This window comes from Bradyrhizobium sp. WSM471 (assembly GCF_000244915.1).
Taxonomy (GTDB): domain Bacteria; phylum Pseudomonadota; class Alphaproteobacteria; order Rhizobiales; family Xanthobacteraceae; genus Bradyrhizobium.
Genome location: NZ_CM001442.1, coordinates 1,932,621 through 1,987,357, shown reverse-complemented (window position 1 = coordinate 1,987,357; position 54,737 = coordinate 1,932,621). Strand labels below are relative to the sequence as shown.

Below are 54,737 nucleotides of genomic sequence, written 5' to 3'. Positions count from 1 at the left end.
GATCCAGACCGGCGACCTCGTCGTCAACCTCGACACCAAGACGGTGGAAGTCGGCGGCCAGCGCGTGCATCTGACCGGCAAGGAATACCAGATGCTGGAGCTGCTCTCGCTTCGCAAGGGCACGACCCTCACCAAGGAAATGTTCCTCAACCACCTCTATGGCGGCATGGACGAGCCCGAGCTGAAGATCATCGACGTCTTCATCTGCAAGCTCCGCAAGAAGCTCGCGAATGCCTCGGAAGGCCGCAACTTCATCGAGACCGTGTGGGGCCGCGGCTACGTGCTGCGCGAGCCGCACGAGGTCGAAGAGCGCATTCCCGCCTGATCCTGTTTCTGACGCGAGCCCGTCGGGCTCGCTTCTCCTCCCAGCCTGGACCCCGCCGCAAATGGCGGGGTTTTGTTTTTGGGGATGCGAACGCGGCCTCATCGTCCTGCCGCCGTTGAACCGCTATCCTTCCCCCGCCGACGAATGATCGCTGCACGATGGGGGAACGATGATCCTGCAATCACTCGCCGGCCTGCCCGCCTTCCTGGTCTATTTCTGCACCGGGCTGATCGCGATCGTGACGTACCTGTTCGTCTACACCCGCATCACGCCGTACAACGAATTTCAGCTGATCCGCGACAACCAGCCGGCCGCGGCGATCGCACTCGGCCTCAGCCTGCTCGGCTTCGTGGCGCCGCTGGTCAGCGCGATCGCGCATTCGGCCAATGTGCTGGATTGCCTGATCTGGGCGGTCATCGCGCTGATCGTGCAGATCATCGTGCTCTTTCTGGTGAGGGTGCCGGTGCCGAACCTGCCGGCCCGGATCGCGGCCGGTGAGTTGGCGCCCGCGATCTGGCTCGGGCTGTCCTCGTTCGCCGCGGGCCTGCTCAACGCCGCCTGCATGATCTACTGACATGATTTACTGACATGGCCGACAAGCCCGCCAAAAAGGAGTTCGGCAAGCGCCGGCCGGCGGCCGGACCGCCGCCCGCGCAGCAGCCGGTGAAGCGCTCAGGCCGTGTCGCGCTGCTGGTGATGGGCACGATTGCGGTCGGCACCACCGCCTACACGCTGATGCCGCGGCAGACTTGCGAGCCCTCTGCTGCCGGGGCGATCGTCCCCGGCGCCACGGTCCCCGGAGCCCCGCCGGTTCAGGCGAGCACCGCCTGCAGCGGCAGAAGCAGCTCGTCGGGCGGCGGCGGCAGCTCGCGCTGGTCGTCGCGATCGAGCTTCTTCAGCGGCGACTCCTCGGGCCATTCCTCGTCCGGAACGTCGTCCGATTCAGGCTCCGGCGGCGTGAGCCGCGGCGGCTTCGGCTCGTTTGGCCATGGCTTCTCCGGCGGCGGCTGACCCATGCGACGCATCGTCTGCCCCGAGCGCGACGACTGGCGGCAGACCGCCGAACAATGCGGCTTTGCGTTCCACACCATCGACGGCGAGCGCTATTGGGACGAGCGGGCCTACTACGCCTTCACGCTCGACGAGATCGAGCGCGGCATCGAGACGCCGACCGGCGAGATCGACGCGATGTGCCTGGAGCTTGCCGGCCGCGTGATCGGCGACGAGCGCCATCTGCAGCGCTTGAAGATACCCGACGCGTTCTGGAGCTTGATCGCCGAGAGCTGGACACGCGACGACCGCAGCCTCTATGGCCGGCTCGATCTCAAATTCGACGGCAAGGGACCGGCAAAGCTGCTCGAATACAACGCGGATACGCCGACCTCGATTTTCGAAGCCGCGGTGTTTCAATGGACCTGGCTCGAACAGGCGATCGAACGGCGCATCATTCCGTCGCGCGCCGACCAGTTCAACTCCATCCACGAACGACTGATCGAAGCCTGGAAGCAGATTGCCGCAGGCCGCCATGTCCATCTCACCGGCACCACGGGTAATGAGGAGGATGCCGGCACGCTCGCTTATCTCGAAGACACAGCGCGCCAGGCGGGGCTGACGACCACGCTGCTCGACATCGAGGCGATCGGCTGGCGCGATGATGCCGGCGGCTTCGTCGATCTCGACGACCGCGACATCGCGCTCGCCTTCAAGCTCTATCCCTGGGAATGGATGTTCCACGACGCCTTCGGCGCAAAGCTCAAGGACGCACCGACACGCTGGATCGAACCGCCGTGGAAGGCGGTGCTCTCCAACAAGGGCATCCTGCCGCTGCTCTGGGAGATGTTTCCGAACCATCCCAATCTGCTGCCGGCTTTCTTCGAGGACGATCCGCGGGCAGCCGAGCTCGGCAGCTCCTATGTGCGCAAGCCGCTGCTGTCGCGCGAAGGCGCCAACGTCACGCTGGTAGCAGGCGGAATGCCGCTCGACGAGCAGGCAGGACCCTACGGCGCCGAAGGATTCGTGCGGCAGGCGCTCGCGCCGCTGCCGAACTTCTCAGACTTCTATCCAGTGGTAGGAAGCTGGCTGGTGGATCACGAACCCTGCGGCCTGTCGATCCGCGAGGACGAGAGCCCGATCACCGGCAACGGCTCGCGGTTTCTGCCCCATGCGATCTTGTGAGGCGCCTCTTCTTCCCTTCTCCCCTTGTGGGAGAAGGTGCGCGAAGCGCCGGATGAGGGGCTCTTATCCGCGAGTTCAAGTGCCAGTTGGATTCGCGGCTCACGCATCGACAAAGGCCGGGCACGGCGGCGCCGTGGCACAAACTGCATAGAGACTTTTCCCAGCGACAGACCAGCTATGTCTTAAAAGGGCGCACAAAGACACTTAGGCCCCCCGAATAGCGCGGTACCCTCTCTGCAATGGAGAGGGGGATCGGTGCCGGGGCTCGTGCATATTGTTGACGACGACCCGTCTTTCCTGACGGCCATGGAGCGTCATTTAAGGCTCGCCGGTTACGAGGTCACCGTCTATGCGTCGGCGCAGGCGTTGCTGGACCGACTGCCGAGCGACTGCATTCCGAGTTGCATCCTTCTCGATGTGCAAATCCCTGACTTGGACGGCCCTGCCCTCCAAAAACAATTGGGCGAACTCGGCTCGACATTGCCGATCATATTTCTCTCCGGCCATCGCGACATTCCGATAACTGTGCGGACCATAAAGGCGGGTGCGCAGGATTTTCTGAGCAAACCGGTAAGCTCGGAAGACCTTCTTCGCGCAATCGCCGGAGCCTTGGCACACCATCGATCGTCACGAGACCTACACACCATGCTGAACATGGCTCGTGCTCGTCTCGCTAAATTGACGCCGCGCGAGCGACAGGTCTTCGACCTTGTCGTTCGGGGCAAAATCAACAAGCAGATCGCCCACACGCTCGGAACGACAGAGCGCACGATCAAAGCTCACCGCCACGGCTTGATGGAGAAAATGCAGGTTCGGTCGCTAGCCGAACTGGTCTCTCTTGCCGAGCGGATCGGTGTCTTGGACAGCAGCGGATCCGACGAGGGCGGGACGGCCTGACAACTTCAGTTCCAGGTACCTGCCGCTCCGTTGATCTACGTCAACAACGTTGAGCTTTCGTCTCGAACTGTAAAGGCGAAGGTGTGATCGGCGCGATCATTGCCAGTGGTGTTAGGACCATCGATGGGAACGCCCATAAGCGAGCTGCGCCGGTTGCGCGGAGAACGCATCGACTGGCTGCTCTCGGTGCTGACCGGAGTGCTCGCATTATTGATTTTTGTCTTCGCTCCACTACAGGCAATGGGCATAACCGCTTTTCATCTATTTGCGGATGGTCTGTTGCTGACGATCATCGTCAGCATGGTGATCATTTCGAACAGCCCAACCGCCCTCGTTCTGATGTCGCTCGCGCTTGTTTCGAACGTCGCCGTATTCTTCCTTCGCATCTATTATCCTGTACCGTACCACCTTCACATTTTGGCCGGTGCATGGTTGGTCATCGCCTGCACGTTAGGCGTTGTCGTGCTTCAGGCCGTATTCAGGCGAGGTCTCGTTACATATCACCGAATTATCGGCGCGATCCTTCTGTACCTGTTGATTGCGGTGGCCTTTGCAACGCTGTTCCTGTTTGTAGGGCTGGCGGCTCCCGACGCAATCAGGGGAATAACTTTCGAGGACGATCATTCAGTCGCCGCATCGCTCTTTTACATGAGCTTTGTCACGCTGACGTCGACCGGCTACGGCGACATCGTTCCGGTGCATCCGTTAGCACGAAGTCTCTGCAATATTGAAAGCGTCATCGGCCAGCTTTATCCGGCGACCCTCTTGGCGAGGCTTGTGACCCTCGAGCTCAGCAGTACCGGCTCGGCGCGTAAGCCCACCCCAACCACCTGAGCCGCGGGAGCTGCACCGACAAGTGTGCGCCGCACTCTCGTCCCGTGGACTTCGCGACACTCGATTGATCCATGTCAACGTCAGCGATCATTGAGTGCACACGCTACGCGCAGCCGCACCTGAGACGGCGTCCGTGCATCTGTTCCGCAGGCACGAAAAAGGGAGGTCCGCCATGCATCCGACAAAGCGTCTTTCGATCAAGTCAGCGACTGTTGCCGGGATTGCTGCGAGCGCCTTGTTAGGGCTTGCAGGTCTTACTTTCAATTCAGCTCCAGCCAACGCGGTCGTATACTGCCAGTACGTCGAATATCCGGTGGGTTGCGTTGCCCGGGCAGGCGTCGTGCTCAAGCCTCGTCCGGTCGCGCGCGCAGCGGTCCGTCATAATGCAGGTGGCAATGCAAATGGCGGTGTCAATCGCGTTGGGGCGGGGCGGTAAGGGCCCGTCTCACGACGCAAAAAGCCGCCACGGTTTCGTCCCAGTGGCGGCCTTTTCGTTTCCACTCCGACAGCAGACGGCGTCACATCGCCCACCAGGCGGCGACAGGCACCGCGCGGGCCGACGCCTATCGGCCTAACATCGCTCCCCTAAAGCAAAGCAGCTTCGAACGCGCGGCAAGATCACGGCGCTGATAGGCCCGGGCCAGGCGTCTCACCGCGCCGCTGCCACCTTCAACGACGGCGGCATCAATCCGCCCATCGGACGGCCGGAGCGCGTCGGGTTGAGCTGATAGAGGCCACGACGGTCGGCAAGCGGCCGGAACGCGTCGGTGATGCCGACGACGGATTCGGCGGCGCCCAACAGCAGCGTACCGTCGGCTTCCAAAACCTTGGCCATACGCTCGAAGATCACGGCCTTGGTGTCCTGGTCGAAATAGATCAGCACGTTGCGGCAGAAGATCACGTCGAACGTGCCGAGATGGGAGAAGTCCTGCAACAGATTGAGCTGGCGGAACTGCACCATGGCGCGGATGTCGGCATTGAGCTGCCAGACCTCACCCGCTTGCGTGAAGTATTTCATCAGGTGCTGGATCGGCAGGCCGCGCTGCACCTCGAACTGGCTGTAGACGCCGGCCTTGGATTTCTCCAGCACCTCCTGCGACAGATCGGTGGCGACGATTTCGATGCGCCAGCCGGCGAAGGCTGCGCCCATCTCCTTCACGCACATCGCGATCGAATAGGGCTCCTGTCCCGTCGACGACGCCGCCGACCAGATGCGCAGCGACTTGCGCGCCGCGCGCGCCCGAAGCAGCCCCGGCAGGATGGTTTCGCGCAAATGATCGAACGGGATCTTGTCGCGGTAGAAGAAGGTCTCGTTGGTGGTCATCGCTTCGACCACGTCGCTCGCAAGCCGCCCGTCGCCGTTCCTGATCTTCAGCACGAGATCGGGAATCCCGGCAAGGCTCGCCTTGCGGGCCAGCGGCAGGAGCCGGCTCTCGACCAGATACTGCTTGTCCGGGGAGAGATCGAGGCCGGAGCGCTCTTTCAGGAATTTGCGCAGATAGTCGTAATCGACCGGCGTCACGAGCGGTCTCCCGCGAACAGGCGGTTGACCCGCGCACCGATCTGGTTGAGCGGCAGGATCGCCGCGCAGATGCCGGCATTGGCCGCCGCGCCCGGCATGCCCCAGACCACGCTGGAGGCTTCGTCCTGCGCGATCACGCTGCCGCCGGCGGCGACGATGTCCTTGCCGCCGCGCATGCCGTCCGAGCCCATGCCCGTCAGGATCACGGAGAGGATGGCGCCATGCCAGATGTCGATGGCGGAGGTGAACAGCGGATCGACCGCGGGCTTGCAGAAATTGACGGCGGGACCGTCGTCGAGCGCGATCGCCACGTCGGCGCCGCTACGCACGACGCGCATGTGCTTGCCGCCCGGCGCAAGATAGATACGGCCCGACTTCACCGGCTCGCCGTCGATCGCCTCGGCCGCCGGCTTTCGGCTCGTGCGTGCCAGATGCTCGGCGAGAATGGTGGTGAAGGTGGGCGGCATGTGCTGGGTAATCAGCACCGGGACGCGGTCGATCACGGGGCCGAGCTCGGCGACGAGCGCCATCAGCGCCTGAGGACCGCCGGTCGATGAGCCGATCAGCAGCACCTTCGGGGCCTGGGTCGAGAACGGACGCGTGGACAGCACCGAGGATGACGACGGCGCATGCACGGCCGGAGCCGCCGCAGGCCGCGCGACAACCGGACCACGTGCAGCCGGAGCCGGGCTTGCGGGCGCCAGCGGCGGGCTCGCGACCGCGGCCTTGCGGCGCAGCCGTGCGCCGAGGTGGCGGATTTTCTGGATCAGGTCATGGTGGAAGATGTCCGCAGCCGACGCCTCGCGCGTCGATTCCGGCTTCGGAATGTAGTCGGCCGCGCCGAGCGACAGCGCCTTGAAGCTGATCTCCGCGTTACGGCGGGTCAACGTCGAGGCCATGATGATGACGAGATCGCGCTTCTTCGCCAGGAGTTGCGGCAGCGCCGAGATACCGTCGAGCTCGGGCATTTCGATATCGAGCACGGCAACGTCGGGGTTGATGCGTTCGATCTGGTTGACCGCCTCGAGCCCGGTGCGCAGCGAGGCCGCGACTTCCATGTCGTGCTCGGCACCGACCCAGCGCGAGATCAGCCCGCGAATGACGACGGAGTCATCGACGATCATCACCCGCAACGGTCCGGCTTCCCGCGACGAGCCCGGGGTCGAGTTACCTGCGAACGCAACACTCATTACTCACCAACTCAGACTGAAACGGTCAGTTGAAAACAAACGCCGAAGGAGCCGTTCAGCCTCCGGGCGATCGCTCAGATAAGGCCGACTTCCTGGAATTTCGCCGTCACGATGTCCTTGTCGAAGGGCTTCATGATGTATTCGTTGGCGCCGGCGTGCAGCGCGCGCGCGATATGGGCGACGTCGTTCTCGGTGGTGCAGAACACCACCTTGGGCTGGTCGCCGCCGGGCATGCGCCGGAGATGGCCGAGGAACTCGTAGCCGTCCATCACCGGCATGTTCCAGTCGAGCAGCACAGCATCGGGCAAGCCGCGCTTGCAGGCCTCCAGCGCCTTCTCACCGTCCTCGGCTTCGAGGATCTGGAAGTCGAGGCCCTCCAGGATCCGGCGCGCAACCTTGCGGATGACGCTGGAATCATCAACGACGAGACAAGTTCGCATGTGAACCTCTGCTTCTCCCCCCTTTTGCGGGGGCACTTCCGATTGCAGGTACGTCGGCGGATGTGCCGGCGTATCAGGCCGCCATCATCTCGGGCGCGAGCTCGAGGACGCGGTCGACGTCGAGGACGACCATGAGCTGGCCGTCGAGACGGTGGACACCGCCGGCGAGCTTGGCCATGCGGGGGTCGAGATTGACGGGGTTTTCTTCCATGCCGTCCTCGGCGAGCCGCAGCACTTCGCCGATCTGGTCGATCAAGAGGCCGTAGGATTCACCGCGCAGGTCGACGCCGACCGCCATCGGGATCTTGCCGTCCTCGGGCTTGGGCAGGCCGAGCCGGGCGCGCATGTCGACCACGGTGACGATGCGGCCGCGCAGGTTCAGCACGCCCGCGATCTCGCGCGAGGACAGCGGCACGCGGGTGACGCGCTCGGGCATGAACACGTCCTGGACGCGGGAGATCGGCAGGCCGAACAGCTGGCCGCCGATCATCGCGGTGACGTATTCGACCATGGCGCCTTCGCCGGACTGGGTCTTCTTGGTCATGTTAGTTTCTCCTGATCCCGCTGGTTACGCTGCTGCGCGGCTCAGCTCGGAGGCACCGGCGGCGCCCGCGGTCTGTTCCTTCAGCGCCGCGATCAGACCGGGACGGTCGAACTTGGCGACATAGTCGTGGAAGCCGGCCTGACGGCCGCGCTCGATCGCCGCCGGCGACACCAGCGCGGAGAGCCCGATGATCGGCATCGCGCCCAGATTGCTGTCGGAGCGGATGGTCTCGGCAAACTCGAACCCGTTCATGTCGGGCATCTCGATGTCGGTCAGGACCACGTCGAAGGTCTGTGCGCGCAGCGCCGCCAGGCCCTCCTGCGCGGTCGGCGCGGTGCGGACGCGGTAGCCGGCGGCCTTGAGCACCGGGGCCAGCATGTTGCGGAAGAACGCGGAGTCGTCGACCAGCAGCACCGATTGCGAGTGCAGCGACGGCTTCATCTCCTTGCGGGTGAACCAGTCGGAGAACGCCATCGGCAGGAAGTGGCCGACGTCGATCACTTCGGTGGCCTGGCCCTTGATCACGGCCGAGCCGAGAATGCCGGAGGAGGATCCGCCGACCTCGATGTTGAGCCGTTCCTCGACGATGTCGATGATCTCGTCGACGACGAGGCCCATGGAGCGGCCGTCATCGGAGAACACCAGGATCGGCTGGGCGCCCTGGCTCGCGATGGTGACGCTTTCCATGGCCACGAGCGGCATCAGCTGCTCGCGGTACTGCACCATGTAGCGGCCGTTGCTGAACTCGATCTTGTCGGCCGGGAGCTCTTCCAGGCGCGTGACGAGCCCGAGCGGGACCGCCTTGGGCTGGGACGAGCCGGCGCGGAACACCAGCAGCGAGGTGGTCTGCTCGCCCGATCCGATGTGGTGAGCCCCGTTCTCGTTGTTCATGTCATGGGCCGAGGAGCCGGCGGCGCCGAGCGCCTTGGCGATGCCGTTGGGGTCGATGATCATGATGACCGCGCCGTCGCCCAGGATGGTATTGCCCGAGAACATGTCGATGTGACGCAGTTTCGTCGACATCGGCTTGACCACGATTTCTTCGGTGTGGAACACGCCGTCGACGACGATGCCGAAGGTCTGGCTGCCGACCTGCGTCACCACGATGAAGCCGTTCTCGGGATCGGAGACGGCGCCGTCGTCGATCTTGAGCAGCTTCTTGAGATGGATCAGCGGCAGCAGCTTGTTGCGCAGCCGGAGAACCGCGGTGTCCTTGATGCGCTCGATGCGGTGCTCCGAGTTGGCGCGGGCACGCACCAGCTCGACCACGGAGAGCTGCGGGATCGCAAAGCGGTCGCCGGCGGCTTCCACGATCAGCGCGGAGACGATGGCGAGCGTCAGCGGGATCTTGATGGTGACGGAGGAGCCCTCACCGGCGACCGACTTGATGTCGATGGTGCCGCCGATCTGGTCGATATTGGTGCGCACCACGTCCATGCCGACGCCGCGCCCCGACACCGAGGTGATGGCGGCAGCAGTGGAGAAGCCCGGCGCGAAGATGAACTTGTGGATCTGGGCTTCACTCATCTTCTCGAGCTCGGCCTCGCTGACCAGGCCCGAGGAGATCGCCTTGGCCTTGATCCTGTCGGTGTTCAGGCCACGGCCGTTGTCGGCGATGCAGATGATGATGTGGCCGCCCTCGTGATAGGCGGACAGGCGAATGGTGCCCTGCTCGCCCTTGCCGCCGGCGAGACGCTCGGCCGGGGTCTCCAGGCCATGGTCGGCGGAGTTGCGCACCATGTGGGTGAGCGGGTCCTTGATCAGGTCGAGCACCTGGCGGTCGAGCTCGGTGTCGGCGCCGTGCATCTCCAGCTCGATCTGCTTGCCGAGTTCGCTCGAGAGGTCGCGAACGATGCGGGGCAGCTTCTGCCAGGCATTGCCGATCGGCTGCATGCGCGTCTTCATGACGCCTTCCTGCAGCTCGGCGGTGACGTTGGACAGCCGCTGCAACGGCACCTTGAACTCGGTGTCCTCGTTGCGGCGGGAGATCTCCAGCAGCTGGTTGCGGGTCAGCACCAGCTCCGAGACCATGGTCATCAGATGCTCCAGCGTATCCACGTTGACGCGGATCGACTGGTTGGCGATGCTGGCGCCCTCGCCGGCGCCCTCGTCGGCGGCCATCGATTTCTTGGGCGCGACCTTCTCCTTGGGCGCCTTAGTCTCCTTGGCGACGTCCTTGGCAACAGGCACCGGGGCTTCAGCGGCAGGCTCAGGCTCGGCCTTGACTTCAGCTTTGGCAACGGGCGCCGGGACTTCGATCGCGGTCTCGCGAAAGGCGCGCTCGAGCTCGTCGAGCGAGACTTCGCCCGGACGCAGCGGACGCTCCAGGCTCTGGTCGGCGAGCACGCCGGAGGTCGGCGCGGCTTCGACGGCGGCAGGGGCCTCCGGCACCAGCGGCGGCGCTTCGGCCACGGGAGCAGCGGCACCTGCAGCCGGCATCGGCTGCGCCGAGCCTGACATTGCCGCCATGCCCTGCTCGACCATCGCTTCCAGCTTGTCGATGAGATCGCGGTCGGTACCCTCGGGCTCGGCTTCGGTCGCCTCCAGCCCGGCCAAAATTTCCTTGATGCGGTCGATCGAGGACAGGATCACCGTCACCGCCTGCCCCGTCACCGGCATGCCGTCACGGAATTTGCCCATCAGCGTCTCGCCGGCATGCGCCAGCGCTTCCAGCCGCGGCAAGCCGAGGAAGCCGCACGTCCCCTTGATGGTGTGGACCAGCCGGAAGATGTTATCCAGGATCTTGGCGTTGTTCGGCTCCTGCTCGAACTTCACCAGCTGATTGTCCACGGTGTCCAGGCTCTCGCTGGTTTCCGTCAAAAACTCCCGCAACAGATCATCCATGAAAACAGGCCTTCATACAGGGAGGGCGCGCACACAAGACGTGATGCGCCAATTCGGAATGGGGCCAGCTTCACCGCAAAGCGTTTAATATTGGTTGAGTATGTGCAAAAGAACGGAATCAACAAAGAGATAAGGCGCTCCGGACAAGCCGAAGCGCCTCGTAAAGACTTGATTAACGTTTGAGAGCTGCGACTTGTCTACGACGCGATAATGGTGATGGCCTCGCCTTCGTGCGCGAGCCTCACGGTGAGCCCGCAAGCCTCTGCCAACAGCCGCGTATAATAAGGCTGGATCGCATGCGCATCCGCAGCCGGGCCGCGCTCGCCGCTCAGGAGCTCGGAGATGTTCTGCGGCAGGCGCGCATTATGTCCGGTCGCGGTGATGCGGAAGCTCATCGTCTCGCCGTCGCCGATCGGATCGATCGTCAGCACTCCGCCGCGCGGGATCGTATGTTGCGAAACGACCAGCATGTTGAGGAGCAGCTTGACGCGATTCTTCGGCATCAGGATCCGCGGCAGATTCCAGGTGATCGAGCACTTGCCGTCCTCGATGTGACCGCGCGCCATGGTCTGGGCATCGCCGAGATCGATCTGCGCGCCGGACGAGCCGGCCGCGCCAAAGGCGAGGCGGCAGAACTGGAGGCGGGCAGAGGCGGTTTTCGCGCTCTTGCGTATCAAGTCGAGTGCGAACTCGCGGTCGTCCGGCTTGGGATCGTCGTCGAGCACTTCGAGCCCATTGACGATGGCGCCGACAGGGCTGATGAGATCGTGGCAGACCCGCGAGCACAGCAGCGCAGCGAGTTCGAGCGCATCTGGAGCGGTGACGGTAGCGGGTGACGAAGCGTCAGACATAAAGGGTTCCTGGAATTGCACGGCGCGGACGCGGCGAATCAAGCATGCTTGACGAATGCTGCTGGTTCTAACATTCGCAAGCCCGTGGCAGCTAGCTTGCGATCGGTTCGAAGCGGCCCTAATGCCACGGCGAATCACTCGCTTAGGGATGGAATTGCCGATGAATGAGGCATGCAAGTGAAGCGGATCATCGACGGCGCGGCCGCCTCCCACCTGATGGAGCCGCTCACGGCGCTGGTGGTGAAGGCCGGCGAAGCCATCCTCGCGGTCAACCGCACGGCGATGCGGGTCGACGGCAAGCAGGACGGCTCGCCGGTGACCGAGGCCGACCTTGCCGCCGACCGCATCATCGCGGACGGGCTGGCGCAGCTTGCGGGCGACATCCCGACGCTCTCGGAAGAGCGGACCCAGCTCGCCTCGCCGCCGTTCCGCGACAGCTTCTTCCTGATCGACCCGCTCGACGGCACCAAGGAGTTCGTCGCCGGGCGCGACGAGTTCACCGTCAACCTTGCCCTCGTGACATCGGGCGTACCGCTGCTGGGCATCGTCAGCGCGCCCGCGCTCGGGCTGCTCTGGCGCGGCATCGTCGGCCGCGGCGCCGAGCGGGTCAGGTTCGACGGCGCGACCATCGGCGCTGCCGAGCCGATCCATACCCGCAAGTTGCCGCCCCTCGGCGAGCCCTGGATCGCCGCGGTGAGCCGCTCGCATGGAGATCCCCGAACCGAGGCCTTCATCGATCACCGCCCCAACGCTGTCAGGAAGACCGTCGGCTCGGCCGTCAAATTCGGCCGGATCGCGGAAGGCAGTGCCGACATCTATCCCCGCTTCGGGCCCACTTGTGAATGGGACGTCGGGGCCGGCTACGCGGTCGTGACCGCCGCCGGCGGCAGCGTGACCGACGGCAAGGGCGGCGCGCTCCGCTTCGGCGAGCGGCACGATGGCGGCTTCATCATCCCGGAGTTCATCGCCTGGGGTGACCCGCAGGCGGCAAGACTCTGACGTCGTAAAGGGGACCTACTGGCTGAGCTTGTCCTCAAGGGCCGGCCAGCGCTTGCCCACCTCATAGAGGAAGCGCTCGGGATTGGCGGCGAAGGCGTCGCGATTGGCTTCCCGGCTGAACAGATAGAGCCGCTGCGCCGCGATCGCGAAGAAGCGGGGGTTGCCGGCGATGGTGACGCCGCGGGCGATATCGACCGGATCGTAGCCGCCGTATTGCGGCCCGTAGACCTCGGGATGGGCCAGGAAAGAGGCCCGGTTGCCCTCGTTCCGAAAGCGCCAGACTGCGGCCCACAGGTTCGCCTCGAACTCGGCCGTCCCCTGCACGGCTGCGCCATCGACGAAATAGGCCACCGGGTCGAAGCCCTCGATCGCCACGCCGCTGAAACGGTTGACGACGATCCGCTCGGTAGTGGCCGCCTGCGTCGGCGACCCAACGCCGAGGATCCAAATGCCCGACAGCATGCAGACCAGAAGGCCGATCAAGGCAATTCCGGGGCGCAAAGGGCTGGCTTCCTGCCGTTGTGCCGTCATAGTTGCTGCGGATAACATCCGAGTCGAGGGGACATCCGGCGCAACCTAGAGCCGTGCCTGTTGGCGTCAGGTTAAGGAAGCGACCGGATTCGGTACCAGGGGTTCTTTTATGACTTTCGCATCACGCCTTGCCGCAGTCGCGCTTGCCGCGATGGTCGGGTGGATCATTCCGGCTTCCGCCCAGCAGCCGCCGCCGCCCGATTTGCCGCCGCCGCAGCGGACCCCGACGCCCAGCACCTATGGGCCGGACGAACTCGTGAACGCCGGCCACCGCTTCTTCGGCAACGTCTCGCGCGGTCTCGCCTCGATCATCGAGAAGGCGGTCAGCCAATGGGGCCTGCCCAACGGCTATATCCTCGGTGAGGAAGGGTCCGGCGCTTTCGTCGCCGGCCTGCGCTACGGCGAAGGCACGCTCTACACCAAGAACGCCGGCGACCTCAGGGTCTATTGGCAGGGTCCCTCGCTCGGCTTCGACTGGGGTGGCGACGGCGCGCGCACCATGACGCTGGTCTATAATTTGCCCGCCACCAACGCGATCTACCAGCGCTTCGCCGGCCTCGACGGCTCGGCCTACATCATCGGCGGCTTCGGCATGACGGCGCTCACCGCCAACAACATCGTGCTGGTGCCGATCCGCTCCGGCCTCGGCCTGCGGCTGGGAGCCAATATCGGCTATTTGAAATTCACCCCGCGCGCGACCTGGAACCCGTTCTAGCGTTCCGCTTTCCCCTCCGGCGACGGATCAAGGTTAACGACATGTCGGGGCTGGCTTTTTGCCGGCCCCGCATGCAATGTCCTTGGTAAATTTTTCCTTAGCTTTGGGAGTTCTGGCCCATGGTCGAACCGATCATGTACCTGGCGATCGGTTTCCTGCTTTCGATGCTGTGCGGGCTCGCGATCGTGCCGCTGGTGCATAACCGCGCCGTGCGCCTGACCACGCGCCGGCTCGAGGCCGCCACGCCGTTGTCGATGGCCGAGATCCAGGCTGACAAGGACCAGCTCCGCGCCGAATTCGCCATGTCGGCGCGACGGCTGGAGATGAGCGTCGATCAGCTCAAGAACAAGACCACGAGCCAGCTCGCCGAACTCGGCAAGAAGAGCGACGCCATCAACCGCATGAAGATCGAGCTCGGCGAGAAGAACGCCACGATCTTCGCGCTGGAGGCGCGCGAGAAGGCGGTCAAGGAGCAGCTCCGCGCCACCGAAGAGGAATTCAACACCAAGACCGCAGCGCTGCGTGCCGCCGAGCTCGCGCTGACCGACAAGCAGGGCGAGCTCGCAAAGATCAATTCCGAACTGTCCGACCGCTCGATGATGGCGGAGAGCCGCCAGGTCGAGCTGGTCGTGGTCCGTGCGCAGATCGAGGAGCTGAAGAACCGCGTCGGCGACGCCGAAAAGGAATTTGCCGCGACGCAGGCGCGGCTGGCGCAGGAGCGCACCGAATCCGAGACCGCATCGCGCGAGCTCGGCGACGCCCGCGGCCGCGTCGAGAATCTGAGCCAGCGCGTCACCGACCTCGATCGCCAGCTCATCGTGCAGGTGAAGGAAGCCGAGATGCTGTCCGGCCGCGTCGGCGATCTCGAGGGCCGCCTCGCCACGCAGGGCAAGCTGCTCGCCGAGCGCGACTATGAGAACAACCAGCTCCGCCAGGCCAACGAGGGCAACGAGCGCACCATCAAGGAACTGCGCGTCGAGATCGCGGCCTTGAGCGGCGGCAAATCCTCGGCCGCGATGGAATCGATCCGCGCGGAAAAGACCGCGCTGGAGGAGCAGCTCCGCACCGCCCGCGACGAGCGCGCCAAGCTGCAGCGCGACATCAACGCGATCCAGCAACAGGCCGAGAGCTCCTGGGCGACCGAGCGGATGGAGAACGCGCTGCTGCGCGAACGCATCAACGACATCGCCGCCGAGGTGGCCAAGCTCGCGATGCAGCTCGAAGGCCCGAACTCGCCGATCGAGGCCCTGCTCGCGGCCGAGGCCGGCCAGCCGCCGAGGCCGGCGCCGCGCCCGGCCAACGACGCCCCGACCAACGGCACGGCCGCAGGCACCCTGCCCGAAGGCGGCGGAACACTGGCCGAACGCATCCGCGCGCTCCAGGCCCACGCCTCCCGCGCCCGCCAGCAGGGCGCGTAAGCGGCCCCAAGACGGTCTCACTGCCGCATTGCGGGTCGGGGGGAAGGTTTTCCGGCCCGGCAGCGCCTCGAAACTTGACACCTTCGGCCCGCACTTCTAAATCGCGGGCTCCAAAGCGCCGGCGGCCGAAACTCGGGTCGCCTGCATGATGGTTTCGGGTGCATAGCTCAGCGGGAGAGCGTTCCCTTCACACGGGAGAGGTCCAAGGTTCGATCCCTTGTGCGCCCACCATTAATTCCAAATCTACAGTGACTTAGCGAGCTGCTTTCCCCCACATTGTGCCCCGAAAAGTCTGGGGCACAACGCGGGCACATTGCAAAAAAGATCATCCCTCTACCTTCGCCCGCCGCTCCGATCCCAGTTGGAGGGCTCAGCCCGTTGCGCGTTTCGACGGTGAAAACTTCAGGCTAGCAATCAGCACAATTAGCTAATCGATCCGCGTGGCCCTTCCTCAGCTACCCGTCGGCGCATCTCGCAAACGACGGTTCCGGAGCTAATGTCAGGTTTTATTTTACTAATATTGACATTGTCAGACTCCCGACCCTATATTGCCAACGTAGGAGGCTGACATGACGGATGGGCCATTCAGAAATGCAGCGCTGAGTAGCCGCTGGAAACGGTACGGGCAGGACTTGATCAGCGATGCGGCAAGCCCCGAGGAGCGCACGATTCAGGCGTGTCACAGCATGATTGGTGACGTAGACATGAAGGCGTTCAGCCCCCTCTTCAATGAACTTAAGGGTCACGCTGAACGTGCTCAGATGGACCTGGACCCCGTGACCGTGATCGAGACGATTTTCGACGGTCACCCGCCTTCGCCTGTGGCGGATGCCTTGCAAAGGCATCTGAGCGCCAATCTCCGGGATCAGCTATCTCCCGAGAGGGCACTCGATCAAGGTCTCGCTAGCATCGCGCAAGAGTGGATCGACACCACCAAGAATAGGCTCGACGAAGAATGCATCCGCGCCCGCGACCATGGGGACATGAGCAGCGATGACTACCACAAGGGTATTGAGCGAAACCGCGAGACGTTCGCCGCCATCAAGGCAAGCGACCTCTGCAATGCCTTAGCGACGGGCAACAGGGGGGCTTTCAGGAAGGCGACTGAGAAGAAAGCTGGCGTTGATGAGGGGCCTGACGAATGAGCGCGCATCGGAGAGTCCCCGCAATGGTTGGAAAGCACCTGCGTGTTGTCGAGAAGGCGCAGAAGGCAAGCCGCACCTTACCGAAAGATGCCGTCATCGCGGAGGTTAGCAGGCACATTCGCTTCAATGCGGCGGTTCTGGACACCTTCGACGTCAAGGGGTGCAAGCCGCTGCACTACGACTTATTGGTTCTCTGCGCTGCCATTGAGTTTGCTGATCGCCGCTGGAAACGTCCAGCAACCTGGCGCCGCACCCTTAATGTGACGGTCCCGGTCATCGACCTCAAGGCCTGGCAGAGGCCGGAGGTTACGAAGAGCCTGCTTAGCGTCTTGAACCATCTGACGGGCGACATGTGGCGATTTGCCTTCGTTCAGGCGAAGAACCTCTCACCGATTGGTTCGCGGCAGATGCTTCTCGACTTCGGTACGACAAAAACCTTTGCTGTCGCTTACAGCGATGGCTTGGACTCGCGTGCCGTTTCCGCTTTGAGTGGGGACGAGGACCAAGCTCTCTGTATCCGGGTTGCCGGCAATCGTCAGAGCCGGAAAAAGGGCGACAGCTATTTCACGCGGATTCCGTTCAAGGTTGACGGTTACCGCAGCACCGAAAGCAGCTTCCGCTCACGCGGATTTCAGTTTGCGGCGATAACGGCGATCGCGGCGCAACTCTCGAACGTAGAGCGCATTGTGGTTCCCGAGAGCGGCCAGGGCGCACTTGGCCCGGTATTGCTGCCACTGCACAATATCTATGTCGACTATCGCAACCATCCCACGTTTTTCCGAAAGATGGAGCGGTTCATCAAGGCATTGCAAGGCTATCGAGTTTGGTTCGAGCAGCCGCGCTTATGGTCGACGAAGGGTCAGACGCTAAGCGCTTTTCTGGACCTACCCGGAAGAACCGAGCGGGAGCTGACGGGCACTCGCTCCTGCTGGCAGACCCGGCGGGTCGTCAATGTTGATGGCAGAAAGCAGTGCGGCTTGTGCGCCGCCTGTTTGCTGAGACGTCTTAGTCTGCATACCGCGGGCATCAACGAGGCGCCTGACATTTACGTCGTATCCGACCTCGCCGCCCCAGAGGTAGGCAAGGCGCTGTCAGCCATATCCCAGAAGGCTGATTGGGACATCATGGTCGAGTACGGCAGCGTCGGGACGCGCCACCTGCAGCACCTTGCCGACATGGCTGGCTTGCCCGCCGACGCCCTTCGCGTTCATGCCTCGCAAATCGCGACCGCGACGGGGGAAAGCCACGAAGAAACTCTCAAGAAGTTGAGGACGATGCTGGTAACGCATGCAGGTGAGTGGCGGGCATTTCTGTCCGCGCAAGGAGAACAGAGCTTTCTGAAGAGCTGGTTAGATGGAGGGCGCTATGGCCGATTTGAATGAGCTGAGCGCACAGGAAATTGGACGGCGGCTGCGAATAGCCCGGGAGAACGCGGACGTTCGGCAGGATGACGCGGCCCAGGTCATCGGCATGTCCCGCCCGACGCTGGTATCGATTGAGAAGGGCATGCGGCGTGTGCGCATTCAGGAAATCCAGACGCTTGCGCGCCACTACGGCGTGTCGGTGAACGCCCTCCTCCGCCGCGAGGCAGTGCATACTGATCTGATGCCTCGCTTCCGCAAATTGCGGGAGACTGAGGACGCACATACCACTGAGGCGGTTCAGTTATTCAACGACCTGATCAAGGCGGATGTTGAAATGGAAAATATCTTAGGTATTCGGCGGCAGCGAAATTACCCTCCGGAGCGCGGCATAAACGAAGGCGACGTTGTCGGCCTGGCCGAGAAGCATGCCAAGGAATTGCGCGACTGGCTCGGGCTTGGTCCGGGACCAATTGCCGATATCTTCTCGGTCATCGAGCTGGATCTCGGTATCCGATTGTATCAGCGCCGCCTTTCTTCGAGTTCAAAGGTTGCGGGTCTCTTCACCTACCATGATAGCGTCGGCGCCTGCATTCTTCTCAACGCCAACCATCCATTGCCACGACGTATCCAGTCGGCGGCGCACGAAGTCGGCCACTTCTATGGCACCCGACAAACCCCTGAAGTGCTCGAGGAGGATGAGAAATACTTGTCCCGCGATGAACGCTACGCTAACGCCTTTGGACGCGCATTCCTGACGCCAGCCGAGAACTTCGCGGAAAGCTTCCGGAGACTGAAGGAGATTACCGGCAAAACGACCCGGCGCCTGATCATTCTTCTTGCTCAACAGTACAATATCTCGCGCCAAGCATGCGTTCTGCGGCTCGAGGAACTCGGCCTTGTCAAGAAGGGCACCTGGGCCTGGTTCGAAAACAACGGTGGCATCACCGATGAGCATGTTCGGGAGGTTCTCGGTGAGATGGCGGACCGTCGCGATCCGGCGAAGAGCGATGCCGGCCGACCGATCTCCCATCGCCTGAGCCTGATGGCGCACGCCGCCTGGAAGCGCGAGCTCATGTCGGAAGGACAATTGGCGGAGCTCTTGAAGGTGAGTCGAGTGGAGCTTCGGGGCATTATCGACCAGATCGAGCTTGAGGAAAAAGAAACGGATGAGCTTTTCAAGCTCCCTAGTTGATATCGCGGATCCGCTCGTCCTCGACACGAGTGTTCTGATCAACCTTCACGCTTGCAAATATGGCGAGAGTATCCTCTCGGCCGTCCCGAACGATATCCTGGTTCCGGAGGTCGTGGCCGGAGAACTAGAGCACGAGACGAGCCGTAGCAACGGGGAGTATAGTTTTCTGCATGCTCTCGTAGTGGATGGAATCGTGACAGTCGCCAACTTTACGGACGCTGAGTACGTGATTTTCTACGAACTCACAAGCACCTCACCATCGCTGGACGACGGCGAAGCAGCGACTATCGCCATTGCCGCGACCAGACACCTCCTGCCGGTTATCGATGAACGAAAGGGGCGCGCCCGCGCCGGCATCATCATGAAAGCGCGAGCGCCCGGCTGGTCGTTAGACCTCTTCCGCCATCCGAGCGCCATCGCCACCCTCGGCGATCAAACTGCCGCCGAAGCGCTGTACCTCGCCTTACGTGACGGTCGCATGCGAATTCCGTCGGAAAGCGCGGACGGCGTCATTGCGCTTCTTGGCATGGAGCGCTCGCGCAATTGCACCTGCCTTCCGGGGTACCGAGACCGATCTTTCCCGTCCACAGGCGATCTCACTTATTCCGTACTGCAGCGTCAACAGCAGGCAGAGATATGATCTCTGCAGACGCGTCGGACAAGCAAATGGATGCGCGAACGGATGGCACGAGCGCCCGCCGGTAAGATCAAGATGGCGGTCCTTGGAGATGTGGCGCGATTGACCGCCCGGCATCGGACGCAACGGATATCGGCCGTAGTCCCTCACCCGCCCAAAGGGGCCGGGCGAGGCCTCGGATCGGCGGCAGGGGAAGACTTTCCCCGTAAGGGCGATCCTGTAACGTCGCGCCCAAAAGCCATCGTCGCAGGATCCGACGGGGATCTATATTGCCAGTTCGAGGGGAAGCAATGAACGTCTACTGCAATGGCACGGCTCGGATCAAACACCATGCCACCGTGAAGATATACGAGATCGAGAACGATGAGCTGGACTGGGACGCGGTCGGCGGCGACGAGCGCCAGATGAGGCCGGAAATTCACTATGAGGCGGTTTTCGATCATCCCGAGCTGGGCCGACTGACTTGGGGCATTTGGGAATATCCCATCGGGATCGAGAATTATCACGAGACAGATGCCGCGCCTCATGGAATGATCGGTGATTTTGACTACGGGCTAGAGCATGGTGAACCGGAACCCGACGAATGGATCGACTATACGGTCCCTGATCGTCCCTTCTCGGTCTTCATGGATTCTTATCACCATGCTGGCGAACTACTAACCCATCATGGAAATGACAGCGGCGGTCATCTTCTCAACAGGATGGTCTTCTCCCACCACGTAACGGCGTTGGAAGCCTATCTCGGCGACACCCTGATGAAAGAGGTCGTGGCTGACAGGTCGCCATGCAACGCTTGATCGATCAAGATGACGATCTAGCGAAGGAGAAGTTCACGCTGGCCGAGATTTCGAAGGATCTCGGACTGGTCGAACGCAAAGTGCAGGAGCGCTTGCGTTGCACGCTGTACCACAATCTCGCGAAGGTCGATGTCCTCTAGAATATTGCCTTCGGGGTCCGCATCCTGAACCTGGCCAGCGACAGGTCGAGCCTCTTCAAGGCGGTAAAGCTGCGCCATGATTGTGTCCACCGGAACGGCTTTGACAAGGACGGGAACGAGCTCAAGGTCTTCACCAAGTCCTTGGGACGGCCGATCTAATCAAGGTCTTCGTCGAGGAGATCGAGAAGGCGGTGCAAGCGCGATCCGCACATCCTTAGTCGCACTTCAAGCACCCGACAGGCCGGCTGGCCCCAAATAGATGATGTTGATCCGGCCGGCGTCCTGGGCCACCTGTGCGCGCAACATTCCGGCCCTCCCAAGGTTTAGCCCGGCTTGGACGGTGCCAAGCGGCGCCCCATCGGTCGAGAGGACACGCGGTTGTGCGATGCACCTTGATCAACCGCCGGCCACCCCCTCATCCGCAATCCCGAACTCGATGAGATCGACTTTCTTGTCACCGCAACAGAACTCGGCATCTCTATGACCATTGCGACCCTTCTGATCTTGAAGATCAAAGAAGAGACCGACGTCTGGGATGAGTTTCAGGTGCTATTGCAGCGATACCGCGCACTGTCGCGCGATCTGCAGGGCCCGAGCCAGGTCCAGAGCTCGTAGAGGCACGATCACCTCTACGCGCATCGTCCGCGCCCGGCCTATTCTCTTACCGCAAAGGCCCAGCCGCATGGCAGCTTCCGTGTCTTATGCATCCGAAAGGCCCAGCGACCAGGCAACGTTCGCCATCTGCTCCTCACGATATCGGCCCTGACTGTGTTTCGGCATGGAATAAGGACCCCGTTTTCGGGGTGATCGGCATCCAATCGGGACCCCGGGATAAGGGTCCACAGTGGCTTCCATCGAGTCATGGAAGCCGAGGTTGGGATGCTGGTGGTGGAGACGATTGGTAAGATCCGTCGCGCCTACTTTGTTGATGGTCGTCCGATCAAGGCGATCTGCCGAGAACTTGGCGTATCGCGGAAGGTGGTTCGCAAGGTCATTCGTTCTCAAGCGACGGAGTTCCGGTATGAGCGCGAGACGCAGCCGCTCCCGAAGATGGGTCCCTGGAGTGCCGAGCTTGACCGGTTGCTGGCAGGGAATGAGAGCAAGGCGGCGCGGGAACGGCTGACGCTGATCCGGCTATTCGAAGAGCTTCGCGGCCTCGGTTATGCCGGCGGCTATGATGCGGTTCGTCGATACGCACGACGGTGGAGCAAGGAACGCAGCACCTCGACAGCGTCGGCGTATGTGCCGCTGAGCTTTGCACCAGGCGAAGCCTACCAGTTCGACTGGAGCCACGAGGTCGTCCTGCTGAGCGGCACCACGGTGATGGTGAAGGCTGCCCATGTCCGGCTCTGTCACAGCCGTATGCTGTTCGTGCGGGCCTATCCGCGGGAGACGCAGGAGATGGTGTTCGACGCCCACGACCGGGCGTTCGCCCTGTTCAAAGGCACCTGCACCCGCGGCATCTACGACAACATGAAGACCGCCGTAGAGACGATCTTCGTCGGTAAAGGCCGTCTCTACAATCGTCGCTTCCTGCAGATGTGCAGCCACTATCTGGTCGATCCGGTCGCCTGTACGCCAGCGTCGGGCTGGGAGAAGGGGCAGGTCGAGAACCAGGTCGGGCTGGTCCGGGAACGCTTCTTCACGCCGCGGCTGCGGTTCAAGAACCTCGACGAGTTAAACGCCTGGCTGCTCGACAAATGCATCGCCTACGCCAAGGCTCATCGCCATCCGGAACTGGCCGATCAGACGATCTGGGACGTGTTCGAAGCCGAACGCCCCAAACTCGTTCCCTATGCCGGCCGCTTCGACGGCTTCCATGCGGTGACGGCATCGGTCTCGAAGACCTGCCTGGTGCGCTTCGACAACAACAAGTACTCGGTCGCAGCCAGCTCAGTCGGACGGCCGGTCGAGGTTCAAGCCTATGCCGATCGCATCGTGATCCGTCAGGATGGACGTATCGTTGCCGAGCACCCGCGATCCTTTGGCCGCGGCGATACCGTCTACGACCCCTGGCATTATGTGCCGGTGCTCGCCCGCAAACCCGGCGCCTTGCGCAACGGTGCTCCCTTCAAAGACTGGGTGCTGCCGGCCGCGATCGAGCGGATCCGACGCAAGCTTGCCAGCACCGACGATGGCAATCGGCAGATGGTCGACATCCTCAACGCGGTGCTGACTGACGGTCTGTCCGCGGTGGAAGCGGCCTGTGCCGAAGCGCTCAGTCACAGCGTCCATTCCGCCGATGTCGTTCTCAATATCCTGGCCCGTCAACGTGAACCCGCCCCACCGGCCAACATCATGACGCCGGCCGCACTGACGCTCCGTCATGCACCGATCGCCGATTGTGCCCGCTACGACAACCTCCGGAGGACCATCTGATGGAACGAACCCAAATCTTCGACCTCATGGGCGAACTCAAGCTCTACGGCATGAAGGCTGCCTTCGACGAGATCATGGCAACTGCCGTCAAGCGCCAGCACGAACCTCAGCGCATTGTCGGCGACCTGCTCAACGCCGAGATCAACGAGAAGCAAGCCAGGTCGATCAAATACCAGCTCACCATTGCCAAGCTACCGCTTGCCAAGGACATCGCCGACTTCCAGTTCGACGGCACGCCGATCAATCAGACCCTCGTCAATGATCTTGCTGGCGGCGGCTGCATCGTCCAACAACGCAACGTCGTGCTGGTTGGCGGCACCGAGCCCGCTTCATAATGCTCACCTTTCTATCTCGTTAGAGTTCCAGTTCTTTTTGTAGCGGAGTGCCGGACGGCGGACGTCTGAGGCACCGCGCGGTGGCGGCTCGTTTGACGTCAGCACGCTCAAGATCGGCTGCTTTGATGATCCAAGGTGCCCCTTTGCAAAGCTGGCCCGCCGCGAGTTGGTCGTCCTTGATCAGACGTCGCACGGTTGATGGACTGACGGAGAGGGCCGCGGCCGCCTCGTCCAGAGTGACCTCGCCGCGGTCGTGGCGCTCGCCTTCACGATAGGCTGCGACGTCGTTGTGGCTGCGCAAGCTGCACACTCGCGACTTGGTCCAGCCATTGCCGCGCCCCGTGGTCTTACCGGAGCGGTTTAGCACCGACGCGATCGCTTTGTCCGGCATCTGCCGCGCCAGCACGCGCACGAGATCGACTGTCTCTCCCGCTGCGCTCCAGCGGTGCTGGCCGGAGCGATTCTTCTTGACCTTGAGAGCGGAGTGGTCACCGCCGTGCCAGCGGATCACCAGATCGAGCGTGGTGTCCTCGACGCGGACGACGATCTCGTCGATCAGCGTTCGCACGATCCGCTTGCGCGTCTCGGGGGCCACGCTGGCACTCGACCAAGCACGCTCCAGGTCGGCGCCTAGCGTCATCAGCCGCTCCCGGTCGGCGGGTGTGAGATCAACAGCGGGCGAAGCCGTCAGTGCGTCCAGCTCGGTCTCCAGATTGCGCGCGACCGCCAGCCGGTCATTCCATCGCTTTTCCAGCTCGGCGGCAACGAGACGATTGGCGGGATCGACGGCATCGTATTGGCGGCGCGCCCGCCCGACCTCATAGCGAGCCTGCTCCAGCGCCAGTTCGACTTGGCCGCGTTTGTCTTCGTTCGCACGGCTGCGCGCAGCCTGCGCGGCGAGTGCCGCCTCGATACCGAGCGGCTGCAGGCGCTCGACCACCTCGGCGGCCACGTCACGATCGATCCGCATGCCGCCGAACGAGATGCAAGGGTCACCGCCATGATTGTTGGCGCCGCCCCGACAATGGTAGCGACCGGTGTTGCCGTCCTTGCCGGAGTAGGCGACGTGAAGTTTGCGACCACAATGGCCACAGCGCAGCAGGCCGGCGAGCAGAGCCTCACCTCGGCGCAGGGCACCGCGGCTCATCGGGTTCTTGCCGTTGGCGTTATCCGCAATCAGGCCGAGGTTCCTCTCATGGTCCGCCCAGCTCAGATAACCCTCATGATGGTTCGGAATCAACACCTCCCAATCCTTGCGCTCCCTCTTGAAGCCGCGAACCACCTTCTTGCGGCCGGCCTCGATGCTGATGCGGCTGCCAGTGCGCCCGAATGCATACGCGCCCGCATAGATTGGGTTGGTCAGAATGTGTAGGATCGTGTTGTAGACCGGCAGCTTCCAATCAACCAGGTGGCCTTCGGCGCCATAGGTGACGGCCGGCAGCGGAACGCGCTCGTGTCTGAACCAGAGGTGCACCTGACGCACCGACTGCATCTCGGTGAACTTGGCAAAGACGAGCGCAATCGCCTCGCCGACGCGCCGATCCGGGTCCTTCTCGATACGGTTGTGGCCGACCCGCACGTAGCCGACGGCGACCGTCATGAACAGCTCGCCCCGGCGCGCCTTCTGCTTCAGCGCTTCGAGCGAACGCTGGCGCAGTACCGACAACTCCATCTCGCTCATGGTACCCTTCATGCCGAGCAGTAGGCGATCGTTGGGCTGTCGCGGATCGTAGACGCCGTCCTCGTCGGCGATCAGTGTGCCGACGAGACCGCAGAACTCGAGCAGGGTGTGCCAGTCGCGACCGTTGCGTGCGAGCCGCGACGCTTCGATCGAGACCACGACTCCGACGCGCACCTCACAGATGGCGGCCAGCAGCTTCTCGAAGCCGGGCCTCGCGACGCCACCGCCGGAGCGGCCGAGATCGTCATCAATGACGGCAACATCGCTCCAGCCCAGCTGTCGCGCGCGCTCCGGCAAATTGTACTGACGGCGCTTACTTTCCAGGTTGTGGGCGACCTGATCAGGCGTCGACTGACGGATGTAGACGACGGCCTGACGGGCGAGGTGCTCAGGCGTGACCTTGCTCATGAGCGGCCTCCCTCGTCTCTGCGGTTGGTGTGCCCGTCTCGATATTGGCGCCGTCGGCGAGGGCCTCGACCAGCAGCCTCTCGATCAGGCGGACGAGAGTGCTTCTCTGCGACGCCGGAATCGCCGGCGTCCGGCGATCCTCCTCGAACAGGCTTCGTTGCAAGTAGCGTCTTGGTTGCATGATCCCCTCCTTCACGCAGGGGCCACGCCCCGCCTCGAGAGGCGATAAGCACATCGATTCGCGCCCGCAGCTCGACGAGCCTTTCGACAGCCAACCGCGGGCTTGCTGTGAGCGTTGCAGAGCGAGCAATATCCTCGCTCATCCAGGCCGGGATTAGGGCGAGTGTCCCGTCGGGCTGCACCACGACCAAATGGTCCTCGCCGGCGAAGCGCTTGCGGTGCTCGACCTGCACCATCTGCCCGGCCCGAGGATGGAACGGATAGAGGATCAAAACCTCGAACGCCAGACACCCGGCATTGTGACGCTGTCTCGACCGGCACAGGCAAAACCCACCTGGCCATTGCCATCGCCAGAAGCTGCATCCGATCCGGTGCCCGCGGCCGCTTCTACAACGTCGTCGACCTCGTCAACCGGCTCGAGACCGAGACCCGCAACGGTCGGCAGGGACGGCTCGCCGAGCATCTGACCCGCATGGACTTCATCGTTCTCGACGAGCTGGGCTATCTGCCATTCGCGCAATCGGGCGGTCAGCTCCTGTTCCATCTCATCAGCCGGCTCTACGAGCGCACCTCCATCATTGTCACCACCAATCTTGCGTTCGGCGAATGGCCGAGCGTGTTCGGCGATGCTAAAATGACCACCGCGCTACTCGACCGATTGACCCATCACTGCGACATCGTCGAGACCGGAAACGACAGCTGGCGATTCAAAAGCCGCGACGATGTTCAAACAACCCGCGCTCGCGCCGTCTCCGCAACCCCGACCAGCTCCGACGACCCGAGCGCTACCAGCAGAGCACGCCGCTCAAAGGGGTCCCTTTTGGAGGCCGATAGGGGGTCCCAGTCGAACGCCGATTGACACCCTGACGGGATCCGCCTCATCGATTTCGAACAGCAGAAAGTATAGCTTGGAAGCCGATGACAACCCTTCTTCAGCATCACGATAGTCGTGTCTTGCCAGGAAACGTAGACATGGAATGCTTTCGCATTGACGAAAGCGGATATACGGGCTTCGACCTTCTGAACGCCGACCAGCGTTTCCAGGGCGCCTCAGCGATTGGCATCAGCGACGAGGACGCCGCTCGTCTCATCAGGGAACACTTTCCCCGGATCCAGGCGCCGGAGCTCAAATATCGCTCGCTGTCACGTCGGCCCGCCAACCACGAGCGGCTGCTTTCGCTGCAACGCGACCTTCTTACCCACTACAGGTGCGTGACGTATATTTGCGACAAGCGCTTCCTGTTGATGCTGAAGTTCGTGGACTACGCCGTCGAGCCCTTCTACTACGAGCGGGGCATCGACTTTTACGACAATGGGCAGAATTACGCGATGGCGTCATTGCTCACGCTGACCGGCCCTACCTTTCTCGGACAGCCGGCCTATGACAACATGCTCGCGGCATTCCAACACGCCGTTAAAGAAAAGACGCCGGGGCCTTTGGAGGCGCTTGTGGCCGCAGCCCGCGCGACGCACTGGCGCGATTTCCCCGAGGGTATTGGGCCGCTTGCCCAATACGCCGCACCCGAATGTCTCTCGGCAATCGCGACGCCGGGCGTGAACACCGACGCCGCGTTGGTCGTGTTACAATCGCTCATCAGCCGAATGGAAGTGATGGCAGAGGGGCCCTATCGCGTCGAGCACGACCAGTCGAAGAATCTGCTCACCTACCATGACCTGTTACAGCGCTTCATCGATCACGACCAGGAGATCGAGTTTCGTCAAACCGAGATTACGTCGCTCAAATTCCCACTCAAGCTCGCCGAAGTCGCACAAGTTGATTCCAAGACGAGTCCAGCAGTTCAACTGGCTGACGTCATGATTGGTGCCGCGATTGAAGCGGCAAACAACATAGCCGGCTTGCGGTCCGGGGGGCTCGATCCCGAAGCGGTGATGACACTATACGCTGATCACCAGTTCATCCATATGGTCCCTTCCGTCGACTTCGAGGAACAGCGGCGTTTCAGGCAAGGCACCCAGGCTGCAGAACTGATCGACTATTTTTCGGTGAACTTCTATGGCCGCCCACGCGAAAGCTGAAGGGACCAGACCTGCGTCGGCAGAAGGAGGAAGCCTTCCCCTGCGTCTGAGCCGGTCGGCATCGGCCGCCCCTCTTCGGGCCAGCTGTCCCGCAACGCCCCGCTTGTTACCACTCGAGGAAGGTATGAACGTGCTTGCGCGGGTCCTTTGATGCTCCGCGACTTGCCGGTCTTGGCTGTGTTGTCCACTGCCGCCATGAGTTGCCGCCGCGTCAGCTCGGCAATGGCGAGCTCGAAATGGTCCTCGAGACCACGTCGCAGAGCAGAAGTGCTGGTTTCCAGTGACGACCTGCCGTCCGGTGAGGGACACCTCATAGGACCGCCTTCAATCATCAGGTTGCCAGCTCCTGCACTGCTTCTGGGTCAGCTGTTGCCTCGAGTCTCGCGCTTGACTTGGTTCGGATCGCCCCTCTTGATTACCTCGTCGATGGTGACCGACGACGACGAGATCCCTATGGCAACGTTGTAAAGCGGCAAGAACCAATGGAGCTGGGGAGTTCGCTTTCGGCATTCCCTACCTCGGGGTCGGCTTATGGTCATCGCCCTTCCAGATCGTGATGCTACTCGGGCGTATTGACCGGTTGCGGTGCCGTAGCGCTCGCATGGCTCGCAACGAAGGACCCAGCTCGCAGCCTCCTGGATCACGACCGAGTACCAAACCTGCATCGAGCATTGTCGGATCCGGTCTCACCAGCTTCGCGGTCCTCACGCCCGCATTCGGATCAACTGCCATTTCGTAGTCTCGTTCAAGCAGCTCTCGCAGGCGCTCGATGCGAGCGAACCGGAATGGATGGACCAGTTTGATCATCGGGCTAGGCCCCTCGGTCGAATGCGAACAATCGGATGATGAAATTGACGAGCGTGCGACGGGTGACGCTCATGAGTCGAGCTGTCGGTTCTCCGCCGAATGCCAGTCCGCGCCGTGGAGGCGGATCATCTCCCGACGGGACCGCTCGATGAAGATGCGCTCAACGCAAAAGCCTGCTGTAACTGAAGCCGCCAGCGCAAGGCCGCAGGCCATATAGTCGTTCATGAAATTCCAAAACATGTTGCAGCCGGCAACTCCTACAAAAGTAAGTGCCATGACCATATTGCGAAATGCCTTAACCATGCTGCCCCCAGTCAGTCGGCGAGGAACTTTTAGCATTGCAACCACGGCGATTGGCAGCGTTTGACCCTTGTGATGCGCCGTCTTTCTGCTCGATCACCCTGCGTCCGGCCGCCCCGTCGACCGCCATGGGGCTCGCTCTTCCCACTCAAGAGGGCACTCGCGAACGGGGCAGTGATAGCGACGCCAGCATACTTCATCACGGCGGGCCCCTTTCCCGAATGCCCCGGCGAGGAGTTCCGCATCCCTTTGCGCGAGGGATGACCGTCTCATTTTGGAGTATCCCCAAACGATCATGTGGCTCGGCCAACGTGCTGGGGATGTTCAAGCGGTCTGCTGAACGTGCAGTAAGTGTGAGTTTCGACGAGGATTTTGCAAAGGCCGAACGCATCCTCGCCCTCGACGGAGTTCGGCGCGCCATGGTCGCTTATTGGGCTGATGCTCTGGCCGATCTTCGCGAGAGGAATGCAAAGAGCGTCTACGCAAGGTATCATTCCTACGATGCGGTGTCGCAGTTGCTCGAATATAAAAGAGCAAGAGACAAGGTGGTGGTAGGCGAGCGATGAAGCGATCCTTCAAGGACGGGAGCGCCTTGGGTGGGGCCCGCCAGCAGCCAGCCCCGGCGGCGCCTCGCTCAGCCCGATTGTCTGTTAAGGTACTTTGTCCTGCCTCAGCCGGTTGGATCAATTGCTCGGCGATGTACTTCCGGCTCTCATGATCGCCACCGTGCGGAAGCTCGGCACGCGCTTGCTCTAGGACCATCCATGTTTGCCTAGCCTGCGGTGAGACCATGAGCTTCCGAAAATCGATCTACGAACCATTGCATCAGCGGTTGTTGCGGCGAGCGCGGAAAATCGTTCGGCTGACCTTCTCCGAAATCGAAGAGATACTTTGGAGAAAGCTTCCGGCAGCGGTACACAAATTCACGGCGTGGTGGAGCGAGGAAAGCTCCATGAAGGCCGGGCACACCCAAGCAAGGGCGTGGATGAACGCGGGCTTTCGGGCGCATGCTTCGATTAAAGTCGCGTCATCGAATTCCGCCGGGTTTGATCAAGATGTCCGGTTTAGCGCTTGTCGAAGGCCTTCGCACGCTGGAACAACACAGTTTGAAGTCCGGTGATGATCAACTTGTTCAACGTCTCACAATCGTTCGGCGACAGGTGGGGAAGCTGGCGCGAAGTCTTCCACTGCTCAATGGCGGCGGTGACAGCGGCGCGCAATTCGTCATCAGTCGGGCTGGTCATCGGTCGACCTCAATGCGATCGCTTACAGCTTGGCGCCTTTTGAAGCGGATGCAATTGAACCTTCGATGTATCGGTTGAGCGCTACTTCAGCACGGGCGAACGGACGATGCGATCGGATTGCTACCTTAATTCCGCTGCGGATGTGATCTTGCGATCTCAGGGATCGATCGCCGTCGCCCGATCACTCTAGTAACTGAGCAAAGAATTTCCCACTCGTCCTACTCGCTCGCCCCCGCTGTTTTTGAAAGCGCTGCAAGCGAGCGTAAACCGCTTGGCGGGTGCGGCCTAGCCGTTCGCCGACCTCCTCCGCTGTGGCACCTGCGCCAAAGAGCGAGAGCAATTCCGCCTCTTCGTCCGGCAACCACGGACGTGTCGATGTGCGATCGTTCGTCATTCGCGATGCCTGCATTACCTAAATGCGCGGCGGCGCTGACCGCCGCGGCGGGTCGGGAAAGCGAGCTGGCCGCTCTGAGCGCGGCGCCGCCGGCAAGCGGCTGGGTTCAGGCGCGCGATTACCGCGCGTCATCCACGCTGCTAGACGAGCGTAGCTTCGCCTGAGAGCCGGAACGAACCAAGCAGATGCGTCCTCGTGATCCATGCGGCAGAATAATATCCATGAACCATTTAGAAAACATTGCCGGCTCCGTAACTTATCGTAAACGATGCGATGGCAACAAACGGCCATGGAAGCCGAACGCCCGCTTGAAACGATACGTCAAGACATCGGTCGGCAGGAAAAGCGCAGGCCGATTTTTAATCAGTATCACCGGCAATTGCTCGATCCTCTTCGTGACCGCGATTGGGTGTCTTCTTCGAAGCTTCCCGATCACCCCGGAACAACGCTCGCTCTTTTACGAAACGGATGGATGGAGCGACGCTCAACGGGCGAAGGTGTCGAATATCGTATGACCGAAGCCGGTCTGACAGAACTTAGCCGCCCCCGATAACCCGCAAACCGGTGGGAAACGACGAACGTGTCAAAGGCCATGGAATTGATCGTCGCTGGCTGCGTGAAGGTGCGGGACCGACGTGCTCTAGTCGACTTGCTGGCGCATCGGCGCAAGGTGCTCGCCCAGTTGGAAGCCGTGTCGGGCATCAACCCAGAAAACGCAGTAAGAGCAATCCAAGAGGAATTGGCGGTGATCGAAGCCGGCCTCGAAGCACTTAAACCTCCGCCCGGTTCGCTGCCTGAGAACGAGTGGAGCTAGCGATGCGCGTAAACAAGATCAATTGGGACAAAATCGGCCGGGTGACGGAGCCGGGTCGATATAAGTGCTTTTTCGGATATCTAAACGTCACTTCAGAGGACATTGAGGTGTGGACGCGCAACCCCGATGCGACGTTCACTTTGATCCCGCGGCCGACGACTGAGCAGTCGGTCGGGGACGATTACCGCCTAGGCGCGTTCGACATCGGCAATCCTGAACAGTAGGACGGTCCGCCGTCGTCGCCCTGCGGCACAGACCCGACGGGCGTTGTCTCCAAGAGAATGTCGACCCGCGCTATCTCACGGGTCGTGAACGGACCGGTAGCGGTCAAGAGCCCGAAGCATTTGGCGCGGCTCGCGCAGTCACAGCTCACGATGCATCTCGAAGTTTTGCAGCTGTTGCTCAGTCAGGAATTCCGACGCAGGCCCTGACGTTCCATCTTGGGCATTCACCGGCAAGTACATTCCGGTACCGCTTCTCGGTTCCCGAATTAACTTCCTGCGAGGAGATCAAGCTTAACTTGAAGATTTGATTGCAGCGGCGCATCGGAGGGTTAGCTTCGTGCACCGGACATTGCCCCCGTCCGGGTCCGCCCAGGCGAAGCCGTTGCGCCATCATATTCGGCGTGGCGGCTTCGTTTGCCCGGCCACGCGCGCGATTGTGATTTTGAAGAGGCCGTCAAAACACGAAACGCTCGACCTCGTCGAGATGCGTCGAAAGACTATCGCTCTGCGAACCCGGCACTCTGACAACGCCCGCGTCACGTATCTGTTGAACTGGTTGCTGATCAAGACTGCATATCTCACCGAAGCAGAGAGCGCCGCTCAGGCGAAGCGGCTGTGGGACGCATTCACTGAAACGATGGCAGATGTCGAGAAGATCATCACACAAGGCGACCAGACGCCATCGAGTAAGGCTAACAAGTAGATCCGATTGCGTAAGGCGAGCACTGGGTTGATGCTACCCGGCGTCGCGGAGGTGGCTCTGTCTCGCGTAACCGCCGCCTTCGCGGCAAGGGGCCGCCGCCGTCACAAGCGGCGGCCCCGCCCGTGAGCGGCCTAGTAAGCACGCCGCACTACTCGGGGCAGGGAGGGCAGTCTCGGAGAAAACCGGTGGGCAAGCGCGAGCACTGCGGCTTCGTCGGTTTCGAGCGCGATCTTCTGGGCAAGCATCACGTCGCCAACTGCCAGCGGCCGTTCGGGAATGAAACACCACCCGGTCTTGGGCTGTCTTTCTTCATCAAGCTCCAAAACATTGCCCATGGTGCCCTGATGAATTCGATATCGTCGGCCGGTGTGAGAGCCCGTGACTTCGAAATAACCCTCGTCATCAAACTGCGCACGCTGATCCGGTGATAGCCAATCGCGCAAAAGACGCCGCGCACGCGCTTCCGGCCCATTTTGCTCGATGAAGCTCCGATACAGCGAACGCAGGGAGCGCAAACGCGCACTGCTGCCAACGCCGTTGCGTCTGAACAAAAACATTGCTGTGCCCACGAGGGTGGCTAGCCGCCGACAAGGCGCGGGTAAAACAGCGTCTCGTCCGCAGTCGGATCAAATGTCCGTACGGCCTTGAGATCGCCGGCTGCCGTCCGCGTGGCAGCCGTAAATCCCTGGCCGATCAACTTCTTAAAGCGCCGCTCAGCCTTGGCCAGCCCCTCGGGCTCGGTTTGGTCAAAATAATGTCTGCTGTCGCCTGTGTGGTCAATCAGGATCTGGATAGCCATGGAAGAGAACTCCGTAAGTTCTAGCCCTAGCGTGGAAGAACCTCGCGGCGCCGGCTGGTGTTCCTAGTTCGGAGAAATTTGCTGTGTTTCCCATTAGGCGCCCTGACCGGCATCGAGGAATACCTAATCCGCCGCGACCTGACCCCAGCGCAGCGCACCGAGCTGATCGCGAAGTGGAAGGCGGCATATGAAGCCGTGCATCCGGAGACGAAGCACGGTGCGACCGGGCGCCGCGGGAAAAAAGATGCCAACGTGGCGTAGTTTACTTCCGATACCGCCGCTAAGACAGGAATACCCGAAGGGACAATCCAGCGCGACGCGACCCGCGCCAAGGCGCTAGGCCCCGATCTGGACCGTGTTTCAAGACGGGTTCGCGGGGGCCTGACTCGACGATGCCTGATCTCGTTCTGAAAGGGATGGTGGTGGCAGTGTTCGCAGATCAGGGACACCATTTCAGTAAGATACCGCAGCGCGATCGTGATGAGAGAAGGCCACGGCGTCGAAGGCGAGGCGCACGCAGGTCCCTTCGTTCGGCACAGGTAACTCGCCCGAAGGCAGCCTCGCCTGCCCAATCTGCGTCAGGTCCACCTGATACAGGCGAGCTTTTCGACACGCAGCGCAGATGCGGCTACGAGGTCGGTGCGGGAGAGTTGGGTGAGAACATCGCCACGGCAGGCCTGGACCTTGAGCGGATGCCCCTCGGGAGCCGGATGTGGCTTGGATCGACCGCCGTCGCGGAACTGACCGCGCTCCGAACGCCCTGCGTGCTCATCGACCGCCTCCGGTCAGGCCTGAAACGACGCGTGATCTTACCCGAGAAAGCAGGCCCGGCGTTCAGAGCGGGGTTCTGGGCATAGTGAGAACCGGCGGCCGTGTCGCCACGGTGATTTCGCGCGAGCGGTGCTGCCGAGCCCTCCCCTGCGCCCTCTAGCGGCACTGTAGCGCTTCAGTGCAAAACTCAGCCAGCCGTTAGGCGAATCGGACTGCATTCGGCAGAGGCGGACGTCGCATGGGCGCAAAGAAGGTAACGGCGGTACGCCTGGGCTGGGGAGGCACTCAACAGTCAGAGACTTTTGCAAGCCGCCGCGGCACCACCCGGCGGCTTCTCTATTGGCCGGTGCCACGACGCCGCCTGATCGAACTAGGTAGGCACCAAGACGTTAGGCTACATCGCGAGCCAAACGGCGCCCCTCGCGTTCGCTCCGCTTCGGCAGGGAACGATTCAGCAGCTTGGCGTTGAATCCGCATGTGTGCCGTCGCATTGCGTCAGTCTCGTTTCGGAGTATCGCGCGTCCACGGCGCCCGCAAAACTGCTATTCCTGGTTACATCGAGCCCTGCGACCCCACGCTCCGCGAGAATCCGCCGCGCGGCGAGGGATGGGTCTACGAGATCAAGGCCGACGGCTACCAAGCCCAACTGCATCTGCATGAGGCGGACGCCAAAGTCTATTCGCGTATTCCTCGAATCTCTGACCGCCGGCACCCTGAACTTCTTCGATCTCGCATCCCTGGCCAAGCCTGCCGCCTTCGCAGCTCAGCTCGTCGCCATGCGGCGCATCAGCTGGGTCGTCTACGCCAAACGGCCGTTCGGCGGCCCCGCGCAGGTGCTGGCCTATCTCGGCCGCTATCCCATCGCGTTGCAATCGCCAACAGCCGGCTCATACCCCTCGACGAGGATCACGTCACCTTTACCTGGAAGGACTACCGCCAGAAAGGCGCGACAAAGATCATGAAGCTCAAGCCCGACGAGCTCATCCAAAGGATCGAACGCGAGAGTGGCGCCGCGACGATGCTGGCCATCTCCGCTTGGGAATGTGCCTCAGTGCGGCGGAGATGAATCGCGAGCCAACGATGCCCGATCGCATATTGAGCTGGTCAACTATCCGATGCTTTTCAAGCTCAAGGACAACGCCGCCGAATAAGACCGGCCTCCATCACGCCATCGAACGCGGATGGCTCGAGCTGCACGAGTCAGGCGCCTATGTCCGGATATTGAAAACAAAGGCTGCCAACCGAGATGGTCTTACTGATAGCGGAGCACTTTAATTGATGGCTGTATCGAACCGGTAAACAACGAGATGAGCCGCTCCGAAAGCCTCGACCAGATTGCCGCAAGCAGGGCAATAGTACCTGCCCTCCGTGCCACGCTCGGAGGCAAGCTCAAGACGGAGGAAGCCAGCACCGCACTCGGAACACGTCACATCACTCTTTCTCATGCTCCGACTCCTCACGCTGCGCGTCGCCACGACTCTCCAACATATGCTTGGTTGCGGCACATCTCACTTGCCCAGATCCTCGGTCGTCATCACCATTGCGGGTCCGCTGATACCCACCCCTTGCGCGTGTGCCGACGAAGTTCACATAGATAACGTGATGGAGGTCGATGTCGCAGCCAAACCGGCGGAAGAAGTCTCCATTCTCGACAGACCTCGCGCAACAGCTGGCCGCGCAGATTCCTCGTCATCTCGGTCCGTCTGGCAGATCATAGTTGGTACGAATCGGACAAACATCAGCCCGTACAGCGACGTGTAACGGATGAAACCTCTGCCAGTAAATTACGCGACGTTCAAAACGTCCATTCGAAGTTTCTCATCGTCATACTGCCTCGCCAGCCTATTTGCGTCGAATTCTCCCGCTGTGTCGAGGATTTCCTGCATCCCGTTGCATGGAAGCGATCACGAGGTGGCCCTGGAGCAGGCCGTTAGTCGCGCGAAATTCCCGGCTGTGCACAACTCCTTCGAGCATCCGTCATGCGCGCGCTGCTAGCTGATTTAAGATTGTCGCAATCGGCTGCTCGCTGCAGCCCAAGTCAATCGTTTACAGCGAATTAAGCAGAGCAGGATTTGATGCCGCGCGGACAGGAAGCTTGGATCTCGGGGATGTGTGATGGGTGCTGCCAGGAAGCAATCCGTGAAACTAGATACGGGAATGTTCGAGGGCGTGCCGGTCCTGCGTCGCAAGTGGCAGGCTGCACTCAAGCCCGGTCAAACTCTTCCCCGCTACGAAGATGTGCTGCTGGGCAGCCTCGGGCGACTCGCCGATCACATGGTGCTGCTCAAGTGTGAGAACGACGCATTCGCCGTTTCGCGGACGGGTCGCTATGCGCAGGAATGGCTGGGCGATGAGCGCTGGGACATTCCGATGGACGCGCTGCGCCCGGATTGCGCGACCGTCCTCAGTGAGGCAGCCGCGAACGCGATTGCAAACAACCGTCCTTATCTCACCGCCGCTCACTGCGTGCGCAACGGCATGGTGCGAACGTATGACGTGCTCGCGCTGCCGACCTTCGCGCGTTGGGGCGGCACGCTGGTCGGCGCCTACGTCAAAGAGCGCGGCACCGAATACAATCTGCCCGATGCGATCTTTTCTACGACCGATGACGGCGTAATCTCGCTCTCGACCATTCGCGATGCGACGGGCCAGCCGGTTGATTTTCAGGTCGTGCACCACAATCACGCAGCAGTGAGACTCCTCAACGTGGCAGAGCGAAGCCTGCTGTGGCAGCGTCTGAGCAACGGAAGCCATCTGCTCTGTTCGCAAGCGGTCGTAGGGCGGTTGCGGGCTGCGGTTGAGGACGACCAGGGTAACCAGTTCGAGATCGACAGCGATGATCGCAGCCTTCGGTTGGCAATTACCGCCTTCGGCGGGATCCTTTCCCTGGTCATTTCCGACGTCACGTCCTTCAAGCGCCGAGACGCTTCGTTCAGAATGCTGTTCGACTCCAATCCAATGCCGATGTGGGCGTTGGACTGCGAGACGATGGCCTTTATGAGGGTCAACGACGCGGCGGTGCAGCACTAAGGTTACGCTTGCGAGACCTTCCTGCGGATGAAAGTTCGCGAGATCTGGCCAAAGGAGGAGTGGCTCAGCTATACGCAGGCGCTGCGGGACGTCGGCGATACCTACCAGTCCGAACATCACTGGCGTCACGTGAAAGCCGACGGCACCGAGATTTGTGTGCTCACCTTCGGGCGACGCATCGTGCTCGAAGGGCGCGAAGGCTACCTGGTCGCGGTGGTCGACATCACCGAACGGCGTAAGGCCGAGGCTCGCATCGCACATATGGCGCTCCACGATGGATTGACCAACCTCCCCAACCGCGCGCTCCACCAGGAGCGGCTAGGCGAGGCGCTCGAAAGTGGCAATGCAGCCGGCAAACGCGTCGCGGTGTTGTGCATCGACCTTGACCTCTTCAAGAACGTCAACGACTCCTTCGGCCATCCCATGGGCGATTGCCTGCTCAAGCAGGTCGCCGACCGGCTGCGGTCGCGTGTAGCCAGCAACAATCTGGCGGCACGCCTCGGTGGCGATGAATTTGGAATCATCCTGGCTGACGATACCTCGCCGAAGCAGGCGAGCGATTTCGCCGCCGGGCTGATCAGTATGTTGAGTGAGCCTTATGAGATCGACGGCAATCAGGTGGTGATTGGCGCCTCGATCGGAATTGCACTTTCGCCTGGCGACGGCACGACTAGCGAGGAACTGATGCGCAACGCCGACATGGCGCTCTATCGTGCCAAACAGGATGGCCGCGGCACGCAGCGTTTCTTCGAGCGCGAGATGGATCACCAGGTGCAGCGGCGCCGCGAGCTGGAGCTCGACTTGCGCCGCGCTTATGCCAATGGAGAATTTGAGCTGCACTACCAGCCGCTGGTCGACGTCGCGCTTGACAAGATCTCAGGTTTTGAGGCGCTCCTGCGCTGGCACCATCCGGAGAAGGGCATGATCTCGCCGGCGGAGTTCATTCCGGTGGCGGAAGATATCGGACTGATCGTCTCGCTGGGCGAGTGGGTATTGCGTGAAGCCTGCAACGAGGCGGCGAAGTGGCCGTCCGAAATCAAGGTCGCGGTCAACCTGTCGCCGGCACAATTTCGTAGCCGTAATCTGGTCCAGGTGGTGATTTCAGCGCTCGCCAATTCGGGTTTGTCGCCCAAGCGGCTCGAGCTCGAAATCACCGAGTCGGTGTTCCTGGCGGAGACCGAAGCCAATCTCGCGATCCTGCACAAGCTGCGCGAGCTGGGAGTTTCCATCTCGTTGGATGATTTTGGAACAGGATATTCCAGCCTGAGCTACTTGCGCAGCTTTCCGTTCGACAAGATCAAGATCGATCGCTCCTTTGTGAAGGATCTCGCGAAACGTTCCGACTGCGTCGCTATCGTGCGCGCGATCTCGGGCCTCGGGCGTAGCCTCAACATCACCACAACTGCGGAAGGGGTGGAGACGACCGAGCAGCTGGATCGGCTTCGCGCAGAGGGCTGCAACGAGGTGCAGGGATTCTTATTCAGCGGCGCCAGGCCGGCCGCTGAGGTGGAGCAGCTCTTGCGTCGTTTTGGCGCGAGGGCCTCGATAGCGGCGTGAAATTTCGGGCCCGACAGCACCAGGTTCGTAAGGATTTGCGCACAGATCCGGATCGGGATCGCGATACCGCCCGAGACCGTCTCTCGTGCCCACTGCGCGGCATCTGGGAGCGCATTTTTGCTACGCTAGCCGGTGGCGAGGATGCGCCCGACCGCCTGTCGTGCAACTCCTACGCCGATACATGATGTAGTCCGATTGCAAATGCTGCACGGCGGATAGAGACTGCTGTAAGAATCCACCTTCATCAGCTAGGAGAGGCGGGCTTGACCACGAAGAAAGAGCACAGCGCGGGCGACGCCGCTTTGGACTTTCCTATCAGGGACAGTACGCGTTAATCTTGCTTTGGCGCGAAACTGACGACGACGCGTTAGTATGGCTTGAAACGCTGGACGAGACGTCGTTCTCGTGGCCAACGGCGAAACCTTTCTGGAGCAGCTGAAGCATTCTCTCAAACATAAGTCGCCTGCTGACGGTCGCGAGCGTGAAGCTCTGGAAGACATTGAAGGCCTGGATCGACATCCTGCCGAGCTCGACCTATCCCGAACCTGGCTGCACCTCGAGGGAGCGCGATCCGTTTGCAGACGCCATAGCATTTAACGAGGATGCCGCCGGAACGCGGCGAACTGTCCATCGATTTTGCTGGAAACGTGCGCGCCATCGCGGGACCAGCAGGAATTGTGCGCCTCATTTGAATAATAATCTCGAGATTGGCTGGAAAGGGAACGAAGCGGCGATTGCCGATCTCTATTCCTCGCCGCAGAGGTCGTTCATGGGCAGTCATGATCTTGTCTCCAGCAGTTTCCTAGGGCTGACCGCAGTCGGAATTGCGCTACTCTGCTCGAGCCTGCTTGTCTTCGTCTTCACATGAGGTGAGCCGTCGCTCGTGTGGCCCCTCTCTGCTCATCCAGTTCATCGCCTGGACGGACTGCTTCCCCGGGATTGGAGGCTGGCATCAGCGATCGCCGCTTGAGCTGTGTAACCATGCACGTCAGCGGTTCGCCACGTTGCCGGCATCAAGCGTGTTGCCGAGGAACTTGAGCAAGATGAAGACTGGCTGCGAGAAGTCGCCAATGAAATTGAGATTGAACATGGCGCAATCTGGGGCTATGGCGCCGGAGAACATGGCATGCAGGTTCACTACGTCGGAATCGACAACCTGATCGAACACGTCCGGATGTATAGGAAAGCCCGGAGCCGCCTAAGCGTTCGCCGCCAGAATAATCCAAGGAGCCCGCGGCCTATGCGGGGATGCTTACGGCCCAGTCTCCCCCGAAGACGTGCTCTCCGACGCCGGCCGATCCTCAACGCACATTGCCCCCGTAAACCGGCACAACCTTAAGGTTGGGCGATCGGATAGTTTTATGTTGCGCAGGTTTAGGCTGGGATGTGTCGTGAATGCTGCGATAGCAGGCCTTGGAGCCGGGCCCGTCGCGCGGCTTTTGAAAAAATATATCCGCTTTGCGCGCGGGGTCGACGACCTGACAGTCGCCGAGAAAGTCTATGCGATCGCCGGGTTTTTGGGAATTGTTACGGCCTTTCTTCTGGTCATGTCTGTCCAGACCGTGCGACTGCAGAATTCCTATCGTAATATGCAAGCCTCCTCCGCTGCTGCGGCGATCAATTCCGGACTGGTCAACGCATCCATCTATGCGATCGTGATGGACTCGCGCGGCATCTACATGTCCACCGAACGAGCCAAGGTGAACGAGTTCGCGGACGGAATCCTCAAGCGCAGCCACGAGCTTGCGGAGGTGATGAAGGGCTGGGAGCCCACGGTCCGTTCGGAAGACTTCGAACGGTTCGCATCCCTCAAACGGCGGATTGCCCAATTCATCGATTTCCGCCAGGAGTTGGTGCGCCGGGCCGTCGAGATTAGCCCCGCAGCTGCCCGCGAGTTTGGGGACACCGAAGCCAGCAGCACGGTTCGCAGCAGGCTGAATGCGGATCTGGAAGCGTTGCAGCGCGGCTACAACGAACGCACTCGCGAAGCAGATGGGCTCGCCGAACAGAATTGCTATGCGGCAGGGTACCTTTTCATGCTGGGGTTGGCGGCGCTGGTGCTTGCCGCGCTTAACGTTCTCGTGATCCGGGATTCGGTGCTGGCGCGGCTCTCAGACATTGCCCAGGCGACCGATCGCATCAGAACCGGGGACATCGAAAGCGAGGTGCCACATCTGCGACGCCAGGACGAAATTGGCCGCCTGGCACGCGCCGCGCAGAACTTCCGCGATGCTGTCGCTCAAGTCTTTGAGCTCGAACAGCTTGAATTTGACCTCTGCAAACAGCGCGACGCCGCAATGGCCGAGCGCGACGCGTTCAACGACAAGTACCAGAGCAAAAAGCGGCAGCTCTCCGCCGCTATCAACAGCATGCCGCAGGGCCTCATCATGCTCGACGGCAAGGCACGTGTGATTGCAATGAACAGCAACTATCGCCGGATGTATAATTGCCCGAGACCATCGAATCAGGGTCCTCGCTAGAGGAGATCCTGGAACACGGGCTGTTCAGCGGCGACATCAAAAAGTACGTTTCGGCCATTCTCGTTCGCATCGGAAAGAAGGAGCCGGCGGCTTACGAGGTAAGGCTCAACGACGGCCGGATCGTCAAGATTTATGAACGGCCAATGGATGGGGGCGGCTGGGTCTCCGTCCAGGAGGACGTCACGGAACAGCGGCAGAAAGAGCGTATTCTCGAGCGTACCGAACGGCTGCTCGCCACGGTCGTCGAGAACGTGCGCGAAGGTATCATCGCCAAGGACGCGCGCAGTCTGCGCTATTTGTTCATCAACAAAGCGGCCGAACAGCAGATCGGCATGTCGCGCACCGACGTTGTCGGCAAGACCGCGCGCGAATTGTTTTCCTCTGAAACGGCCGAGCTGATCGAAAAGCGCGACCAGCAGCTACTTGCGCAAAGCCAGCAGCTCGAGCCTATTGTCGATACGATCTGCAATCCAGTTCGTGGCCGCCGGGTGATCTCGTGGAGGCGTTTGCAGATTGGCGCCCCCGGGGAGGAATCGCACATGTTCGTGAGTATGGTCGAAGACCTCTCCGATCAGGTTGGGACCGTCGACTAGCAGCTGGCCTTACGTCGCCCTCCGCAGGCGAATGCGGGCACTATCGCTCATTTCTGTGCCAAATGGTTGGCATCCGCCCGAGGAAGAGTTCTCCACCAGTGCTGGCCTAGCTTATCAGGTGTGTCGCTCTCGCAACGACACAATTGTTCCATTGGCCTTCGAATCGTTTTTGACTTCACAGGGTGGCGAGTCCGGCGTTTGATTATGGCGGCCACCGGGGTAAGATCTTTTATCTCGAAGACATTTTGAGGCGGGTTCAAGAGGCCGCTGTCCAGCGCCAGCGGTCTCTTCGTTAGCTTCATCGGGAAAGTTCGTCCGATGCCGACGCAAGTATGGGCTCTCGCCACGTCAATCGGCTGGACAGTCGTCGTGGCCGCGATCCTGTTCTATTTGATCTTCGGACCTGGCTAATCCGGCGCCCTTAAAGGGGGCGAGACGCCTAGTCGTCGTGATTGCGCAGCCGTGGCCAGGGACTGCCGGGCGCAAAGGGGCCGTGCCAAAAAGAGGACCTACAAGCGCCCCGCCGAATTGGGAACGTCCGCGGAGGAGAAATCGCTGTCTGCCGGAGCCTTGAAAGGACACGCCGAACGTGACTACGCGGCTGCCACGGATCGCGAGCAATCACCGATCGTAGTCGACATCGACATCGGTATCGGCATGCCGATCGCGGCGGTGTTGATGCTGTTGCTGCCGTTGGCTTCGACAACGACATGTCGACCGATGATGATCGGCACCATGTTGCCGATCAGCATGATGCTGCTGGCGGCCGTCGCCGGAAACTATGCCTCACCGAGCAGTCGACGGCATTGCCCGGCTCTTGCGATCAGGTGCTTGGCGAGATGCCCGATGATGGCATTGTCCAATCCGTCTTTCTGCGCTTGCTTCCGCACGGCGGCTACAATGTCCGGAAGCTGCTCGGCCATGGAAAGCAGTCCGGCGATCACCTTGTCAGCATCGAGGCGCGTTTCGCGCGCGAACTTCTGCCAATCGCGCAAACTAATCTGGCTGAGCTTGTAATCACCGCCGATTTTCATCGCGAGCTTGATCTTCTGCAGATCGACGTCATCGTAGGGAAGAATGCTGGCGATGTCGTAGAGCGGGGCGAGCCGCACGTGAGGGCCTCCGGCCAGCAGCAGCGAATAATTCTTGGCATGAGCATCCGTACCCGCAATCAGCCAATTGAAGCCGAGCGCGTCGACAAACGTGTCAACGTCGGCGACGCGATCCGTGGAGTAGGTGCGCAAAAGCTCGATCACATTGGCAGGGCTTGGTCCGCCATCGTTTTGATACTTTCTGGTCGGCAGGATCCCGAGCGCCTGGCAGATATCTTCCTGGTGGACACGGACGATCTCGTTCCCACTGAACTGCCGGTCGTACCGCTCGATGACGATGGCGATTTCTTTTCCGAAATGCATCACCTGGGTATCGGCGACGGGCAGACCGAGATTGCGCGCAAGTATGAGGCAGATGTGTTCATTTTCCGCGTGTCCATCGAAATGGCCGGTCGGCGGTTTAAGGATATGGGTCGTCGGAATCCGCCCAGAGGGAATTCCCCACTTGCTCTTTTGCAGAAGCAGGGCGGTTTTGGGTTGGGCGCCCGCAAGGCTGAATTGTCCGGTGTCGCGCGGCAACCGCCATGCGGCGTGATCCTCGCGTAAGGTTTGCAGGCGTTTGGCGATCGCCGTTTCGTCAAGCCATTCGACCTTGTCGTCAGCACCGCTTCGCAACGACTCTAGCCGATCGGGCGTGACGAATTGAATGGCACCCGCGCAGTCCTCGCCGACATGGGAAATAAGGGCAAACACGTTGCGCGCCGACACCTGAAATCGTCGGGCCCACCGTTCGAGCACGTGTTCGTTGTCGGGCAGGAGTCCCCAGAGGAAAGCCTGCACGGCGGAAGGTCCGTGCTCTTCGGCCGCGAGCGGCATGGAGAGCGACAGCGGATAGGCTCCCTCGGCCTGGCGCCAGTCCTTGTCGTAGACAAAGGTGAGCCGGCCGCGGGCGTCATTGCGCACGCGGCCGATTTCCCGACCATCCAGCAGAGCAACAAGTTCGCTCGTCATGCCTTTTTCTTCCTGGCCTTGGCCACGATGGCGTTGATATCGACGGCTGGCCTGGTGACCCCGCGGGCCGGCGCTTGTTCGGTGCCCGCATCCAGGCGGATGTCCAGGGCGTCAAGGGCGCGAAGGATCAGACCGAGTTCAGCGCGCGCGTGACCGTGCTCTACTTCGATCACCCATTGGCGGCTGACGCCAATGCGTTTGGCAAAAGTCGATTGATCGAGTTTGAGCTTCTTGCGCCGGTCGCGAAGGACGGCACCGAGTTCGGCCGGTGTGCGTATGAGCATGGGATTTCCAAATGTCAACGTTCGCTTACTTTAGCATATGTCGACGTTCGTTGACAATTTGTAAATGTCAGCGTTCGATGACATTGACAAATGTCATCGATCGCTGACATGGCGGCCAAACCTAATTCATGTGTCAATTGAGCCAGGCCGATCGGCATCGATATTCACCCCGGCGCTCGCACCGGCTTCGGCTTCTTCGATTACGGCACCGGGGTCGCGATCGGCCATTATCGGGGACAATGTCTGCATCTATCAGGCGGTCACGCTCGAGGCGCGACTTTCCGACGGATGACAAAGGCAATGTGATCAGGAGCGACACCCGCCACCCGATCCGGGACGACGGCGTCGTGATCTACGTCGGCGAAACGATCCTTGGCCGTATCACCATCGGCTGAATCACGATTGGCCGCGGATCGACCATCGGCGGGAATGTCTGGCTGCTCCGCGACGCCGCCGAGCAGCATGGTGACGCGGGCCACCACGCGGAAAGTTCCAAGCGGCGCCTGATCCCATATCTCATGCTGTCACCGGCGCTTTCCACCGCATGAAGCGCCGCTCCAGTGCCTCCAGAATGGCATTGAACGTCAGCCCGATGACGGTGATGCTGAGGATGCCGAAATACATTTGCGGAATCAGGAAGCTGTACTGGCTGTTGATGATGAGATAGCCGAGGCCGGCCTTGGCGCCGACCATTTCGGACGCAACCAGCACCAGCATGGCCGACGCGCTGGCCAGGCGAATACCGACAAAGATGGTCGGAAGCGCCGCCGGAACGATCACCTTGCGAAACAGCTGCTGCGGGGTTGCACCCATGGTCCGCGCCGACTTGATCAGCAATGGATCGACCTGTTTCACCGCGGCAATGGTGTTGAGCAGAAGTGGCCAGGCGCAGCTATAGATTACCATCGTGATCTTCGACAGCTCGCCGATTCCGAGCAACAGGATGAAGACCGGCAGCAGCGCAAGCGGCGCCGTGTTGCGGCAGATCTCGATGAACTGGTTCACGAGCTTGCCGAGACGCGCATTCCAACCGACGGCCACGCCAAGCGGGACGATAAAGGCGACCGAAATCAGAAATCCGCTCAAGGCGCGCAGCAAGCTGGCGGAGACGTCATCATAGAGCTCGCCGGTTTGCGCAAGCTGCCAGCCGGCCGCGATCACCTCCGAGAAGGGTGGCAGGAACACGGTATCGATCAGCCCGAGCCTCGGAGCCGCCTCCCACGCCGCCAGCAGGGCAATCAGCAGCAACGAGCGGTGCCCGAAGACAGCCAGCCCGCGGGCCGCGGCGCGGATCTGGTCCACCAGCGGCGATGCCGGTCTTTCCACGCAGGTGAGCGGCTCTCGGCGCCCATGTGCAAGCTCCAGCAGCGTCAACATCTCGAGACTAGACATGGGCGACCCCTTCCACTTTGCGATCGGCTCGCGCGAAAGCGCCGGCGGTCAATTGCCCTTGCTGTGCTTTCAGCACTTCCTCGCGTAACGGGCTCCAGACCTCGTGGCGCACGCGGCCGAACTCGGGCAGCGAGCGTACGTCGTCGTCTGCGCTGCGCAGCACGTCCGGAATGTCGATGACCAGCTTGATGCGGCCGGGACACGACGTCATGACCGCCACCCGTTGGCCGAGCACGATGGCCTCGTCGATACCGTGGGTGATGAAGACGATGGTCTTGCCGGTGGCGCGCCAGATCCGCAGCAGCTCACCCTGCAGCGTCTCGCGCGTCTGGGCGTCAAGCGCGGCGAACGGCTCGTCCATCAGCAGCACCTCGGGATCATAGGCGAGGCTTCGCGCGATCGCGACGCGCTGCTTCATGCCGCCGGAGAGCTCATGCGGGTAGCGGTCGGCAAAGCCGGACAGCCCGACCAGGTCGAGGAAATGCCGCGCGATGTCGAGACGCTGCTTGGCCTTAAGCCCGGCGATATCAAGCCCGAACTCGACATTCTGCGCGGCTGTGCGCCAAGGAAACAGCGCATACTGCTGGAACACGATGCCGCGGTCGCGACCGGGTCCGGCAATCGGCCGGCCATCGAGCAGAATCCGGCCGCTGGTCGGCAGCGTGAGCCCGCCCAGCAGATCGAGCAAGGTGGATTTCCCGCAGCCGCTTGGGCCAACCAGGGCCAGGAATTCGCCGGAGCGAACATCGAGCGTGATGTCCTCCAGCGCGGTGAAGCGCTGGCCTGGTCCGCCGCCCTCACCGCGCACGAAAAATTCCTTGCGGACGTGCTCGAAGCGAATCTTGGCAGTGGTCATGGGACCTCCGCCGTCTTTCCGGGACGGAAATAGTTGAGCGCATTGGTGTAAGTGTCGGAAGCCTTGACCTGCCCCGGCTTGAACAGGCCGTCCTTCACCAGCCAGTCGATCCACACCTGGATCTCGCTGTCCGAGATCACGCCACCCTTGGACGCAACGCCGGTGCTCTTCCAGTATTTGATCGAGGAGGCATCCTCGTTGCGCTTGCGCTCGGCGATGATCTTGTCGAACCGGGCCCGCACCTCTTCCGGTGGTGTGATCTGGGCCCATTCGATGGCCAGCGAAATCCCCTCCACCAGCTTGCGCGAGGCATTGGGATTGTCCTTGATGAACTTTTCGCGCAATACATAGGCGCCGCCGGTGAACTGGCCGAACAGATCGGTGTCGTTGAAGAGCGCGCGGATGCCGCCCCGTTCCAGCGCCTTGTCGCGCAGGATACCGCTCAGCGCGCTGACCTCGACCTGGCCCTGGCGCAACACTTGCTCGCCGCTGAATGGCGGGATCGCCACCAGCGTGACCTGCCTGGCTTCACCTGCGCTGAGGCCGGACCTAGCCAGATATTCGCGGAGCACGAATTCCAGATGGGCGCCGAGCGTGTTGACCGCGACCTTCTTGCCAATCAGGTCACGCGCGGTCTTGATCGGGCTGTCCTCCTTCACGAAGTAGCCATAACAGGTGTTGGCATCGGAGCCGTAGTAGCCGACCACCGCCTTGACCGGCGCCTTCGCCGCGGTCAACTTGAGGATCGCCCCATAGAACGCGCCGCCGATGTCGATATCGCCGGTGACGACGGTCTGGATGTCCTGCGGCCCGCTGATGGTGTTACCGACCCATTTGAGCTTGAGTGGCGCGAGATAGCCGAGGTCCTCGGCCAGCTTGATAAACGTCACCTGCCCGGCCGATCCCTGGTAACGGATCTCGGTCTTCTCGAGCGGCGGCTCGGCGAATGCCGGGGCCGCAAGGCCGAGAGCTACGGCGCCCGCCAATAAAACCCGCAACGTCTGGCGGGTGGCACGTCCCAACCGGGCGCGGCTTGCGCGAAGCAATCGAAGTATTGCGTTCATCATTTTGACTCTCGTGAGCTGATCTGGATCAAGCGGCTTTAGCGGTCTGGGGATTGGATGTCCTGACGCGCGTCACGCTGCGGCGACCGTCGACGCTAAGCGGTACATCGCCATCGATGGTGGCGCGGCGCACAACGCGGTGCTGGTCGCCATAGTCGTTGACCGCGTAATGTTGCGTGGCGCGATTGTCCCAGATCGCAACGTCGCCGGCCGCCCAGCTCCAGCGAACCGTGTTTTCCGGCGCCGTAATATGCGACTGGAACAGGTCGAACAGCTTCTGGCCGTCGTATTTCGGTAGGCCGACGAAGCGCTGCACGAAATCTCCGAGCACGAGCGTGCGCTCGCCGGTCTCGGGATGGACGCGCACCACCGGATGCTCGGTTTCGTAGATCGTTCCGGTGAACACCTCGTCGAAGTGCTTCTTGTCCGCCTCGGTTGCCCGCGTCTTCACGGCATAGTCATAGGCGTTGCTGTGGACGGCCCACAGTTCGTCGGCGAGCTTGCGCAGCGGCGCCGGCAGGTCGAGATAGGCGGCCGCCGTGTTCGACCAGACGGTATCGCCGCCGTAGGGTGGAACCACCACGCCGCGCAGCACCGAGATTTTCGGATAGGCGTCGACGAACGTGACATCCGTATGCCATTGGTCGGCGCGGCCACCGCCCCGGCCCGAGTCCAGCTCCAGGATCGACGACGTGCCCTTGAGCGCGCCGACCGTCGGATGGGGCACCAGCTTGCCGAGCCTGATGGCAAAGCGCTCCTGTTCCGCATCGTCGAGATGTCCCTGGTCACGGAAGAAGATGACCTTATGTTCGAGCAGCACCTGATTGATGGCACGGATGGTCTCGTCCGAAAGGTCGCCCGACAGTTTGATGTTCCTGATCTCGGCGCCAAGCCTGGCCGCACGCTTGACGATGTCGGCGCGCGGAATGACGTTATCGATGGTTGTCGTGTTGCTCATGGTCGTGCTCTCGTCACTGCGATCCCCTGGACAAAGCTCCGCCATGCGCCGGTCGCGGAAACGACGGCGGAGATAGATGAAATCGTTTTCAGGCTAGGGGCCCTACTCGGCCGCAACGTGCTCCGGCAGACGGCGCGAGCCGGGACATCGGTCACTGGGATCGGATTGGCGCATGATGAAACGACCTCGCGTTGAGGCCTTGAATGGTACGAGCGATCGATCGTCAGTCAATGAAACGAAACCAGCTTTGTTTTCGGCGATAGGCAACGAACGCTTCGCCGTCGATGCTGACACTGAAAGATTCGTAGTGATAGCTGCCCGCCCGGCTGCAAGAGGAACGCAATTTGACGCGACGCAACGCACTTCTTGTCCAGAGACGCGATAAAATCGTTACAGCCGCCGCCATTTCTCGTCGTGACGACTGCCCTCCTCTTTGGTTGGCGCTCTGCTCGCAAGCTTCATGCTTCCATCCAATTCAACAACGCAAATTCATTTCGTCGACATCAGCGTGACAGCAGACGTAGAGTCTCGCCTGCTACAGCTTCCAATGCACGCGGATCTCACAAATGAGCGAACGACGGCAGCTTTCCCTCAACTTCTTCATCTATCCAGACGGCCATCACGAGGCGGCCTGGCGTCACCGGAGTTCGGCAGCCAATCGCATCCTCGACGTCACCTACTATCAGGAGCTGGCGCAGCGCGCTGAAGCGCACAAGTTCGACGCGGTCTTCTTCGCCGATGGTCCGGCGCTGGCGGACAATGTCCGCTATGCGCAGCGGTTTCGGCTCGAGCCGATCACGCTGCTCACCGCGATCGCCTCCGCCACCCAGCGGATCGGCCTGATTGCCACGGCATCGACGACCTATACCGAGCCCTACAACCTGGCGCGGCTGTTCGCCTCGCTGGATCACATCAGTAGCGGTCGGGCCGGCTGGAACATCGTGACAACAAGCTCGCCGCAGGCAGCGCAGAACTTCGGCTTGCCCGAGCACCCTCCACATCACGAACGCTACGAGCGGGCGCGGGAGTATCTGGACGTCATCACGCGGCTTTGGGACAGCTGGGAAGACGACGCGCTCGTCAACGACTCCATCTCGGGTGTTTTCGCCGACACCGGCAAGATCCACGCGATCAATCACATCGGAAAGCATTTCCGCGTGCGTGGGCCGCTCAACATCTCAAGGACGCCGCAGGGGCGACCGGTCTATGTCCAGGCCGGCTCTTCCGTCGACGGACGTGCCTTTGCGGCGCGTTTCGCCGAGGCGATCTTCACCGCGCATCAGACACTGGCGAGCGCCCAGGAATTCTATGCCGACATCAAGCGTCAGGCGCGCGCCTTCGACCGCGGCCCCGATCAAATCAAGATCCTGCCCGGCATCAGTCCTTTCATCGCCAGCACGCAAATCGAAGCCGATCGGCTGCAGGACGAGTTCAACGAGTTGATCCAGCCCGAGTATTCGCTGACCCAGCTGCGCCAGATGATCGGTCTCGACCTCTCCGGGTTTGACCTCGATGGCCCCTTTCCTCGTCATCTGATCGATACCGAGGGCGCCCGCGGCGTCGCCAGCCGTTTCAAGTTGGTGATCGACATCGTTGATCGCGAGAAGCCGACGATTCGTCAGCTCGTGCAGCGCCTGGCCGGCGCCCGCGGCCATTGGGTGATTGCCGGACCGCCGGAGAAGATCGCCGACAACATTCAGACCTGGTTCGAGAACGGCGCAGCCGATGGTTTCAACGTCATGCCGCCCTGGCTGCCCGGCGGCTTCGACATCTTCGCCGAGCAGGTCGTGCCCATTCTGCGCAAGCGCGGCCTGTTCCGTCACGATTACACGGGCACAACGCTGCGCGATCATTACGGCCTGAGCCGGCCGGCCAGCATCTTCTCCAACGCCATTCAAGCGATCGCATAATTCGCCTGACAACACTGATTTGACGACGTCGCAACAGAAGCCCAACGGGTTGCTTTCGTTGGGTCGCCGGACGGCTAAGGCGTAAGTGAGGAGAGATTTATCTATGCTCCTCATAGCAACTGGGTCTGAGCGAGGTTCGCTCCCGGTGAACCAAGTTCTCACGGATTCGGCGAATAGATCTGTCCTTCCGCGGCCGTGCCTTCCAGACATCTTATGGTGAGTTGTCGCGCCGGGTTTAGCCGGCGGGTGTCAAGTCTCGACGGCAAGGAAGAATGACGCGGCGCCGAAGGCGGGATCTGCATGTGCCTCGTCCGATGGGGCTACCCGTACGTTTTCGATCGCTTCCGCTTCCACATGACCCTAACCGATCGTGTTCCCGCCGATAGTCAGCCCGAGGTACGGCAGGCGTTGGATGCGGTCTTCGCACCCTGTTCCTCGACGATTAAGGGCTGGATAGTCGGACAGCCGACGAACGAAATCCTCTACCTCGTCGGGCGGCAACAAGCGCTCGTGGGCCGCAACACACGAGATGCAACGCTGCGAGGCGCTTGAATTCGGCGTTCGGGCGATCGTTTTTGATGAATTCCACCGCATCGATTGTGCAAAGTTGCGATTCTGTTAAGCGCAGAGCTGCCCCACTTTAGAATGACATTCGAGCCCTTTGCCCGGATCCGAGAACGGTCTTTCCGCATTGGGGGCAGCCTGGGCCGGAGCGTAAGTGATGTAGTTTCACGCCGGTGCGCGACACTACGAAGCGAGGTCTTTTTGAACGTGCATCTCGGCGACCCTACTATCTTTGGTGAAGCCAATAGCCAATAGCTTGGCAAGCAGTAGCCGCCGACATGTAGGCCGGGGGTCTCGCTGGGAGTCACATACTTTAGGCCATTTCTCGGCATTCTCCAATAGTCGACGGAAGTAAGCGCGTGAGGACCAACAAATTGTCCCTGTCTTTGAACCTGTCAGCGCGAACGAGCTTTGAGTAGGGTCCTAACATTCGGCGGCACCGCATTTGGCTAAGCAAGCAACACCAGAAGGAAATGGCTCTGCTGAGTGTCAGGAGCTGGTGCGGCGATTAACGTTGGAGATCAGATCCCTCAACGTCTGTCTGGAAGATTTTCTTCACGTCCGAGCCGAGGCACTCGGCATTAGTGGAACACAATTGGCGATCTTGATGGCGGTGACGGACTTAGACAAGGATGGCGGTGCTCCGGCTGGCGTGGTCGCAAAACTGATGAAAGTCGACCCATCCTTCATCACGCTACATTCGAAGGCGCTGGAGAAAGTCGGATTTGTGCGGCGCAAGCCCGGTATCAGGGATGGTCGGGTCGTCCAGCTGTCGCTAACGGACAACGCCCGTAAGCGTCTCGCGAACATCGCTGCACAACAGGAGGAACTGGATCAGTTCGTTTTCGGTGAGATTGGCATTGAGGAATTGACGAGACTGTCTAGTCGACTTGCAGCGCTCAGGAAGCGGCTGGAGAGAGCTCGCCTGAAAGCCGAACTGGACACCGGCGCGGTGTCAGCCCGCGGGAGGGGCCGACGTTAGAAGGGAGGCGCTTTGGATCATCAACGGTTGCTTGAATGCGAGGGCCGCATGCCCTCATGTGATGCACCGTCATCATGAGGAGCACATCGGCTCCTCGCGCCGGTCGGGCCAGTCGCAGCGGCGACAGACTAAAGTTACCATTTGTGGATCGGGAGCTAATCGATTTGGGCCACCAAGGCGGATTCGGTGTGAGGCCAGAGTTCTCCGCGAAGCTCCAGATGGCGGGACCTGGGAAAGGGGCAGTGATAGTGGCGCCGAAGGCGAGCCCCTTTCCCGAGTGCCCCCGGGCGGCGCCTTCCTGGCGTTTGCCCCTCAGGTTTCAGTGTACCGGATGGACGTGGTAGATGAGATAAGAGCTTGCGCCAGACGATTTGGGTAACGTGCAGAGCCGGTAGCTAGCCAGCGCTGGTGCTCCTGGATAGCGTGCTCTACGAAGGAAATCGAGTACGACTTACAGTGAGCAGCTACACCTCTCCTGATGGGCACCAGAATTTTTTCAGCGCGACTGCGATCCATGTCGTGCGAAAGCATGCATCGGATTGATACCGCAATAGGCGTATGTGCCGGATGCAGTGGCCATACACTGGCTATAGCTGGAGAACTGGCAATTGCCCGGATATCCCCAACTACGTCCCTGCAGGCAATAAAGGTCCTGTGGAGCGGCGGGTATATATCCGGATCGATGGCTCGGGGCGGCGGAGGAAGGGGATCCCAGTCCGACGAGGACAGAAATTGCTAGCATGACGATGTACAGAAGGTGACGCATGGATTTCTTGCCTCCAATAAGCCTCGTTGAAGAATAGAGAATCGAATTTACGCTTTGGCCCGATCAATGGCAAACACTCGCCTGCCGTGTGTCTTCAAGAGAGTCGTGGACCTTTTCCCGACGAAGCGGCGGAAGATAACCGGCCCTCGAATGTGCCGCCGAGCGCCTATTGCTTGAGCTGCACGACTTAGGCGCATGAAGGTTTCAACGAGCTCGAGCTTGTCTAGGATTTCCTGTTCGCCTTGATTTGGCGCAGAAGCGAATCGGCATATTCCCTGCGCTCGCGCAGGAAACGCTCTTGATGCGCTTTGAAACTCTCGACTCGTTTTCGGATCTCATCGCGTTCGCTGCCGCCATCATTGGGTGCGCTGAGGTCGCTGTGCTCGAGGAGTTCGCTCGGTTGAGGCCGCTTGATCTCCACCTTTACCGATCGGGCGAACGCCATCGTTTCCGCGACGAGCGCATTGAGTTCGCTCTTCCAATCATCCATTGATACAACTCTCACGCAACACCGCCTCGCTAGCCGAGCCAGTTCATTACAAGCCAGGCTGAGACCATAGCGTAGACGCCGATCTCCTATAAGGGCAGCCCACCCCCAATCCGTCCTTCAAAAAAGCCGCCGACGATATCGCCGGCGGCCCTCCGGATTCGAATTGCTATCGTGAATAAATGCTGGCCAGCCCCGGTACGGCGATCCTAGACCCAAAACGGATTGTTTCCTAGCTTTACGAATCAAGAAGCTTAACGCAGCGATGTGAGGCTCCAATAATGAGCCTTTTGACTCAATCCCGCGCCAAACGCGAGATGGCGCGTAAAACCTGCACGCCAAGCGCAAAAACGCTCAATGCAAGCGCCATCAAACGTCTAGCACTGAGAGTGCCGATGGAGGCAGCCGCACATTGTCGGTGCTCGACAACTGTATGAGGCACCATCGACAAGTAATTTCAGCCCGTCTGCAACGCGGCGCTCGGTATAGGTTCATATTTCCGCAACGCGTGCACAATGCGAAAGCGGTCTGGCAACATAAAGCACTATCCGCATCACCAGCGTGCCCGTCAACAATAAGCAGCCAAGTTCAATAGCGAATTGCAGCGGGCAAGAGCAGGGGCGATCGGCACTGACTCATAGTGTTTCGGGCAGCGAACCAGTGGCATGCTTCTGCGGGGAGCGCGCCGCAGTTGTTGCCAAGTGCTCCAGTGCTGCTATCAACGGATTGCCAATCGTTCTTCGCAATCGGGCTGGTCCACTCAGGTGGCCACCAGAGCTCGAGCACGCGCGCTCGACAAGGGGGCGATCCGCCGTTCTTTTTGAGAATCTCCCGCAAGGCATCAAGGGTCTGTTCGCGACCGACCGCAAGCTCTTCGGGTCGAGCCAAGGAGATGCAATTCGTACCTACGACGTAGTTGCGAACACGCTTGGCAAATGTTGCCGGATGGTGGCTGTCGAGTTCATGCTGCTCGCCATTCGAATCCACAATGACGTTTCCCGTCAGCTGCCCGTCCTCTCGCAGCTTCAGGCGCTGATCAGGAAATCTTTCGTAGGCTTGCTGCGGATCGATTTTCTCGGCGACCTCAAAGCCCCCATCACGAATTGACGTACGTTTGGGAGCTTACCGGAAATCACGAAAATATGGTCGCCCTCTTTGACTTGGCGCCTCACATCCGGCCGACAAGCTCCAAGGCTCGCTTTCGGCCCGAGATAAGAACCCTTCACATGCTTCCCAAGCTGCGGATCGTAGCCGCTGCTGGTTATGAAGACTTTTCCAATGATCATTGCCTCCGAATCTAATTTAAGAATCCTCTGCGAACTGCCAAGTCAGTTTTTGCTTAAGCGCATTCGGTACTAGCTTGATGGCGGCATGCCTACGGCTTTCGTGCAGCGCAGTTCCGGGGTCTCCGGCGTGTTATCGACGAGACGAAGAGCAGCGCATGATGCAGAAATTGTGGGCCGAATACGTCGAGGCGAACCCGTAGCACTTCAAGCCGCCCGCGGACCAGCGCGTTTTTGGCCGCACGGTGTGGAAGATTCAATTGGTGCGCTAACCCCTTGCTTGGACGGAGCCTGTATCGTCGGACTTCCCGAGCAAACGACATACAACTATGAGCCTGGGGCGCCGCGGCGCCGCACAACGCGAGCATGGCTTGCGTGCGCGACCATCTGGGTGGCGATAAGCATGGCTGCGCTCTCCATGCTCGATATAGGATGAGCGTTCTGCTGACTATAAATGGCCAAATCGAGCTCGACGCCAAAACCAGGGACAGTAACCGTCTGACGCAGCTTCCTGATGCCAGTCACGGTACGAGAGCAGATGAAGCTCCGGCCGTTATATGAAATCCGGAATGGGATACGTTGCTCGCGCATCATAACCAGCCTTGACGACTCAAGGGGAACCTTGGACGCCCGGTCTTGCGGCCGGGTCCGAGATTTGCCACGCGCCCGGGCGGAGACGATCATGGCCGTGAAGGCAGTAGCGCGATTCGCGCGCTATGATCGTCCGTTCAACAGCCTCACGCTGCAGGATTTCCGCAGGTGAGCCTGTGGTTTCGTTCAATTCCGCCCAGAGCGGCGCTGATGATTAAACATCGCAAGAACTTCACGCTGC

At 61.2% G+C, this 54,737-nt stretch carries 57 protein-coding genes, 1 tRNA gene and 6 pseudogenes (2 of these 64 cut by a window edge); 38 read left to right on the top strand and 26 right to left on the bottom strand.

What is annotated here, in order from left to right; translation table 11 throughout:
- From ctrA to BRA471DRAFT_RS39615, 7 genes are all read left to right on the top strand, one after another.
- Positions 1–325: the final stretch of a response regulator transcription factor CtrA gene (gene ctrA, locus BRA471DRAFT_RS08720; RefSeq protein ID WP_007600544.1), read on the top strand. The gene continues 377 nt to the left of window position 1, outside the view; 325 of the gene's 702 nt are visible here — the last part of the coding sequence; its start codon lies off the left edge, out of view; the stop codon is at positions 323–325.
- Between the two features lie 169 nt (positions 326–494).
- Positions 495–899 (top strand): DUF350 domain-containing protein, encoded by a 405-nt coding sequence (locus BRA471DRAFT_RS08715; protein ID WP_007606288.1) that lies wholly within the window; start codon positions 495–497, stop codon positions 897–899.
- Between the two features lie 14 nt (positions 900–913).
- Positions 914–1,336, top strand: coding sequence for a hypothetical protein (locus tag BRA471DRAFT_RS08710; protein WP_007606287.1), 423 nt, complete (start codon positions 914–916; stop codon positions 1,334–1,336).
- A gap of 3 nt (positions 1,337–1,339) precedes the next feature.
- Entirely contained in the window at positions 1,340–2,500 is a 1,161-nt protein-coding gene (locus BRA471DRAFT_RS08705) for a glutathionylspermidine synthase family protein (protein ID WP_007606286.1), read from the top strand.
- Positions 2,501–2,755: 255 nt separating this feature from the next.
- Complete coding sequence (locus tag BRA471DRAFT_RS08700; RefSeq protein WP_007606285.1) at positions 2,756–3,397, top strand: response regulator transcription factor; 642 nt, start codon at positions 2,756–2,758, stop codon at positions 3,395–3,397.
- 123 nt (positions 3,398–3,520) lie between these two features.
- Positions 3,521–4,231: a potassium channel family protein gene (locus tag BRA471DRAFT_RS08695; protein ID WP_007606284.1), complete on the top strand. Its 711-nt coding sequence runs from the start codon at positions 3,521–3,523 to the stop codon at positions 4,229–4,231.
- A 172-nt stretch (positions 4,232–4,403) separates the two neighbouring features.
- Positions 4,404–4,667 carry a hypothetical protein gene (locus BRA471DRAFT_RS39615; protein WP_007606283.1) on the top strand — a complete coding sequence of 88 codons (264 nt, stop codon included), beginning with the start codon at positions 4,404–4,406 and terminating at the stop codon, positions 4,665–4,667.
- Between the two features lie 213 nt (positions 4,668–4,880).
- Here the strand turns inward: BRA471DRAFT_RS39615 and BRA471DRAFT_RS08690 are convergent, their stop codons facing one another.
- From BRA471DRAFT_RS08690 to chpT, 6 genes are all read right to left on the bottom strand, one after another.
- Complete coding sequence (locus BRA471DRAFT_RS08690; protein ID WP_007606281.1) at positions 4,881–5,753, bottom strand: protein-glutamate O-methyltransferase CheR; 873 nt, start codon at positions 5,751–5,753, stop codon at positions 4,881–4,883.
- Complete coding sequence (locus tag BRA471DRAFT_RS08685) at positions 5,750–6,943, bottom strand: chemotaxis response regulator protein-glutamate methylesterase (RefSeq protein ID WP_007606279.1); 1,194 nt, start codon at positions 6,941–6,943, stop codon at positions 5,750–5,752. The genes BRA471DRAFT_RS08690 and BRA471DRAFT_RS08685 overlap by 4 nt, the downstream gene beginning before the upstream one ends.
- Before the next feature lie 74 nt (positions 6,944–7,017).
- A complete protein-coding gene (locus BRA471DRAFT_RS08680; RefSeq protein WP_007600538.1) occupies positions 7,018–7,383 on the bottom strand; it encodes a PleD family two-component system response regulator in 366 nt (121 codons plus the stop codon).
- 73 nt (positions 7,384–7,456) lie between these two features.
- The gene (locus BRA471DRAFT_RS08675) at positions 7,457–7,927 is read right to left on the bottom strand and encodes a chemotaxis protein CheW (RefSeq protein ID WP_007606277.1); all 471 of its coding nucleotides are present in this window, start codon (positions 7,925–7,927) and stop codon (positions 7,457–7,459) included.
- Positions 7,928–7,951: 24 nt separating this feature from the next.
- Positions 7,952–10,771, bottom strand: a complete 2,820-nt coding sequence (locus BRA471DRAFT_RS08670) for a hybrid sensor histidine kinase/response regulator (RefSeq protein ID WP_007606275.1) — start codon at positions 10,769–10,771, stop codon at positions 7,952–7,954.
- A 197-nt stretch (positions 10,772–10,968) separates the two neighbouring features.
- On the bottom strand, positions 10,969–11,622 hold the full coding sequence (chpT, locus tag BRA471DRAFT_RS08665) for a histidine phosphotransferase ChpT (RefSeq protein WP_007606273.1): 654 nt from the start codon (positions 11,620–11,622) through the stop codon (positions 10,969–10,971).
- Between the two features lie 171 nt (positions 11,623–11,793).
- Here chpT and BRA471DRAFT_RS08660 point away from each other — a divergent pair, with 171 nt between their 5' ends.
- Positions 11,794–12,621, top strand: a complete 828-nt coding sequence (locus BRA471DRAFT_RS08660) for a 3'(2'),5'-bisphosphate nucleotidase CysQ (protein ID WP_088930953.1) — start codon at positions 11,794–11,796, stop codon at positions 12,619–12,621.
- Positions 12,622–12,636: 15 nt separating this feature from the next.
- Here the strand turns inward: BRA471DRAFT_RS08660 and BRA471DRAFT_RS08655 are convergent, their stop codons facing one another.
- Entirely contained in the window at positions 12,637–13,122 is a 486-nt protein-coding gene (locus BRA471DRAFT_RS08655) for a YHS domain-containing (seleno)protein (protein ID WP_007606271.1), read from the bottom strand.
- A gap of 139 nt (positions 13,123–13,261) precedes the next feature.
- Between BRA471DRAFT_RS08655 and BRA471DRAFT_RS08650 the strand changes: the two genes are divergently transcribed.
- The 8 genes from BRA471DRAFT_RS08650 to BRA471DRAFT_RS39610 all read left to right on the top strand — a co-directional run bounded on the left by BRA471DRAFT_RS08650 (position 13,262) and on the right by BRA471DRAFT_RS39610 (position 20,420).
- The gene (locus BRA471DRAFT_RS08650) at positions 13,262–13,867 is read left to right on the top strand and encodes a DUF1134 domain-containing protein (RefSeq protein WP_007606270.1); all 606 of its coding nucleotides are present in this window, start codon (positions 13,262–13,264) and stop codon (positions 13,865–13,867) included.
- 119 nt (positions 13,868–13,986) lie between these two features.
- Positions 13,987–15,285, top strand: coding sequence for a hypothetical protein (locus tag BRA471DRAFT_RS08645; RefSeq protein ID WP_007600524.1), 1,299 nt, complete (start codon positions 13,987–13,989; stop codon positions 15,283–15,285).
- Between the two features lie 156 nt (positions 15,286–15,441).
- A tRNA-Val gene (locus tag BRA471DRAFT_RS08640) sits at positions 15,442–15,516 on the top strand.
- 338 nt (positions 15,517–15,854) lie between these two features.
- Positions 15,855–16,430 carry a hypothetical protein gene (locus BRA471DRAFT_RS08635; protein ID WP_007606269.1) on the top strand — a complete coding sequence of 192 codons (576 nt, stop codon included), beginning with the start codon at positions 15,855–15,857 and terminating at the stop codon, positions 16,428–16,430.
- Positions 16,431–16,453: 23 nt separating this feature from the next.
- On the top strand, positions 16,454–17,812 hold the full coding sequence (locus BRA471DRAFT_RS08630) for a 7-cyano-7-deazaguanine synthase (RefSeq protein WP_007606268.1): 1,359 nt from the start codon (positions 16,454–16,456) through the stop codon (positions 17,810–17,812).
- Entirely contained in the window at positions 17,796–18,986 is a 1,191-nt protein-coding gene (locus BRA471DRAFT_RS08625) for an ImmA/IrrE family metallo-endopeptidase (RefSeq protein WP_007606267.1), read from the top strand. Before BRA471DRAFT_RS08630 ends, BRA471DRAFT_RS08625 begins: the two co-directional genes overlap by 17 nt.
- Positions 18,961–19,626 (top strand): hypothetical protein, encoded by a 666-nt coding sequence (locus BRA471DRAFT_RS08620; RefSeq protein ID WP_007606265.1) that lies wholly within the window; start codon positions 18,961–18,963, stop codon positions 19,624–19,626. Before BRA471DRAFT_RS08625 ends, BRA471DRAFT_RS08620 begins: the two co-directional genes overlap by 26 nt.
- 287 nt (positions 19,627–19,913) lie before the next feature.
- Complete coding sequence (locus BRA471DRAFT_RS39610) at positions 19,914–20,420, top strand: hypothetical protein (RefSeq protein ID WP_231171063.1); 507 nt, start codon at positions 19,914–19,916, stop codon at positions 20,418–20,420.
- Between the two features lie 17 nt (positions 20,421–20,437).
- Here the strand turns inward: BRA471DRAFT_RS39610 and BRA471DRAFT_RS39605 are convergent, their stop codons facing one another.
- Positions 20,438–20,638: a hypothetical protein gene (locus BRA471DRAFT_RS39605; RefSeq protein WP_231171062.1), complete on the bottom strand. Its 201-nt coding sequence runs from the start codon at positions 20,636–20,638 to the stop codon at positions 20,438–20,440.
- A gap of 402 nt (positions 20,639–21,040) precedes the next feature.
- Here BRA471DRAFT_RS39605 and BRA471DRAFT_RS39960 point away from each other — a divergent pair, with 402 nt between their 5' ends.
- The 3 genes and pseudogenes from BRA471DRAFT_RS39960 to BRA471DRAFT_RS08605 all read left to right on the top strand — a co-directional run.
- Positions 21,041–21,175 (top strand): hypothetical protein, encoded by a 135-nt coding sequence (locus BRA471DRAFT_RS39960; protein ID WP_256379925.1) that lies wholly within the window; start codon positions 21,041–21,043, stop codon positions 21,173–21,175.
- A 264-nt stretch (positions 21,176–21,439) separates the two neighbouring features.
- Positions 21,440–22,930, top strand: a pseudogene (gene istA, locus BRA471DRAFT_RS08610) (IS21 family transposase); the annotation flags it as partial.
- Positions 22,931–22,938: 8 nt separating this feature from the next.
- Positions 22,939–23,259, top strand: a pseudogene (locus tag BRA471DRAFT_RS08605) (ATP-binding protein); the annotation flags it as partial.
- A gap of 34 nt (positions 23,260–23,293) precedes the next feature.
- Here BRA471DRAFT_RS08605 and BRA471DRAFT_RS08600 read toward each other — a convergent pair.
- The 3 genes and pseudogenes from BRA471DRAFT_RS08600 to BRA471DRAFT_RS40285 form a co-directional block, all read right to left on the bottom strand.
- Positions 23,294–25,363 (bottom strand): recombinase family protein, encoded by a 2,070-nt coding sequence (locus BRA471DRAFT_RS08600; protein WP_007606256.1) that lies wholly within the window; start codon positions 25,361–25,363, stop codon positions 23,294–23,296.
- On the bottom strand, positions 25,344–25,544 hold the full coding sequence (locus BRA471DRAFT_RS08595; protein ID WP_157234033.1) for a hypothetical protein: 201 nt from the start codon (positions 25,542–25,544) through the stop codon (positions 25,344–25,346). Before BRA471DRAFT_RS08595 ends, BRA471DRAFT_RS08600 begins: the two co-directional genes overlap by 20 nt.
- Before the next feature lie 64 nt (positions 25,545–25,608).
- Positions 25,609–25,815 (bottom strand): annotated as a pseudogene (locus tag BRA471DRAFT_RS40285) (DUF5372 family protein); the annotation flags it as partial.
- A gap of 41 nt (positions 25,816–25,856) precedes the next feature.
- On the opposite strand from BRA471DRAFT_RS40285, the pseudogene BRA471DRAFT_RS08590 reads away from it, so the two are divergent.
- Both BRA471DRAFT_RS08590 and BRA471DRAFT_RS08585 read left to right on the top strand, forming a co-directional pair.
- Positions 25,857–26,402 (top strand): annotated as a pseudogene (locus tag BRA471DRAFT_RS08590) (ATP-binding protein); the annotation flags it as partial.
- 113 nt (positions 26,403–26,515) lie between these two features.
- Positions 26,516–27,580: a DUF3800 domain-containing protein gene (locus tag BRA471DRAFT_RS08585; protein ID WP_007606254.1), complete on the top strand. Its 1,065-nt coding sequence runs from the start codon at positions 26,516–26,518 to the stop codon at positions 27,578–27,580.
- 876 nt (positions 27,581–28,456) lie between these two features.
- Here BRA471DRAFT_RS08585 and BRA471DRAFT_RS08580 read toward each other — a convergent pair.
- Positions 28,457–28,690 (bottom strand): hypothetical protein, encoded by a 234-nt coding sequence (locus tag BRA471DRAFT_RS08580; protein ID WP_007606253.1) that lies wholly within the window; start codon positions 28,688–28,690, stop codon positions 28,457–28,459.
- Positions 28,691–28,947: 257 nt separating this feature from the next.
- Between BRA471DRAFT_RS08580 and BRA471DRAFT_RS08575 the strand changes: the two genes are divergently transcribed.
- Positions 28,948–29,253: a hypothetical protein gene (locus BRA471DRAFT_RS08575; protein ID WP_007606252.1), complete on the top strand. Its 306-nt coding sequence runs from the start codon at positions 28,948–28,950 to the stop codon at positions 29,251–29,253.
- Between the two features lie 498 nt (positions 29,254–29,751).
- Here the strand turns inward: BRA471DRAFT_RS08575 and BRA471DRAFT_RS08570 are convergent, their stop codons facing one another.
- Positions 29,752–29,931: a hypothetical protein gene (locus tag BRA471DRAFT_RS08570; protein ID WP_027516023.1), complete on the bottom strand. Its 180-nt coding sequence runs from the start codon at positions 29,929–29,931 to the stop codon at positions 29,752–29,754.
- A 683-nt stretch (positions 29,932–30,614) separates the two neighbouring features.
- Between BRA471DRAFT_RS08570 and BRA471DRAFT_RS38185 the strand changes: the two genes are divergently transcribed.
- From BRA471DRAFT_RS38185 to BRA471DRAFT_RS08550, 4 genes are all read left to right on the top strand, one after another.
- Positions 30,615–30,878, top strand: coding sequence for a hypothetical protein (locus BRA471DRAFT_RS38185; protein ID WP_157234032.1), 264 nt, complete (start codon positions 30,615–30,617; stop codon positions 30,876–30,878).
- 39 nt (positions 30,879–30,917) lie between these two features.
- On the top strand, positions 30,918–31,139 hold the full coding sequence (locus tag BRA471DRAFT_RS08560) for a hypothetical protein (protein WP_007606250.1): 222 nt from the start codon (positions 30,918–30,920) through the stop codon (positions 31,137–31,139).
- Positions 31,140–31,141: 2 nt separating this feature from the next.
- On the top strand, positions 31,142–31,363 hold the full coding sequence (locus BRA471DRAFT_RS08555; protein ID WP_007606248.1) for a hypothetical protein: 222 nt from the start codon (positions 31,142–31,144) through the stop codon (positions 31,361–31,363).
- Positions 31,364–31,745: 382 nt separating this feature from the next.
- Positions 31,746–32,066 carry a hypothetical protein gene (locus BRA471DRAFT_RS08550; RefSeq protein ID WP_157234031.1) on the top strand — a complete coding sequence of 107 codons (321 nt, stop codon included), beginning with the start codon at positions 31,746–31,748 and terminating at the stop codon, positions 32,064–32,066.
- Positions 32,067–32,197: 131 nt separating this feature from the next.
- On the opposite strand, the gene BRA471DRAFT_RS36610 is transcribed toward BRA471DRAFT_RS08550, so the two are convergent.
- Both BRA471DRAFT_RS36610 and BRA471DRAFT_RS08540 read right to left on the bottom strand, forming a co-directional pair.
- Positions 32,198–32,623 (bottom strand): hypothetical protein, encoded by a 426-nt coding sequence (locus BRA471DRAFT_RS36610; RefSeq protein ID WP_007606246.1) that lies wholly within the window; start codon positions 32,621–32,623, stop codon positions 32,198–32,200.
- A gap of 20 nt (positions 32,624–32,643) precedes the next feature.
- A complete protein-coding gene (locus BRA471DRAFT_RS08540) occupies positions 32,644–32,865 on the bottom strand; it encodes a hypothetical protein (protein WP_007606245.1) in 222 nt (73 codons plus the stop codon).
- 78 nt (positions 32,866–32,943) lie between these two features.
- Here BRA471DRAFT_RS08540 and BRA471DRAFT_RS08535 point away from each other — a divergent pair, with 78 nt between their 5' ends.
- From BRA471DRAFT_RS08535 to BRA471DRAFT_RS38170, 5 genes and pseudogenes are all read left to right on the top strand, one after another.
- A complete protein-coding gene (locus BRA471DRAFT_RS08535; RefSeq protein WP_035973723.1) occupies positions 32,944–33,126 on the top strand; it encodes a hypothetical protein in 183 nt (60 codons plus the stop codon).
- A gap of 131 nt (positions 33,127–33,257) precedes the next feature.
- Positions 33,258–33,722, top strand: a complete 465-nt coding sequence (locus BRA471DRAFT_RS40280; RefSeq protein ID WP_341850301.1) for an MOSC domain-containing protein — start codon at positions 33,258–33,260, stop codon at positions 33,720–33,722.
- Between the two features lie 594 nt (positions 33,723–34,316).
- Positions 34,317–34,627: pseudogene (locus BRA471DRAFT_RS40275) on the top strand (transposase); the annotation flags it as partial.
- A 1,124-nt stretch (positions 34,628–35,751) separates the two neighbouring features.
- Positions 35,752–38,223 (top strand): annotated as a pseudogene (locus BRA471DRAFT_RS08520) (putative bifunctional diguanylate cyclase/phosphodiesterase).
- Between the two features lie 481 nt (positions 38,224–38,704).
- Complete coding sequence (locus tag BRA471DRAFT_RS38170; protein ID WP_157234030.1) at positions 38,705–39,091, top strand: hypothetical protein; 387 nt, start codon at positions 38,705–38,707, stop codon at positions 39,089–39,091.
- Between the two features lie 120 nt (positions 39,092–39,211).
- On the opposite strand, the gene BRA471DRAFT_RS38165 is transcribed toward BRA471DRAFT_RS38170, so the two are convergent.
- The gene (locus tag BRA471DRAFT_RS38165; RefSeq protein ID WP_157234029.1) at positions 39,212–39,361 is read right to left on the bottom strand and encodes a hypothetical protein; all 150 of its coding nucleotides are present in this window, start codon (positions 39,359–39,361) and stop codon (positions 39,212–39,214) included.
- Between the two features lie 253 nt (positions 39,362–39,614).
- Between BRA471DRAFT_RS38165 and BRA471DRAFT_RS39595 the strand changes: the two genes are divergently transcribed.
- Together BRA471DRAFT_RS39595 and BRA471DRAFT_RS39590 are read left to right on the top strand one after the other, a co-directional pair.
- Positions 39,615–40,703 carry a HAMP domain-containing protein gene (locus tag BRA471DRAFT_RS39595; protein WP_231171061.1) on the top strand — a complete coding sequence of 363 codons (1,089 nt, stop codon included), beginning with the start codon at positions 39,615–39,617 and terminating at the stop codon, positions 40,701–40,703.
- Positions 40,670–41,296 carry a PAS-domain containing protein gene (locus tag BRA471DRAFT_RS39590; RefSeq protein WP_231171060.1) on the top strand — a complete coding sequence of 209 codons (627 nt, stop codon included), beginning with the start codon at positions 40,670–40,672 and terminating at the stop codon, positions 41,294–41,296. Before BRA471DRAFT_RS39595 ends, BRA471DRAFT_RS39590 begins: the two co-directional genes overlap by 34 nt.
- A gap of 593 nt (positions 41,297–41,889) precedes the next feature.
- On the opposite strand, the gene BRA471DRAFT_RS38160 is transcribed toward BRA471DRAFT_RS39590, so the two are convergent.
- The 8 genes from BRA471DRAFT_RS38160 to BRA471DRAFT_RS08465 form a co-directional block, all read right to left on the bottom strand.
- On the bottom strand, positions 41,890–42,048 hold the full coding sequence (locus BRA471DRAFT_RS38160) for a hypothetical protein (RefSeq protein ID WP_007606243.1): 159 nt from the start codon (positions 42,046–42,048) through the stop codon (positions 41,890–41,892).
- A gap of 27 nt (positions 42,049–42,075) precedes the next feature.
- Positions 42,076–43,359: a type II toxin-antitoxin system HipA family toxin gene (locus tag BRA471DRAFT_RS08495; RefSeq protein WP_007606242.1), complete on the bottom strand. Its 1,284-nt coding sequence runs from the start codon at positions 43,357–43,359 to the stop codon at positions 42,076–42,078.
- Positions 43,356–43,643, bottom strand: coding sequence for a helix-turn-helix domain-containing protein (locus tag BRA471DRAFT_RS08490; RefSeq protein ID WP_007606240.1), 288 nt, complete (start codon positions 43,641–43,643; stop codon positions 43,356–43,358). The genes BRA471DRAFT_RS08495 and BRA471DRAFT_RS08490 overlap by 4 nt, the downstream gene beginning before the upstream one ends.
- 260 nt (positions 43,644–43,903) lie before the next feature.
- A complete protein-coding gene (locus BRA471DRAFT_RS40270) occupies positions 43,904–44,125 on the bottom strand; it encodes a hypothetical protein (RefSeq protein WP_157234028.1) in 222 nt (73 codons plus the stop codon).
- A 34-nt stretch (positions 44,126–44,159) separates the two neighbouring features.
- Positions 44,160–45,035 (bottom strand): ABC transporter permease, encoded by an 876-nt coding sequence (locus BRA471DRAFT_RS08480; RefSeq protein WP_007606233.1) that lies wholly within the window; start codon positions 45,033–45,035, stop codon positions 44,160–44,162.
- On the bottom strand, positions 45,028–45,891 hold the full coding sequence (locus BRA471DRAFT_RS08475) for an ABC transporter ATP-binding protein (protein WP_007606232.1): 864 nt from the start codon (positions 45,889–45,891) through the stop codon (positions 45,028–45,030). The genes BRA471DRAFT_RS08480 and BRA471DRAFT_RS08475 overlap by 8 nt, the downstream gene beginning before the upstream one ends.
- Positions 45,888–46,958, bottom strand: a complete 1,071-nt coding sequence (locus BRA471DRAFT_RS08470; protein WP_007606231.1) for an ABC transporter substrate-binding protein — start codon at positions 46,956–46,958, stop codon at positions 45,888–45,890. The genes BRA471DRAFT_RS08475 and BRA471DRAFT_RS08470 overlap by 4 nt, the downstream gene beginning before the upstream one ends.
- A gap of 25 nt (positions 46,959–46,983) precedes the next feature.
- On the bottom strand, positions 46,984–47,913 hold the full coding sequence (locus BRA471DRAFT_RS08465) for a TauD/TfdA family dioxygenase (RefSeq protein ID WP_007606230.1): 930 nt from the start codon (positions 47,911–47,913) through the stop codon (positions 46,984–46,986).
- Between the two features lie 566 nt (positions 47,914–48,479).
- Between BRA471DRAFT_RS08465 and BRA471DRAFT_RS08460 the strand changes: the two genes are divergently transcribed.
- From BRA471DRAFT_RS08460 to BRA471DRAFT_RS08450, 3 genes are all read left to right on the top strand, one after another.
- A complete protein-coding gene (locus tag BRA471DRAFT_RS08460) occupies positions 48,480–49,823 on the top strand; it encodes an LLM class flavin-dependent oxidoreductase (RefSeq protein WP_007606225.1) in 1,344 nt (447 codons plus the stop codon).
- Between the two features lie 300 nt (positions 49,824–50,123).
- Positions 50,124–50,375, top strand: coding sequence for a DUF1045 domain-containing protein (locus BRA471DRAFT_RS40265; RefSeq protein ID WP_035973715.1), 252 nt, complete (start codon positions 50,124–50,126; stop codon positions 50,373–50,375).
- A 457-nt stretch (positions 50,376–50,832) separates the two neighbouring features.
- The gene (locus BRA471DRAFT_RS08450) at positions 50,833–51,369 is read left to right on the top strand and encodes a MarR family winged helix-turn-helix transcriptional regulator (RefSeq protein ID WP_007606224.1); all 537 of its coding nucleotides are present in this window, start codon (positions 50,833–50,835) and stop codon (positions 51,367–51,369) included.
- A gap of 496 nt (positions 51,370–51,865) precedes the next feature.
- Here the strand turns inward: BRA471DRAFT_RS08450 and BRA471DRAFT_RS36585 are convergent, their stop codons facing one another.
- Together BRA471DRAFT_RS36585 and BRA471DRAFT_RS08445 are read right to left on the bottom strand one after the other, a co-directional pair.
- Positions 51,866–52,135, bottom strand: coding sequence for a DUF3551 domain-containing protein (locus tag BRA471DRAFT_RS36585; RefSeq protein ID WP_007606223.1), 270 nt, complete (start codon positions 52,133–52,135; stop codon positions 51,866–51,868).
- Between the two features lie 223 nt (positions 52,136–52,358).
- Positions 52,359–52,625, bottom strand: a complete 267-nt coding sequence (locus tag BRA471DRAFT_RS08445; protein WP_007606222.1) for a hypothetical protein — start codon at positions 52,623–52,625, stop codon at positions 52,359–52,361.
- A gap of 558 nt (positions 52,626–53,183) precedes the next feature.
- Here BRA471DRAFT_RS08445 and BRA471DRAFT_RS38755 point away from each other — a divergent pair.
- Together BRA471DRAFT_RS38755 and BRA471DRAFT_RS38145 are read left to right on the top strand one after the other, a co-directional pair.
- Positions 53,184–53,729: a hypothetical protein gene (locus BRA471DRAFT_RS38755; protein ID WP_198287873.1), complete on the top strand. Its 546-nt coding sequence runs from the start codon at positions 53,184–53,186 to the stop codon at positions 53,727–53,729.
- Positions 53,730–54,664: 935 nt separating this feature from the next.
- Positions 54,665–54,737: the start of a hypothetical protein gene (locus tag BRA471DRAFT_RS38145; RefSeq protein WP_157234026.1), read on the top strand. 134 nt of this gene lie beyond the right edge of the window; 73 of the gene's 207 nt are visible here — the first part of the coding sequence; its start codon is at positions 54,665–54,667; its stop codon lies off the right edge, out of view.

Excerpts from the sequence above, each read along its gene's own strand:
- BRA471DRAFT_RS08715 (WP_007606288.1), top strand. The coding sequence starts at position 495 with ATGATCCTGCAATCACTCGCCGGCCTGCCCGCCTTCCTGGTCTATTTC.
- BRA471DRAFT_RS08710 (WP_007606287.1), top strand. The coding sequence starts at position 914 with ATGGCCGACAAGCCCGCCAAAAAGGAGTTCGGCAAGCGCCGGCCGGCG.
- BRA471DRAFT_RS08705 (WP_007606286.1), top strand. The coding sequence starts at position 1,340 with ATGCGACGCATCGTCTGCCCCGAGCGCGACGACTGGCGGCAGACCGCC.
- BRA471DRAFT_RS08695 (WP_007606284.1), top strand. The coding sequence starts at position 3,521 with ATGGGAACGCCCATAAGCGAGCTGCGCCGGTTGCGCGGAGAACGCATC.
- BRA471DRAFT_RS39615 (WP_007606283.1), top strand. The coding sequence starts at position 4,404 with ATGCATCCGACAAAGCGTCTTTCGATCAAGTCAGCGACTGTTGCCGGG.
- BRA471DRAFT_RS08685 (WP_007606279.1), bottom strand. The coding sequence starts at position 6,943 with ATGAGTGTTGCGTTCGCAGGTAACTCGACCCCGGGCTCGTCGCGGGAA.
- BRA471DRAFT_RS08680 (WP_007600538.1), bottom strand. The coding sequence starts at position 7,383 with ATGCGAACTTGTCTCGTCGTTGATGATTCCAGCGTCATCCGCAAGGTT.
- BRA471DRAFT_RS08675 (WP_007606277.1), bottom strand. The coding sequence starts at position 7,927 with ATGACCAAGAAGACCCAGTCCGGCGAAGGCGCCATGGTCGAATACGTC.
- BRA471DRAFT_RS08670 (WP_007606275.1), bottom strand. The coding sequence starts at position 10,771 with ATGGATGATCTGTTGCGGGAGTTTTTGACGGAAACCAGCGAGAGCCTG.
- chpT (WP_007606273.1), bottom strand. The coding sequence starts at position 11,622 with ATGTCTGACGCTTCGTCACCCGCTACCGTCACCGCTCCAGATGCGCTC.
- BRA471DRAFT_RS08660 (WP_088930953.1), top strand. The coding sequence starts at position 11,794 with ATGCAAGTGAAGCGGATCATCGACGGCGCGGCCGCCTCCCACCTGATG.
- BRA471DRAFT_RS08650 (WP_007606270.1), top strand. The coding sequence starts at position 13,262 with ATGACTTTCGCATCACGCCTTGCCGCAGTCGCGCTTGCCGCGATGGTC.
- BRA471DRAFT_RS08645 (WP_007600524.1), top strand. The coding sequence starts at position 13,987 with ATGGTCGAACCGATCATGTACCTGGCGATCGGTTTCCTGCTTTCGATG.
- BRA471DRAFT_RS08635 (WP_007606269.1), top strand. The coding sequence starts at position 15,855 with ATGACGGATGGGCCATTCAGAAATGCAGCGCTGAGTAGCCGCTGGAAA.
- BRA471DRAFT_RS08630 (WP_007606268.1), top strand. The coding sequence starts at position 16,454 with ATGGTTGGAAAGCACCTGCGTGTTGTCGAGAAGGCGCAGAAGGCAAGC.
- BRA471DRAFT_RS08625 (WP_007606267.1), top strand. The coding sequence starts at position 17,796 with ATGGCCGATTTGAATGAGCTGAGCGCACAGGAAATTGGACGGCGGCTG.
- BRA471DRAFT_RS08620 (WP_007606265.1), top strand. The coding sequence starts at position 18,961 with ATGAGCTTTTCAAGCTCCCTAGTTGATATCGCGGATCCGCTCGTCCTC.
- BRA471DRAFT_RS39610 (WP_231171063.1), top strand. The coding sequence starts at position 19,914 with ATGAACGTCTACTGCAATGGCACGGCTCGGATCAAACACCATGCCACC.
- BRA471DRAFT_RS39605 (WP_231171062.1), bottom strand. The coding sequence starts at position 20,638 with ATGGCGCAGCTTTACCGCCTTGAAGAGGCTCGACCTGTCGCTGGCCAG.
- BRA471DRAFT_RS39960 (WP_256379925.1), top strand. The coding sequence starts at position 21,041 with ATGACCATTGCGACCCTTCTGATCTTGAAGATCAAAGAAGAGACCGAC.
- BRA471DRAFT_RS08600 (WP_007606256.1), bottom strand. The coding sequence starts at position 25,363 with ATGAGCAAGGTCACGCCTGAGCACCTCGCCCGTCAGGCCGTCGTCTAC.
- BRA471DRAFT_RS08595 (WP_157234033.1), bottom strand. The coding sequence starts at position 25,544 with ATGCAACCAAGACGCTACTTGCAACGAAGCCTGTTCGAGGAGGATCGC.
- BRA471DRAFT_RS08585 (WP_007606254.1), top strand. The coding sequence starts at position 26,516 with ATGGAATGCTTTCGCATTGACGAAAGCGGATATACGGGCTTCGACCTT.
- BRA471DRAFT_RS08580 (WP_007606253.1), bottom strand. The coding sequence starts at position 28,690 with ATGGTTAAGGCATTTCGCAATATGGTCATGGCACTTACTTTTGTAGGA.
- BRA471DRAFT_RS08575 (WP_007606252.1), top strand. The coding sequence starts at position 28,948 with ATGACCGTCTCATTTTGGAGTATCCCCAAACGATCATGTGGCTCGGCC.
- BRA471DRAFT_RS08570 (WP_027516023.1), bottom strand. The coding sequence starts at position 29,931 with ATGACCAGCCCGACTGATGACGAATTGCGCGCCGCTGTCACCGCCGCC.
- BRA471DRAFT_RS38185 (WP_157234032.1), top strand. The coding sequence starts at position 30,615 with ATGGAAGCCGAACGCCCGCTTGAAACGATACGTCAAGACATCGGTCGG.
- BRA471DRAFT_RS08560 (WP_007606250.1), top strand. The coding sequence starts at position 30,918 with ATGGAATTGATCGTCGCTGGCTGCGTGAAGGTGCGGGACCGACGTGCT.
- BRA471DRAFT_RS08555 (WP_007606248.1), top strand. The coding sequence starts at position 31,142 with ATGCGCGTAAACAAGATCAATTGGGACAAAATCGGCCGGGTGACGGAG.
- BRA471DRAFT_RS36610 (WP_007606246.1), bottom strand. The coding sequence starts at position 32,623 with ATGTTTTTGTTCAGACGCAACGGCGTTGGCAGCAGTGCGCGTTTGCGC.
- BRA471DRAFT_RS08540 (WP_007606245.1), bottom strand. The coding sequence starts at position 32,865 with ATGGCTATCCAGATCCTGATTGACCACACAGGCGACAGCAGACATTAT.
- BRA471DRAFT_RS40280 (WP_341850301.1), top strand. The coding sequence starts at position 33,258 with ATGCCTGATCTCGTTCTGAAAGGGATGGTGGTGGCAGTGTTCGCAGAT.
- BRA471DRAFT_RS38160 (WP_007606243.1), bottom strand. The coding sequence starts at position 42,048 with ATGCTGATCGGCAACATGGTGCCGATCATCATCGGTCGACATGTCGTT.
- BRA471DRAFT_RS08495 (WP_007606242.1), bottom strand. The coding sequence starts at position 43,359 with ATGACGAGCGAACTTGTTGCTCTGCTGGATGGTCGGGAAATCGGCCGC.
- BRA471DRAFT_RS08490 (WP_007606240.1), bottom strand. The coding sequence starts at position 43,643 with ATGCTCATACGCACACCGGCCGAACTCGGTGCCGTCCTTCGCGACCGG.
- BRA471DRAFT_RS08480 (WP_007606233.1), bottom strand. The coding sequence starts at position 45,035 with ATGTCTAGTCTCGAGATGTTGACGCTGCTGGAGCTTGCACATGGGCGC.
- BRA471DRAFT_RS08475 (WP_007606232.1), bottom strand. The coding sequence starts at position 45,891 with ATGACCACTGCCAAGATTCGCTTCGAGCACGTCCGCAAGGAATTTTTC.
- BRA471DRAFT_RS08470 (WP_007606231.1), bottom strand. The coding sequence starts at position 46,958 with ATGATGAACGCAATACTTCGATTGCTTCGCGCAAGCCGCGCCCGGTTG.
- BRA471DRAFT_RS08465 (WP_007606230.1), bottom strand. The coding sequence starts at position 47,913 with ATGAGCAACACGACAACCATCGATAACGTCATTCCGCGCGCCGACATC.
- BRA471DRAFT_RS08460 (WP_007606225.1), top strand. The coding sequence starts at position 48,480 with ATGAGCGAACGACGGCAGCTTTCCCTCAACTTCTTCATCTATCCAGAC.
- BRA471DRAFT_RS40265 (WP_035973715.1), top strand. The coding sequence starts at position 50,124 with ATGTGCCTCGTCCGATGGGGCTACCCGTACGTTTTCGATCGCTTCCGC.
- BRA471DRAFT_RS36585 (WP_007606223.1), bottom strand. The coding sequence starts at position 52,135 with ATGCGTCACCTTCTGTACATCGTCATGCTAGCAATTTCTGTCCTCGTC.
- BRA471DRAFT_RS08445 (WP_007606222.1), bottom strand. The coding sequence starts at position 52,625 with ATGGATGATTGGAAGAGCGAACTCAATGCGCTCGTCGCGGAAACGATG.